Source organism: Kitasatospora sp. NPDC001175 (assembly GCF_053598215.1).
On sequence record NZ_JBSFJU010000067.1, the window covers coordinates 1 to 43,999 of the forward strand.

41 protein-coding genes and 1 tRNA gene are annotated in these 43,999 nt (G+C 72.1%); 20 read left to right on the forward strand and 22 right to left on the reverse strand.

Annotated features, from left to right (window positions below; genetic code table 11):
• Positions 1–126 precede the first annotated feature (126 nt).
• Together ACWDAK_RS32780 and ACWDAK_RS32785 are read right to left on the reverse strand one after the other, a co-directional pair.
• A complete protein-coding gene (locus ACWDAK_RS32780) occupies positions 127–765 on the reverse strand; it encodes a class I SAM-dependent DNA methyltransferase (protein ID WP_427395561.1) in 639 nt (212 codons plus the stop codon).
• A gap of 291 nt (positions 766–1,056) precedes the next feature.
• Positions 1,057–1,554, reverse strand: coding sequence for a hypothetical protein (locus ACWDAK_RS32785; RefSeq protein ID WP_427395562.1), 498 nt, complete (start codon positions 1,552–1,554; stop codon positions 1,057–1,059).
• A gap of 805 nt (positions 1,555–2,359) precedes the next feature.
• On the opposite strand from ACWDAK_RS32785, the gene ACWDAK_RS32790 reads away from it, so the two are divergent.
• Positions 2,360–2,968, forward strand: a complete 609-nt coding sequence (locus ACWDAK_RS32790) for a hypothetical protein (RefSeq protein WP_344636884.1) — start codon at positions 2,360–2,362, stop codon at positions 2,966–2,968.
• A 555-nt stretch (positions 2,969–3,523) separates the two neighbouring features.
• Here the strand turns inward: ACWDAK_RS32790 and ACWDAK_RS32795 are convergent.
• From ACWDAK_RS32795 to ACWDAK_RS32810, 4 genes are all read right to left on the reverse strand, one after another.
• Positions 3,524–4,585 (reverse strand): hypothetical protein, encoded by a 1,062-nt coding sequence (locus tag ACWDAK_RS32795; protein ID WP_427395563.1) that lies wholly within the window; start codon positions 4,583–4,585, stop codon positions 3,524–3,526.
• Positions 4,586–5,274: 689 nt separating this feature from the next.
• A tRNA-Pro gene (locus tag ACWDAK_RS32800) sits at positions 5,275–5,348 on the reverse strand.
• Positions 5,349–5,469: 121 nt separating this feature from the next.
• Positions 5,470–6,411, reverse strand: a complete 942-nt coding sequence (locus ACWDAK_RS32805; protein WP_344636939.1) for a metallophosphoesterase — start codon at positions 6,409–6,411, stop codon at positions 5,470–5,472.
• Positions 6,412–6,555: 144 nt separating this feature from the next.
• The gene (locus ACWDAK_RS32810; RefSeq protein WP_427395564.1) at positions 6,556–7,221 is read right to left on the reverse strand and encodes an O-methyltransferase; all 666 of its coding nucleotides are present in this window, start codon (positions 7,219–7,221) and stop codon (positions 6,556–6,558) included.
• Positions 7,222–7,416: 195 nt separating this feature from the next.
• Here ACWDAK_RS32810 and ACWDAK_RS32815 point away from each other — a divergent pair, with 195 nt between their 5' ends.
• Complete coding sequence (locus ACWDAK_RS32815) at positions 7,417–7,872, forward strand: GatB/YqeY domain-containing protein (protein WP_427395565.1); 456 nt, start codon at positions 7,417–7,419, stop codon at positions 7,870–7,872.
• Between the two features lie 107 nt (positions 7,873–7,979).
• Here the strand turns inward: ACWDAK_RS32815 and ACWDAK_RS32820 are convergent, their stop codons facing one another.
• Entirely contained in the window at positions 7,980–10,181 is a 2,202-nt protein-coding gene (locus tag ACWDAK_RS32820) for a transglycosylase domain-containing protein (protein ID WP_344636903.1), read from the reverse strand.
• A 435-nt stretch (positions 10,182–10,616) separates the two neighbouring features.
• Here ACWDAK_RS32820 and ACWDAK_RS32825 point away from each other — a divergent pair, with 435 nt between their 5' ends.
• Positions 10,617–10,940, forward strand: coding sequence for a WhiB family transcriptional regulator (locus ACWDAK_RS32825; RefSeq protein WP_033333275.1), 324 nt, complete (start codon positions 10,617–10,619; stop codon positions 10,938–10,940).
• 194 nt (positions 10,941–11,134) lie between these two features.
• On the opposite strand, the gene ACWDAK_RS32830 is transcribed toward ACWDAK_RS32825, so the two are convergent.
• Together ACWDAK_RS32830 and ACWDAK_RS32835 are read right to left on the reverse strand one after the other, a co-directional pair.
• On the reverse strand, positions 11,135–12,355 hold the full coding sequence (locus ACWDAK_RS32830; RefSeq protein ID WP_344636904.1) for an ArsA family ATPase: 1,221 nt from the start codon (positions 12,353–12,355) through the stop codon (positions 11,135–11,137).
• Entirely contained in the window at positions 12,352–13,362 is a 1,011-nt protein-coding gene (locus tag ACWDAK_RS32835; RefSeq protein WP_344636940.1) for an ArsA-related P-loop ATPase, read from the reverse strand. The genes ACWDAK_RS32830 and ACWDAK_RS32835 overlap by 4 nt, the downstream gene beginning before the upstream one ends.
• Positions 13,363–13,711: 349 nt before the next feature.
• Between ACWDAK_RS32835 and ACWDAK_RS32840 the strand changes: the two genes are divergently transcribed.
• The 5 genes from ACWDAK_RS32840 (at position 13,712) to ACWDAK_RS32860 (ending at position 16,380) form a co-directional block, all read left to right on the forward strand.
• Positions 13,712–13,870: a DUF4177 domain-containing protein gene (locus ACWDAK_RS32840; RefSeq protein WP_095874066.1), complete on the forward strand. Its 159-nt coding sequence runs from the start codon at positions 13,712–13,714 to the stop codon at positions 13,868–13,870.
• Positions 13,870–14,340 (forward strand): RidA family protein, encoded by a 471-nt coding sequence (locus ACWDAK_RS32845; protein WP_344636905.1) that lies wholly within the window; start codon positions 13,870–13,872, stop codon positions 14,338–14,340. Before ACWDAK_RS32840 ends, ACWDAK_RS32845 begins: the two co-directional genes overlap by 1 nt.
• Positions 14,341–14,442: 102 nt before the next feature.
• A complete protein-coding gene (locus tag ACWDAK_RS32850; protein WP_344636906.1) occupies positions 14,443–15,303 on the forward strand; it encodes an NUDIX hydrolase in 861 nt (286 codons plus the stop codon).
• A 64-nt stretch (positions 15,304–15,367) separates the two neighbouring features.
• Positions 15,368–15,562, forward strand: a complete 195-nt coding sequence (locus tag ACWDAK_RS32855; protein ID WP_344636907.1) for a hypothetical protein — start codon at positions 15,368–15,370, stop codon at positions 15,560–15,562.
• Positions 15,559–16,380, forward strand: a complete 822-nt coding sequence (locus ACWDAK_RS32860) for an MBL fold metallo-hydrolase (protein ID WP_344636908.1) — start codon at positions 15,559–15,561, stop codon at positions 16,378–16,380. Before ACWDAK_RS32855 ends, ACWDAK_RS32860 begins: the two co-directional genes overlap by 4 nt.
• A 91-nt stretch (positions 16,381–16,471) precedes the next feature.
• On the opposite strand, the gene ACWDAK_RS32865 is transcribed toward ACWDAK_RS32860, so the two are convergent.
• Positions 16,472–17,146, reverse strand: a complete 675-nt coding sequence (locus ACWDAK_RS32865) for a Crp/Fnr family transcriptional regulator (RefSeq protein ID WP_045303663.1) — start codon at positions 17,144–17,146, stop codon at positions 16,472–16,474.
• A 309-nt stretch (positions 17,147–17,455) separates the two neighbouring features.
• Between ACWDAK_RS32865 and ACWDAK_RS32870 the strand changes: the two genes are divergently transcribed.
• From ACWDAK_RS32870 to ACWDAK_RS32885, 4 genes are all read left to right on the forward strand, one after another.
• Positions 17,456–21,424: a type I polyketide synthase gene (locus ACWDAK_RS32870; RefSeq protein WP_427395566.1), complete on the forward strand. Its 3,969-nt coding sequence runs from the start codon at positions 17,456–17,458 to the stop codon at positions 21,422–21,424.
• A gap of 63 nt (positions 21,425–21,487) precedes the next feature.
• On the forward strand, positions 21,488–22,117 hold the full coding sequence (locus tag ACWDAK_RS32875; RefSeq protein ID WP_344636910.1) for a TetR/AcrR family transcriptional regulator: 630 nt from the start codon (positions 21,488–21,490) through the stop codon (positions 22,115–22,117).
• A gap of 50 nt (positions 22,118–22,167) precedes the next feature.
• Positions 22,168–22,884, forward strand: coding sequence for a response regulator transcription factor (locus ACWDAK_RS32880; RefSeq protein ID WP_344636911.1), 717 nt, complete (start codon positions 22,168–22,170; stop codon positions 22,882–22,884).
• Positions 22,885–23,145: 261 nt separating this feature from the next.
• Entirely contained in the window at positions 23,146–23,757 is a 612-nt protein-coding gene (locus ACWDAK_RS32885; protein WP_427395567.1) for an NAD(P)-binding domain-containing protein, read from the forward strand.
• A gap of 106 nt (positions 23,758–23,863) precedes the next feature.
• On the opposite strand, the gene ACWDAK_RS32890 is transcribed toward ACWDAK_RS32885, so the two are convergent.
• The 4 genes from ACWDAK_RS32890 to ACWDAK_RS32905 form a co-directional block, all read right to left on the reverse strand.
• Positions 23,864–24,370 (reverse strand): peptidylprolyl isomerase, encoded by a 507-nt coding sequence (locus tag ACWDAK_RS32890; protein WP_344636913.1) that lies wholly within the window; start codon positions 24,368–24,370, stop codon positions 23,864–23,866.
• A gap of 40 nt (positions 24,371–24,410) precedes the next feature.
• Positions 24,411–25,268 carry an alpha/beta fold hydrolase gene (locus ACWDAK_RS32895; protein ID WP_427395568.1) on the reverse strand — a complete coding sequence of 286 codons (858 nt, stop codon included), beginning with the start codon at positions 25,266–25,268 and terminating at the stop codon, positions 24,411–24,413.
• Positions 25,269–25,389: 121 nt separating this feature from the next.
• On the reverse strand, positions 25,390–26,187 hold the full coding sequence (locus ACWDAK_RS32900; protein WP_344636915.1) for a COG4705 family protein: 798 nt from the start codon (positions 26,185–26,187) through the stop codon (positions 25,390–25,392).
• 178 nt (positions 26,188–26,365) lie between these two features.
• On the reverse strand, positions 26,366–26,995 hold the full coding sequence (locus tag ACWDAK_RS32905) for a maleylpyruvate isomerase N-terminal domain-containing protein (protein WP_344636916.1): 630 nt from the start codon (positions 26,993–26,995) through the stop codon (positions 26,366–26,368).
• A gap of 128 nt (positions 26,996–27,123) precedes the next feature.
• Here ACWDAK_RS32905 and ACWDAK_RS32910 point away from each other — a divergent pair, with 128 nt between their 5' ends.
• The gene (locus tag ACWDAK_RS32910; RefSeq protein WP_344636917.1) at positions 27,124–27,420 is read left to right on the forward strand and encodes an STAS domain-containing protein; all 297 of its coding nucleotides are present in this window, start codon (positions 27,124–27,126) and stop codon (positions 27,418–27,420) included.
• A gap of 205 nt (positions 27,421–27,625) precedes the next feature.
• On the opposite strand, the gene ACWDAK_RS32915 is transcribed toward ACWDAK_RS32910, so the two are convergent.
• Entirely contained in the window at positions 27,626–28,447 is an 822-nt protein-coding gene (locus ACWDAK_RS32915; RefSeq protein WP_344636918.1) for an NRDE family protein, read from the reverse strand.
• 406 nt (positions 28,448–28,853) lie between these two features.
• On the opposite strand from ACWDAK_RS32915, the gene ACWDAK_RS32920 reads away from it, so the two are divergent.
• Entirely contained in the window at positions 28,854–30,026 is a 1,173-nt protein-coding gene (locus ACWDAK_RS32920) for a serine hydrolase domain-containing protein (protein ID WP_427395569.1), read from the forward strand.
• A gap of 39 nt (positions 30,027–30,065) precedes the next feature.
• Here the strand turns inward: ACWDAK_RS32920 and ACWDAK_RS32925 are convergent, their stop codons facing one another.
• Both ACWDAK_RS32925 and ACWDAK_RS32930 read right to left on the reverse strand, forming a co-directional pair.
• A complete protein-coding gene (locus tag ACWDAK_RS32925; RefSeq protein ID WP_427395570.1) occupies positions 30,066–30,722 on the reverse strand; it encodes a response regulator in 657 nt (218 codons plus the stop codon).
• Positions 30,719–31,936, reverse strand: coding sequence for a sensor histidine kinase (locus ACWDAK_RS32930; RefSeq protein WP_427395571.1), 1,218 nt, complete (start codon positions 31,934–31,936; stop codon positions 30,719–30,721). The genes ACWDAK_RS32925 and ACWDAK_RS32930 overlap by 4 nt, the downstream gene beginning before the upstream one ends.
• A gap of 215 nt (positions 31,937–32,151) precedes the next feature.
• Between ACWDAK_RS32930 and ACWDAK_RS32935 the strand changes: the two genes are divergently transcribed.
• The 6 genes from ACWDAK_RS32935 (at position 32,152) to ACWDAK_RS32960 (ending at position 37,904) form a co-directional block, all read left to right on the forward strand.
• Positions 32,152–32,973: an SDR family NAD(P)-dependent oxidoreductase gene (locus ACWDAK_RS32935; RefSeq protein WP_344636922.1), complete on the forward strand. Its 822-nt coding sequence runs from the start codon at positions 32,152–32,154 to the stop codon at positions 32,971–32,973.
• A 356-nt stretch (positions 32,974–33,329) separates the two neighbouring features.
• Positions 33,330–33,842 carry an Ig-like domain-containing protein gene (locus ACWDAK_RS32940; protein ID WP_427395572.1) on the forward strand — a complete coding sequence of 171 codons (513 nt, stop codon included), beginning with the start codon at positions 33,330–33,332 and terminating at the stop codon, positions 33,840–33,842.
• A gap of 234 nt (positions 33,843–34,076) precedes the next feature.
• Positions 34,077–34,970 (forward strand): endonuclease III, encoded by an 894-nt coding sequence (gene nth, locus ACWDAK_RS32945; RefSeq protein ID WP_427395573.1) that lies wholly within the window; start codon positions 34,077–34,079, stop codon positions 34,968–34,970.
• Complete coding sequence (locus ACWDAK_RS32950) at positions 34,967–35,680, forward strand: NUDIX hydrolase (protein ID WP_344636925.1); 714 nt, start codon at positions 34,967–34,969, stop codon at positions 35,678–35,680. Before nth ends, ACWDAK_RS32950 begins: the two co-directional genes overlap by 4 nt.
• 192 nt (positions 35,681–35,872) lie before the next feature.
• Positions 35,873–37,057: a MarP family serine protease gene (locus ACWDAK_RS32955; RefSeq protein ID WP_344636926.1), complete on the forward strand. Its 1,185-nt coding sequence runs from the start codon at positions 35,873–35,875 to the stop codon at positions 37,055–37,057.
• A gap of 145 nt (positions 37,058–37,202) precedes the next feature.
• Positions 37,203–37,904 carry a metal-dependent hydrolase gene (locus ACWDAK_RS32960; protein WP_427395574.1) on the forward strand — a complete coding sequence of 234 codons (702 nt, stop codon included), beginning with the start codon at positions 37,203–37,205 and terminating at the stop codon, positions 37,902–37,904.
• A gap of 346 nt (positions 37,905–38,250) precedes the next feature.
• Here ACWDAK_RS32960 and ACWDAK_RS32965 read toward each other — a convergent pair whose 3' ends face one another.
• The 5 genes from ACWDAK_RS32965 to ACWDAK_RS32985 all read right to left on the reverse strand — a co-directional run bounded on the left by ACWDAK_RS32965 (position 38,251) and on the right by ACWDAK_RS32985 (position 43,487).
• Positions 38,251–39,210, reverse strand: coding sequence for an alpha/beta fold hydrolase (locus tag ACWDAK_RS32965; RefSeq protein WP_344636928.1), 960 nt, complete (start codon positions 39,208–39,210; stop codon positions 38,251–38,253).
• An 83-nt stretch (positions 39,211–39,293) separates the two neighbouring features.
• A complete protein-coding gene (locus ACWDAK_RS32970) occupies positions 39,294–39,770 on the reverse strand; it encodes a phage holin family protein (RefSeq protein WP_344636929.1) in 477 nt (158 codons plus the stop codon).
• 138 nt (positions 39,771–39,908) lie between these two features.
• The gene (nhaA, locus tag ACWDAK_RS32975; RefSeq protein ID WP_344636930.1) at positions 39,909–41,204 is read right to left on the reverse strand and encodes a Na+/H+ antiporter NhaA; all 1,296 of its coding nucleotides are present in this window, start codon (positions 41,202–41,204) and stop codon (positions 39,909–39,911) included.
• A gap of 261 nt (positions 41,205–41,465) precedes the next feature.
• On the reverse strand, positions 41,466–42,110 hold the full coding sequence (locus tag ACWDAK_RS32980) for a response regulator transcription factor (protein ID WP_344636931.1): 645 nt from the start codon (positions 42,108–42,110) through the stop codon (positions 41,466–41,468).
• A 54-nt stretch (positions 42,111–42,164) separates the two neighbouring features.
• Positions 42,165–43,487: a sensor histidine kinase gene (locus tag ACWDAK_RS32985; RefSeq protein WP_344636932.1), complete on the reverse strand. Its 1,323-nt coding sequence runs from the start codon at positions 43,485–43,487 to the stop codon at positions 42,165–42,167.
• Between the last annotated feature and the right edge of the window lie 512 nt (positions 43,488–43,999).

Below are 43,999 nucleotides of genomic sequence, written 5' to 3' on the forward strand. Positions count from 1 at the left end.
TGTATGACTGGATGACGGGCGCACGCTGCGCCCACACCTGCCGTCCGCCCTGGTCTGCTGTGACACCGGGCATCGGCGGTCAGCGCTCCCTGTCGCCGGAGGCCGCGGCGCCTGCCGGCCTCGCGACTACCGCCTGCGCAGCAACAGGTGGCCCCGGCGGTAGCGCTCCTCCTCGCGCGGCTCGCGCAGCATCCGGCCGACCTCGGCGAAGCCGGCCGCGCGGGCCAGCTCGGCGAGACCGTCGACCGGCCACCGGTAGGCCGGTGCCACCTTGTGGTCGAACTCCACCACCGGCTCGCCCTCGGATTCGAAGAAGGCGAGGAGAAGATGACCGCCCGGCGCCAGCACCCGGCTGAACTCGGCGAAGTACGGGGGAAGTTCCCGCGGCGGCGTGTGGATCACCGAGTACCAGGACACGATGCCGCCCAGCTCGCCGTCGGCCACCTCGAGGGCGTCCATCGAGCCGGCCTCGAAGCGCAGGTCGGGGTAGGCCCCGCGGGCAAGGTCGATCATCACCGGCGACAGGTCGACGCCGAAGACGTCCAGCCCCAGGTCTCGCAGATGTGCCGTCACGACACCGGGACCGCAGCCGAGTTCGGCCACCCGGCCGGCATCGGAGGTGTTCACGAGCTCGGCGAACGCGGCGAGGATCGAGCGGTCCAGCGGGAGCGGGTCGAGCCCGTTCCGGACGAAGTCGGCGTAGCGAACGGCGACGGCGTCGTAGGCGTCCGCCGTCGCGGTCAGGTGGGGGGAGGGTTCAGCCATGGGGAACCACCCTAGATGACCGTCAACCCGCGGTGAGAGGTCCCCGGTCGGACGCCGGCCCGACCCTCCGTCACCCTCCTTTCGGCAGGCATCTCCGACCCGCCGCCGGATCGATCCCGGAAACATGTTCAGCGGGCATCGGTGTGCTCCCTTCCAAGGACCCGCACGGACACAACTCCCTTCACCCTCGCGTCGCCCCTGCGGCCCGGCAAGAAGGGGAGCCTTCCACTGGCCGATCGCGGGGCACCGGGCCGCGTACGAGCCGTGACGCCGCCGCGGGCCGAACGGGCCCTAGGTGGACCGGGACCGGCCACGCGTCTTCTTCCGCTGCTCCTCGCCCGGCCCGCCGTCTGCCTGCGGCGCCCTCAGCGAGAACCAGCAGACCTTGGTTCCGAACAGCCAGGTCACCCCCAGATACAGGTCCGGGCCCACCTGGCGGATCTCGTCACGCACGCCGCCCACGACGAGGGACGTCCTGGAGTAGTCGATGACGATGCACTCCTCGCCGTCCAGCAGACTCGGTCCCGGAGCCACCGTGGCGAGGACCGCCAGCACGTCCAGCGCGGACAGCCGATTGCTCAGGTAGCCCGCGTCGCGGTCGAAGACCTTGCCCCGCCACACGCCCAGACGGATCAATGCGGCGATCGGCCGGGTCAGGGCCGTGCCCGCGCCGATGATGGCGGTGCCTTCCATCGGGCCGTCGGGGATGTCACCAGGCATGCTCACCCGGAAGAGTTCTTCCAGTCGCTCGTCCTCGGCGCTGAGCAGATCATCCTCACTGACTGTCACGATCATCCTCCGGGCGGTCGCCCTGGTCGCTCGCAGCCCGGCGTCGTCGCACCGACCGGTCTCCCCCGGCCGTTCCTTCATCAGGCCAGTGCGGTGTCCGACTCCGAGGCCGCGCATCGCAACAGGACCGCGGTATCGGGTCGACTCAACGATGGAGGCTGTCGGCGCGGACCACCTCCGCTGTTGGCGCAAACGGCTGACAGCCGCCGCGGAAGCCGGACTCCGAGGTCGCCGGTGAGAGCCACACGCCGGCCGCGCGGTGAGTCGGGGCCGCCCTCGTGCGCCATGCCTCGCGGCAGGTCGCGAGGCGCCTTCTGGTGGCAACGACAATGATGCAGGCCTAGTTTGGGGCCTGTGCCGAAGTACCGAGTGCGGCGCCCACACGACCGCGTCGCGCCCCATGGTGATGTTCCATGACCCGAAACCGATATCCGCTCGCGCCCAGCGGCGCCGACGTTCACGCCTTCCGCACTGACGTTCGCCCGCAGCGCGACCGAGTCCATCACGGGGGTCGGAGCGACCTGTACGGCGCACCGAGGCATCGGTGTCCGCCGGGCCGGTCCACTCACTCCGGAGAGCACATGAACCGGTCAACGCCCTGCCCTTGCTGAGGATCAGGGCGCTGACCGGTACCACCGGGCCGGGGCAGCGGGATTTCCGGTATGCGATGCGAGCCGCACTTCCACCTGGCTGGACTCCCCGTGTCATACCTCGGACATGTCCGAAATGACAGCTATAGGGGCTGTCGTTACGTTCGTCGCAGATCGGTCGCCCGGCCGACATCCATGTGACGGAGAGAAGTGACATGCGCACGCGTACGTTAACTGTGGCCGCTGCCGGAAGCGCGGCGGTCCTTGCGGCCACCGGTATCACCTACGCCTCGACCGCCGAATCCGCCCCGGTGTCCCCGTCTGTTCAGCGAGTGGCCCAGCCCGTCCAGCGAGTGGCCCAGCCCGTCCAGCCGGCCACCCCCGCTGCGGCTGTCTCGGGCAGCGGACACGCAAACGGGGAGAAGGACGAGGGCCGCGACCGCGAGGGTGGCGGACGCGCAGGCGGAGACAGGGACGAGGGCCGCGACCACGAGGGCCGCGACCACGAGGGCGGCGGACACGGCCGCGGCCACGAGGAAGAGGGGAGGATCTTCTTCAACGACCGCGCGTACTCCGCCTCCACTGACGGCTGCATCACTGCGGTCAGCGGACTGGGCTCCAGCAGCTTCAGCGTTTTCAACGACAGCCGGAAGACTGTCGAGGTCTTCCGCGGCTTCACCTGTGACAACGGCGCCCCGGTCGCCACCGTGGGTCCCCACGGCGAAACCGACGGCGTTGTGACCCGCACCGTCCACGGAGGCCTGTTCGGTGACGACGGTGTCGCGGGCAGCTTCCTGGTGATCGGCGACTACGACGAGTGGTGACAGCGCCGCCCGGAGGGCGGGACAGCTCCCGGCCCGCCGGGGCCGGGCCGACGTTCCCAGCTTCGTGGATATCCGTGGGGTCGCAGTGGGCACCTGCCTGGCGGGCTGCGGCAGGTGCCCACTGACGGGAGCTCAGACGGGAACTCGGACCGTTCCCGTCCCGCCGACCAGGCGGCCGCGCCGGCGTCCTGCCGAGCCCCCACGGCGTGGCTGAGACCTGCTGCCGGGGTGAGTGGCGCAGGCTTCCGGCCACCTCGGACTCTGCCCAGCGAACCATCGTCGACCTGCTGCGGAGCCGTCGATGCCGGTCAGCGCCGGTAACCCTCGGACGGCCCACTGACGGCCCATGGGCTACTCGGCCAGAGCCCGCCTCCCGGTTGGGGCAGCCCGCCGGCAGTCAGCCGCCCCGACACGACGTCGGCGTTGCCGCAACCGGACACCAACCCGTGCAGCCCTGGCGTTCCTCAGCCCTCGGTGAACGGTCAGGACGTACCAGTGATCCGGAGTTGCGTCGTCCACGATCTTCGCAACGCTGGGGCCCGCCGTGGCACACGGCTACCGCCACTCCAGGACGACATCGCCGTAGCCCAGAGCTGTGGCCGCCTCCTGAGGGGTGACCTGCTGCGGCTGGGCGCCAGGGCTGAGGTCGGTGACGAACGCGGTCTCCTGGTTGCCCTGGACCGAGCGGAACAGCAGCTTCTTCCCGTCGGCCGAGATGGCCTGGGGGATGTTCTTCCGGTCGGTCGCCGGGAGCAGGACGGGGCCGGCGGCATCCATGGCGTTGTCGTAGTCGTTCGGGTGCATCCGGTCGACGTCGAGGGTCCACAGGTTGTTCTGATAGGGCGGCTTCGGGCTCCCGATTTTGGTTGGGGCGCAGAGCAGTGTGTGGTTGTCGATCCACCCGGACGGCCTGCAGTCCATGTCTTTGATCTGGCTGGCGCTTCCGTCGGCCTTCAGAAGCCCACTGGACGTCACCGTCACCACGTTCTGGCCCTCCCCGTCGACGTACGCGACTGCGCGCTTTCCGTCCGGGCTGAAGTACACGCTTCCGCCGGTCACACCGTGCAGGGGGCTGCCCCCCAGGGTCAGGCCGAGGTCGCCGAATCCGGCGGGGGAACCGCTCCACTGCTCGGTGAGCCGGTGGTCGGAGGTGAGGTCGCGACTGGCGATGTGGTCCTGGCCACTCGGGTCGCGGTACGTGAACCAGACGCTCCCGCCGTCGGGGGCGAAGAGTGCGTCCTTCTCCTGGGGAGTGCTGGCGAAACCTGAGCTGGTGCCGGTGAGGTCGGTGAAGTTGCCCTTGCGGTCGACGTAGCCGACGTGGCTCGCGCCTGTCTTGTCGTCGGTGGTGACCACCGCGAGCCGACTGAAGTCGTGGTCGAAGAGCTGACGGACCCGAGGCCCGAAGGCGTTGTCGGAGGCATTGTCATTGCTGCTGCCGGAGGTGGGGAAGTTGCCCGCACACAGCTCCTGCAGGGCGCTCAGCTTGGCTCCGGCCCCGGGGCGGGAGCCGACCACCGCCGTTGCCGGAACGGTGAACTCGACCGATGCCACCTTCTTCCAGCTGCCGGGCTCGAAGCCTTCCACCCACACCTTGGCGGGCCTGGACGCGGGCACGGTGCAACCTGCACTGATCACGAGGTCCCGGTCGCGAAAGGCCGCGTCAGTGGCGGCGGCGCTCGGTGACTTCTGCGTCGAGTCCTGCGCGGGCGCCGTGCTGCGTCCGTCCGAGGCAGCACGCGGTGAAGAGCCCCCGCAGCCGGTGACCAGGGGAAGCGCTAGAGCTGCCATCGCCGCCAGCGGTACCAGTCGCCCGGCGGCATGCCGTGTCCGCGTGTATCCCATGAAGACCCCCATTGTTGTGCAGTGCAGTGCCGTGCCTGGAGCTGACGGTGGACAGGTAGAAGATCTCAGATGAGGGTGCCCATGATCTACGTCATTGGCCGCCCACGACGTGTTGCTGAGTCGAGGGCGCCGGCGGCGGCTGCGGTGGCACTTGATGGGGGTGCGGGCGGGGGTGTGCGGCGGCTGGGTGCTCGGCGCTTCCCCATCTCGGCCGGGGACGCCGCGGTAGTCCGGGCCTGCCACGGCGCCGAGTCGGCGACTGGAGCGAGGAGGCGGCCTCGGAGAAGCGGCGGAAGGTGCGTCCTGGTTCCCCCGGGGTCGCACTCGGCGCTGCTGAGGGTGGATCAGTAGCGGCGGCTCGGGAGTGGGATCCACTCCCCGATCGCTCCCAAGGGCGCTCAGAAACCAGTCAGGGCCCTGATCCTCAGTGAGGATCAGGGCCCTGACCTGGTACTACTGGGTCGGGGTGGCGGGATTTGAACCCACGGCCTCTTCGTCCCGAACGAAGCGCGCTACCAAGCTGCGCCACACCCCGGTCTTTCCTTTGTTGCTTCCGTCTCCGTCGCAACGAGTAGAACTCTACCGGACGAGTGCCGAGAGGTGAAATCCGCCCCTCCAAAAGGGACAAAAGGGGCGGATTGACGCGCGAGGGCTGATCAGGGCTTGGGGGTGAGGGTGAGGAGGGTGGCTTCGGGAGGGCAGGCGAACCGGATGGGGGTGTATCGGTTGGTGCCGCAGCCGGCCGAGACGTGCAGGTAGGAACGGTGGCCGTCGGCCTGGTGGGAGGAGAGGCCCTTGACCCGGTCGGTGTCGAGGTCGCAGTTGGTGACGAGGGCGCCGTAGAAGGGGATGCAGAGCTGCCCGCCGTGGGTGTGGCCGGCGAGGATCAGCGGATAGCGGTCGGCGGCGAAGGCGTCGAGCACCCGCAGGTAGGGCGCGTGCACCACGGCGAGCGAGAGGTCGGCGTCGGCGGACGGGCCGCCGGCCACCTCGGCGTAGCGGTCACGGCGGATGTGCGGGTCGTCCAGGCCGGTGAACTCGATGTCGAGTCCGGCGACCTTCAGCCGCCCCCGGGTGTTGGTGAGGTTGAGCCAGCCGGCCGCGTCGAAGCCGTCCCGGAGCTGCTCCCACTCGATGTGGCAGGCGCCGGTGATGCCGCGCCGGCCGGTCCCGTCGGGGTTGTTCAGCCCGTGCACCCCGGTGCGCAGCGCCTTCAGGTAGCGCGCGGGGTTCTTCTTGGCGGGGCCGTAGTAGTCGTTGGAGCCGAAGACGTACGCGCCGGGGAACTCCATCAGCGGCCCGAGGGCGTCCAGCGCGTACGGGATGCCGTCCGGGTCGGAGAGGTTGTCGCCGGTGTTGACCACCAGGTCGGGGCGGAGCGCGGCCAGGCTCTGCAGCCAGCGGTGCTTCTTGCGCTGTCCGGCGACCATGTGGATGTCGGAGACCTGGAGCACCCGGATCGGCCGCGCGCCCTTCGGCAGGATCGGGACGTCGACCCGGCGCAGCCGGAACGAGCGGACCTCGTAACCGGCGGAGTAGACGAGACAGGCGGCGCCGGTGGCGGCGATGCCGAGGGGGACGGAGTACAGCGGTCGCATCGGTCCATCGTCGCAGACGCCGAAAGCGCGCGTGAACGGGCGGTTCCCCGCTCTGAGCAGCCGGATTCGCAGACTGTCGGCCCCGGCGGATCGGGGCCGTCGGCCTTGCGGATCGCCGCCGCGGACCTCGGTGGATCCCGGCAGTCAGGAGGGAGCTGACAGCCGGTCGGGTACGTCGGTGCCGAGTGGCGTACGGACCCCGAGGATCACGCTCAGGTCCGACGCCAGCGGCAGTTCGACGGCGCGCAGCGCGGGGTGCCGCAGCCAGTGCAGCCGGGCTCGGTCGGGCTCCCCCCGGTGCAGCGGGGGCCAGTCGGCGGACGGGGTGAAATCGTCGATCACCAGGACCCCGCCGGGAGTGAGCAGTCGGACGGGATCCGCGGCTTCCCCGGGGTCGCCCGGCAGCAGCGCCGGCGGGCCGCCCTTGGCCTGGCCGCCGCCGTCGAGGACCAGCAGGTCGTACGGGGCGTGGCGGTACAGCTCGGTCCAGTCCGCATGCAGGACCCGGACGGCGGGGTGCCCGGCGAAGAGCCGTCCCGCGGCGGCGGCCCGTGCCTCGTCGCGCTCGGCACTGACCAGCCGGACGCCCTCGCGGGCCCCGGTGGCCAGCCAGGCCAGTCCGACGCCGAAGCCGGTGCCGGTCTCGCCGATCCGGGCGTGGGCGCCGCCGGCGAGCGCGCGCAGCAGTCGGCCCTGTTCCGGGCGGCAGGAGTTCGCGAAGCCGGCCTCCCGGGCCGCGGTGACCGCCTGGGCCACCAGGGGCGGGAGGTCGCTCTCGGTCCGGTGGGCATCGGTTCCGTTGGGCGACATTGCGCCATCCTCTCCCGGCCGCCGCCGCTCTGTCCGGCGAACGGGAGGAGGTGCGTTGACGGCCCGTCGGCAGGGCTGGGTGTGGTTCCGACGGGGTGGCGCGAGTCCCCGGGGTGCGGTCCCGGCGGGGCGACGCGGGTTCCCGGGCCGGTTATTCGGGAGCGTCGGGTTTCCGCAGGTGGGACACTCATCAGCATGACAACGCTCAAGGAGCAGCTGCACGAGGACCTCACGGCTGCGATCAAGGCCCGGGACGAGCTGCGCGCGTCCACGATCCGGCTGACACTGGCCGCCGTCACCAGCGAGGAGGTGGCCGGCAAGGAGAAGCGCGAGCTGACGGACGACGAGGTGCTGAAGGTGATCGCCCGGGAGGCGAAGAAGCGCCGGGAGGCGGCCGAGGCCTTCGAGAACGCCGGTCGGGTGGATTCGGCCGCGCAGGAGCGCGCCGAGGGTGAGTTGCTGGCGCACTACCTGCCCAAGCAGCTCAGCGACGAGGAGCTGAAGGCGATCGTCGCTGCCGCGGTGGCCGAGAGCGGTGCTACCGGACCGCAGGGCATGGGCGCGGTGATGAAGCTGGTGCGTCCGAAGGTCGAGGGCGTCGCCGAGGGCGGCCGGGTGGCCGCCGCGGTGAAGGCCGCACTGTCGGGCTGATCCGCCGAGGTCCGGGCTGATCCGCCGGCCGGCCTGGACACGAAGAGGACGGACACGGCGAAGGGGTGCCCCCGCTGTGGGGGCACCCCTTCGCCGTACCGTGGGTGTCAGTGGTGCTTGCCGCCCTTGCCGGGCCCACCGTTGCCGCCGCCGATGACGCCCGGCGGCAGGGTGAAGCCGCCGTTGATCAGGCCGGTGGCGCCGTTGCCGTTGGCACCTCCGTCGCCGGCGGGCGGCGCGGGGTTGGCGGGCTCGGTGTTGCCGCCGCCGGGAGGGGTGGCCGGGTCGGGGATGGACACCAGCTGGAAGCTGCTCTTCGGGGTGCCCGCCACGGCGTCGTTCATGGCCATCTGCCAGATCGGGCCGGGGCCGGAGGAGCCGTAGACCGAGTCGAAGTACTCGCCGCCGATGGTGATGTTGCGCATGGAGACGTTGCCGCCGGGGCCGCCGAGCCAGACGGCGGTGGCGAGGTCGGGGGTGTAGCCGTTGAACCAGGCGGCGTAGCGGTTGTCGGTGGTACCGGTCTTACCGGCGAACTCGCGGCCGTCGTTGATCTTGATGTTGGACGCGGTGCCCTTCTCGATCACCGTCTTCAGCAGGGTGTTGACCCCGTCGGCGGTGGTCCCGAGCATCGCCTGGGTGCAGTTGGCCTGCGGGACGGCCAGCTTCTTGCCGTCGGCACCGACCACCGAGCTGATCGCGATCGGGTCGCAGTACAGGCCGCGGGCGGCGAAGGCGGCGTAGACGGCGGCCATCCGCATCGGGCTGACCTCGACCGCGCCGAGGATGCTCGAGGGCTGCTGGACCAGGGGCGCACCGCTGGCCAGGGTCTTGATGCCGAGCTTGTTGACCATCTGCTTCATCGGGCAGAGGCCGACGTCCTTGCCGAGCTCGACGAAGTAGGTGTTGACCGACTTGGCCATCGCCTCCTTCATGTCGTACGGCCCGACCTCGCTCGAGCTCTCGTTCTCGACCGTGCTGCCGTCGGCCTTCCAGGTGCCGTTGCAGGTGGTCATGGTCGGGTACGGGATCTGGTGCTCGGACGGGTACTGCTGGGTGATCGGCGTGCCCGACTCCAGCGCGGCCGCCGCCAGGATCGGCTTGAAGGTCGAGCCGGGGGAGAAGCCGTTGCCGCCGCCCATCGCCGCGTCGACGTTGAGGTTGAGCACGGTCTGGTTCTGCTTGGCGTCCAGGCCGTAGGGGCGGGTCTGGGCCATCGCCAGGATCTCGCCGGTGCCCGGCTTGATCATGGTCATCGCGGCCGAGACGGAGTCGGTCGGGTTGACCTTGGTGGTGACCGCCTTGTACGCCGCCGCCTGCTTCTCGGGGTCGATGGTGGTGTAGATCTTCAGGCCGCCCTGGCTCCAGAGCTTCTGCCGGTCGGCCTGGGTCTTGCCGAACACCGGGTCCATCTTCACCACGTGCCGGACGTAGTCGCAGAAGAAGCCCATGCCCGCCTGGGCGGTGATGCAGCCGTTCAGCGGCTCCTTGTACTTGATGCCGAGCGGGGAGGCCAGCGCGTCCTTGGCCTGCTGCGGGGTGATGTGCTTGTACTCCAGCAGCTTGTTGATCACCGTGTTGCGGCGGTTCTGCGCGGCCTGGGGATGCAGGACCGGGTCGTACGCCGACGGGTTCTGCACCAGACCGGCCAGCATCGCGGCCTCGGGGATGGTCAGGTCCTTGGCGCTCTTGCTGAAGTAGCGGGTGGCGGCCGCCTCGACGCCGTACGCCTGGTGGCCGTAGAAGGTGATGTTCAGGTAATTGGTGAGGATCTGATCCTTGCTCAGGTCCTCCTCCAGCTTGATGGCGTACTTCAGCTCCTGGATCTTGCGACCCATGCTCTTCCTCGTGGCCTCCAGGAACGCGTCCTGGTCGTCACCGGCCTGCTCCACGTTGACGTTCTTCACGTACTGCTGGGTCAGCGTGGAGGCGCCCTGGGCGGCGGAGCCGGACTCGGCGTTCTTGCTGGCCGCGCGGATGATGCCCTTGAGGTCGATGGCGCCGTGCTCGAAGAAGCGGTTGTCCTCGATGTCGACCTGGGCCTGCCGCATGATCGGGGCCATCTGGTCCTTGGTGAGGACGGTGCGGTCCCGGTCGAAGACCTTGGCGATCACGCCGCCCTTGGCGTCGTAGATGTACGAGGCCTGGGAGAGCGGCGGGGTCTTGAAGTCGTCCGGGATGTTGTCGAAGCTCTCGGCGGTGTCCTTCGCGGTCAGCCCGAGTGCGCCGACGGCGGGCATCGCCATGCCCGCGACCAGCAGTCCGGCCAGCACGCTGGTGCCCAGGAACTTGAGTCCGAGGCCGGCCATGTCGACAGGATGTCGCGAGGGTCGCTGAGGTGCCATGGGGAAACCCTACGTTGCCAAATACCGGGCGAGAGGGCAGGTGTTCGCCTACGCTTGTCACAAGACTGCGACAGCTTCGCTCTGTTCATCGCCATCACTCTTGTGAGTGATGAGCTTTGTCCGATTCGCCACAGTTTGTGATGGTTGGAATCGGGTCCTGATGGCGGCTCCATGGCGCAGCGTGACGAGAGTGGTCCGAGTGGCTCTGACAAGCCCTGCGACCTGCGATCACTCCAACGAGTGAGAAGTCAGATACCCATAGTCCGATCGGGTCATTTGAGATTGAGCCCGTAGGGGCTGTTGCGCGCTGTCGTTCTTCCGTAACGTCCTCAACTGGCAACGGTGAATATGCCGTTGCCGCCGTGGGGGAGCCCCGATTCGGGAGAGGACGGCGCCAGCATGGGCTGGGTGGACGACTGGAGTGCGCAGGCCGCCTGCCGCACGAGTGATCCGGACGAGCTGTTTGTTCAGGGGGCGGCGCAGAACCGCGCCAAAGCGGTGTGCAGCGGCTGCCCGGTGCGCACCGAGTGCCTGGCGGACGCGCTCGACAACCGGGTCGAGTTCGGCGTGTGGGGCGGTATGACCGAGCGCGAGCGCCGGGCGCTCCTGCGCCGCAGGCCGACGGTGATGTCCTGGCGCCGGCTGCTGGAGACGGCCCGGACGGAGTACGAGGAGTCGCTGGCGACTGGCGTCATCCTCACCGACTACGCCCAGGCGGGCTGAGCACGGCCGGGCCGGCCATGGGCGGGCGGCTCGCCTCGCCGGGCTACGCCGCGTCGGGCAGTACAACGTCGGGCAGTACAACATCGGGCTTCACCGCGTCGGGTCCCGTCACGTCGGCCTCCGTCGCGCCGGGCTGCGCCTGTCGGCCGCACCGCTCCGCGGGCCACGCCGTCCGCAGGTCACGCGTCCGCAGGTCACTCCGTTCTGCCGAGGCGGTCGCCGATGGCGCGCAGGCCGTCCAGGTCGTGCACGTCGCCGGGCAGCGCGCTAACCTCCACGATCGGTACGTCCGGGTAGACCGACACGAAGCGGTCCCGGGTGCGCCGCTCCCGGTCCATGATCTGCATGCGTTCGGCGTGCAGTCGGAGCAGTCCGGCAGCCAGTGACTCGGCCGCCGCGGAGTTCGGTGAGCCGTTCTCCTCCAGCGCCTCGGCCGCCGCCAGTGCCCGTTCCGCCGTGAGCTGGGGCGCGTCGGTGCCGTGCACCCGGTTGAGCACCAGTCCGGCCAGCGGCATCTCGTCCGCTGCCAGCCGGTCCACGAAGTAGGCCGCCTCGCGCAGCGCGTCCCGCTCCGGCGCCGCCACCACCAGGAAGGCCGTGCCCGGCGCCTTGAGCAGCTGGTAGGTGCGGTCCGCCCGCTCGCGGAAGCCGCCGAACATCGAGTCCATGGCGCCGACGAAGGTCTGAACATCCGTCAGCAGCTGGGCGCCGAAGATCTTGCCGAGGGTGCCGGTCAGCAGGCCCATGCCGACGTTGAGGAACCTCATCGCGCTGCGCCCGCCGACCTTGGCGGGGGCGGTCAGCAGCCGGATCACCTTGCCGTCCAGGAAGGAGCCGAGGCGGTTCGGCGCGTCCAGGAAATCCAGCGCGGAGCGGGACGGCGGGGTGTCGACCACGATCAGGTCCCACTCGTCGGCCGCTCGCAGCTGGCCGAGCTTCTCCATCGCCATGTACTCCTGGGTGCCGGCGAAACCGGCCGACAGGGACTGGTAGAAGGGGTTCTCCAGGATCGCCTTCGCCCGGGCGGGCTCCGCGTGGGCCAGCACGACCTCGTCGAAGGTCCGCTTCATGTCGAGCATCATGGCGTGCAACTCGCCCGCCCGTCGCCCGCCGCCGCCCTCGGCCGAGCCTCCCCCTGACTCCGTGCGGGGGGACCCTCCTCGCGGCGCCCCTTCCATCTGCCGGGTGCCCTTGACCGGGCGCGGGGTGTTGTCCAGCTCGGTGAGGCCCATCGACTGGGCGAGCCGGCGGGCCGGGTCGATGGTCAGCACGACCACCTTCCGGCCGCGCTCCGCCGCCCGCAGACCGATCGCGGCGGCGGTGGTGGTCTTGCCGACCCCGCCCGAGCCGCAACAGACCACGATCCGGGTCTTCGGGTTGTCGATCAGCGCATCGATCGCCAGCAGCGCCGTCATGCTGCCCCCTGTCGCTTCAGCTCGCCCGCCAGCCGGTACAGGCCGCCGAGGTCCACGCCCTCGCCGAGCAGCGGGAGTTCGTATGTCGGCAGTCTCAACTGCTGCAGCGCCGAACGCTGTTCGCGCTCCAGCTCGACCCGCTCGGCGTGCTCACGGGCCTGTTCGAGCAACGGGTCCAGCAGCGGCTCGACCGCCGTACGGACCGTCGCCGCCGTCCGTGAGCGGCCGCCGAGGCCGGCCTCGCCGAGCGCCCGCGCGACCTCCTCGCGGTGGTCCCCGTCAACCGCCGCCACCGCGGCGGCGTCCAGGACCGGCGGGCGGACCATGTTCACCAGCACGCCGCCGACCGGCAGACGGGCCTCGTGCAGTTCGGTGATGCCGTCCACGGTCTCCTGCACCGGCATCTCCTCCAGCAGGGTGACCAGGTGCACCGCGGTCTCCGGCGACCTGAGCACCCGCATCACCGCCTGCGCCTGGCCGTGGATCGGCCCGATCCTGGCCAGCCCGGCCACCTCGGAGTTGACGTTCAGGAATCTGGTGATCCGCCCGGTCGGCGGCGCGTCCATCACGATCGCGTCGTAGGCGCGGCGTCCGTCGGGGCCCTTGCGGCGGGCCGCCTCGCAGGCCTTGCCGGTCAGCAGCACGTCCCGGACACCCGGTGCGATGGTGGTCGCGAAGTCGACGAATCCGACCTTCTGCAGGGCCTTCCCGGCCAGGCCGAGCTTGTAGAACATGTCGAGGTACTCGAGCAGTGCCAGCTCGGTGTCGATCGCCAGCCCGAAGATCTCCCCGGAGCCCTTGCCGGGCAGACCGAGCTGGGCCGGGGTGACGGCGGCGATCTTCCGCTCCTCGTAGGGCAGTGCGGCGATCCCGAACAGCTCGGCGATGCCCTGCCGGCCCTCGACCTCGATCAGCAGTGTCCGGCCGCCCTCGGCGGCGAGGGCTATGGCCAGCGCGGCGGCCAGCGTGGTCTTGCCCGTCCCGCCCTTGCCGCTGACGACGTGCAGTCGGACGCCCTCCCAGTCCGGGCCGCCGGTGGCGTCCGGCGCGCTCTCCCCGTCCGGTGCGCCGGGCCCGCCTGCCCCGGAGCGCCCCGCGGGGGCCCCCTTCGAGGTGGGTCGGTCCGCTGGGCCGGGAGTGCTCGCCACGCTCCGTCTCCGTCCGTCCGTTGGCCGGCACCCCTGGGGCGCCCTTCCCGCGAGGGTAACCAGCGGCGGCTCGCGATGCGGGGAGCACCCTGGCACCCCGGCGGATTCATGCCCGCTTTGTGGCTCACCTCACACCCGCGGTGCGCGGCCCGGCGGACCCGGTGCGTGCGGCACGGGCGGCGGCCGGTCCTCGTCTAGAGTCAGCGCCATGACCAAGTGGGAATACGTCACCGTGCCGCTGCTCGTGCACGCCACCAAGCAGATCCTCGACACCTGGGGCGAGGACGGCTGGGAGCTCGTCCAGGTCGTCCCGGGGCCGAACAACCCCGAGCAGCTGGTTGCCTACCTCAAGCGGGAGAAGAGCTGATGAGCAAGGTTGAGGAGAAGCTGGCCGAGCTCGGCCTGACCCTCCCCGAGGTGGCCAAGCCGGTGGCCGCGTACGTCCCGGCGATCCGCTCCGGCGAGTACGTCTTCACCTCGGGCCAGCTGCCGGTGGTCGAGGGCAAGCTGCCGAAGACCGGCAAGGTCGGCGCCGAGGTCACCCCGGACGAGGCCAAGCAGCTGGCGCAGACCTGTGCGCTCAACGCGCTGGCCGCCGTGAAGTCCGTGATCGGCGACCTGGACCGGATCGAGCAGGTCGTCAAGGTGGTCGGTTTCGTCGCCTCCGCCCCCGACTTCACCGGCCAGCCCGCCGTGATCAACGGTGCCAGCGAACTGCTCGGCGAGGCGCTCGGCGAGGCCGGTGTGCACGCCCGCAGCGCGGTCGGCGTCGCGGTCCTGCCGCTGGACGCCCCGGTCGAGGTCGAGATCCAGGTCCGGGTCCGGGCCGGCTCCTGACGGACGGTACGGGACGGCCGGGGCCGGTCATGGCCCGACCCCGGCCGCCGCGGTTCCTCCGGGCCCTGTCCAAGCCGGGCCTCACCCGCTTAGCATCCGGGCATGGATCACCGAGCACCGTCGGCCCCGATGCCGCCTTCCTGGCCCGCCCGGATCCGGGCGGTGGAGTCCGGCGAGCTGACCCCGCCCGTGCCGAAGCCCGCTGCCACGGTGGTGCTGCTGCGCGACGCGGCCGAGGGCCCGCAGGCGTACCTGCTGCGCCGCCGCACCTCCATGGCCTTCGCGGGCGGGATGTACGCCTACCCGGGCGGCGGAGTGGACCCGCGCGACGCCGAGGCCGAACTCGCCTGGGCCGGGCCCTCACCGCGGGAGTGGGCCGAGCGGCTCGGCGTGGACGCCCGCACCGCGCAGGCGGTGGTCTGCGCGGCCGTCCGGGAGACCTTCGAGGAGGCCGGTGTGCTGCTGGCCGGGCCGGACGCCCACAGCACCGCCGAGCCCCGGGACTGGACCGAGCAGCGGGCCGCCCTGGAGGCCCACCGGCTCTCCTTCGCCGACTTCCTGCAGAGCAACGGGCTGCTGCTGCGCAGCGACCTGCTGGCTGCCTGGGCCCGCTGGGTCACCCCGGCCTTCGAGGAGCGCCGGTACGACACCTGGTTCTTCGTCGCCGCACTGCCCGCCGACCAGCAGGCCGCGCTCCAGGTCGGCGAGGCCGACCGGGTCGCCTGGCTGCCGCCCGCCGAGGCCGTCCGGGGCCATGCGGAGGGCCGGTACGGCATGCTGCCGCCGACCGTGACGGTGCTGCGCGAGCTGCTGCCGGTCCGGACGGCGGCGGAGGCGCTCACGGCGGCGGCGGACCGGCGGATCGAACCCGTCCTCGGCCGGGCCACGGTGGCCGGCGACCGGCTGACGGTGCGATGGTCTGGGTACGAGGAGCTGACCATCGACGGCCACTTCCCGCCGTGACCCGCTGATGGACCGGCCTGCACCCCCACAGCCACTTTGCGAACCCAGGAAGGAATCCCGCCCGATGAACCACGACGAAGTGGCTCCGCGCCCGGCACGCGCCCTGCCGGGTGACGCCGCGCCGATCCGTTCGCTCCCCGCCCGTACGCCGGCCGGTGGCCGCTACGACGCCGCACCGGCCGGCGAGACCGGCAAGCGCCCGCTGGAGCGCGCCCTCCCGCTGCGCTCACTGATCCGGAGCAGCGAGGGCGGCCGGTGAGCGGACTGCTGCCGGGCGACCCCGCCGCCACCGTCGGCGGTGAGGCCACCGCCCGGGCGCTGTGCGTGCTGGCGCCCAACCCGTCGCCGATGACGCTGGACGGCACCAACACCTGGCTGCTCTCCGAACCGGGCTCGGACCTCGCGGTGGTGGTCGATCCGGGCCCGCTGGACGAGGGCCATCTGCGCCGGGTCGTCGACGCCGCCGAGCAGCGCGGCAAGCGGGTGGCGCTGACGCTGCTGACCCACGGGCACCACGACCACGCCGAGGGGGCCGCCCGCTTCGCCGAGCTGACCGGCACCGAGGTGCGGGCCCTCGACCCGGCGCACCGGCTGGGTTCCGAGGGGCTGCACGGCGGACAGGTGCTCGACGTCGGCGGTCTGGAGCTGCGGGTGGTCGCCACGCCCGGGCACACCGCGGACTCGCTGACCTTCCACCTGCCGGCCGACGGCGCGATCATCACCGGGGACACCGTGCTCGGCCGGGGCACCACGATGGTCGCCCATCCGGACGGCAGGCTCGGCGACTACCTGGACTCACTGCGGCGGCTGCACACCATGGCGGCCGAGCACGACGTACGGACCGTGCTGCCGGGACACGGCCCGGTGCTCGCGGACGCGCTCGGCGCGGTCGACTACTACCTGGCGCACCGGGCCACCAGGCTCGCCCAGGTGGAGACGGCGGTCGAGGACGGGTGCCGGACGGCCGCGGAGGTGGTGGCCCGGGTGTACGCGGACGTGGACCGCTCCCTCTGGCCGGCGGCCGAACTGTCGGTCCAGGCCCAGCTCAGCTATCTGGAGGAGCACGGCCTGATCTGACGCGCGGCGGAGCCCGCCGTCACGGGGCAGGGCAAGCCGGCAGGGGCCCGGGGACGGTTCCCCGGGCCCCTGCCGGCTCAGGGAGCGGTGCTCAGCGCGAGCGGCGGGAGAGGCGCTCGACGTCCATCAGGACGACCGCGCGGGCCTCCAGCTTCAGCCAGCCGCGGCCGGCGAAGTCGGCGAGCGCCTTGTTGACCGTCTCGCGGGAGGCGCCGACCAGCTGGGCCAGCTCCTCCTGGGTCAGGTCGTGGGCGACGTGGATGCCCTCCTCGGACTGCACGCCGAAGCGGCGGGAGAGGTCGAGCAGTGCCTTGGCCACGCGGCCGGGCACGTCGGAGAAGACCAGGTCGGACATCACGTCGTTGGTCCGGCGCAGGCGGCGGGCGATGGCCCGGAGCAGCGCGATGGACACCTCGGGGCGGGCGTGCAGCAGCGGCAGCAGGTCGCCGTGCCCGAGGCCGAGCAGCTTGACCTCGGTGAGCGCGGTGGCGGTCGCGGTGCGCGGGCCCGGGTCGAAGAGCGACAGCTCGCCGATCATCTCGCTGGGGCCGAGGACGGCGAGCATGTTCTCGCGGCCGTCCGGCGAGGCGCGGTGCAGCTTCACCTTGCCCTCGACCACGACGTAGAGCCGGTCGCCCGGGTCGCCCTCGTGGAACAGCGACTCGCCGCGGGCGAGTGTCACCTCGGTCATGGAAGCGCGCAGCTCGGCGGCCTGATCGTCGTCGAGAGCCGCGAAGAGCGCGGCACGCCGCAGAACGTCGTCCACGAGCTTCCTCCTGCTGGGTGTGGGGCGGTCCTACTCGTCAAGACTGCATCACCAAGGATGACGCATGTCGCTCCGATCATATGAGGAGGGGGTGGGGCGCGGTGCGTGGTGCGCGGCCATTTGTACTCACCGTGACCTTCGAATCCTGGGCGAGGCATCACCGGAAGTGCGTACACATTCGGTAAAGAGAAGGTCAAGACGGCAGTGTCGGGGCCAGGAGTGGGCCCATAACATGCAGTCGAGTCCATCTTTAGACTCCAGCACATCAATCGACATGAGTCGTCCTTCGGAACGGGAAGATCTGTGGCTATGGGGCGTGGCAGGCAAGGGGAGCTCAGCCGGCCGGTGGCGGTGGTCGGCCTGGGGTGCCGGTTTCCGCAGGCCGAGGGGGTCGATCGGTACTGGTCGCTGCTCATGGCGGGCACCGACGCGGTGACACCGGTCCCGGCGGACCGCTTCGACATCGACGCGTACTACCAGGCCGAACCCGGCATCGCGGGCAAGACGGTCTCGCGCCACGGCGGCTTCCTGACGGACGTCTTCGGTTTCGACGCCGCCTTCTTCGGCATCTCGCCGGCCGAGGCGAGGACCATGGACCCGCAGCAGCGGCTGCTGCTCCAGGCCGCCTGGGAGGCGCTGGAGGACGCGGGCATCCGCCCCTCCTCGCTGGCGGGCAGCCGGTCCGGGGTGTTCGTCGGGCAGGCCACCGCCGAGTACGCCGACCTGCCGCAGCCGCTGTCCCGGCGGGGGATCCACGACTCTGCGGGCCGCCGGATCCGCGCGGTCACCGCAGGACGCCTCTCCTACGCCCTGGACCTGCGCGGCCCCAGCATCGTCACCGACACCGCCTGTTCCTCCTCGCTGGTCGCCGTGCACTCCGCCCGGCAGAGCCTGCTCACCGGGGAGAGCGACCTGGCGATCGCGGCGGGCGTCAACGTCATCCTGGCCCCGGACGACGCGGTGGCGTACTCGCAGGCCGGGATGCTCGCCGCCGACGGCCGGTGCAAGTTCGGCGACGCCGCCGGGGACGGTTTCGTCCGCAGCGAGGGCATCGGCGTCGTGGTGCTCAAGCGGCTGGAGGACGCCGAGCGGGACGGGGACCAGGTGCACGCCCTGCTGCTCGGCAGCGCGGTCACCAACGACGGCCGGGCCAGCGGCTTCCTGCTGCGACCCGCCGTGGACGGACAGGTGCGGATGCTCCGCGAGGCCTGCGACAGCGCGGGCATCACCCCCGCGCAGTTGGACTACGTCGAGGCGCACGGCACCGGGACGGTCGCCGGGGACGAGGTCGAACTGAGCGCGCTGGCCGAGGCGATGGACGGGGCGCGGCCGACCGAGCGGCCGCTGCTGATCGGCTCGGTGAAGTCCAACATCGGGCACGCCGAGGCGGCGGCCGGGATCGCCGGCCTGATCAAGGCGGTGCTGATGGCCAGGCACGGCGAGGTTCCCGCCTCGCTGCACTACCGCACCCCGCACCGGCTGCTCGCCGAGGGCGCCCTGCCGCTGCGGGTGGCCGCGGAAAGCGGGCCGCTGCGGCCGGCCGGTCCGACGGCGCTGCTGGGGGTCAGCTCCTTCGGTCTGTCGGGGACCAACGCCCATGTCGTGGTCGGGGCGTACCGGACGGCGGCCGCCCCGGAGCCCGAGCGCCCGGCGCCGGGAACCCCCGAGCTGCTGGTGCTCTCGGCCCGGTCGCCCCGGGCGCTGCGGCGCCTCGCGCGCGCCTACGCCGGACACCTGGCCGGCGCCGGGCGCGGGTACCCGCTGCGCGACCTGTGCGCGAGTGCGGCGCAGCGCCGCGACGCGCAGCCGTACCGGCTGTGGGCGGTGGGCACGGACCACGACGGGTTGGCCGAGACGCTGCGGGCGCTGGCCGCCGGGGAGGAGACCCCGGACGGCGCCATCGCGGCCGAGACGGCGGCGGACGACGCGCCGACCGTGTTCGTCTTCCCGGGCCAGGGCTCCCAGTGGGCCGGGATGGGGCGCGAGCTGCTGGAGGGGTGGCCGGCCTTCCGGGCGGCGATGACCGAGTGCGACCGAGCCGTACGGGCCGAGACCGGCTGGTCGCCGCTGGCCGCGCTGACCGCCGAGGAGGGCGAGGCGGACGGCGGGGTGGCCGTGGTGCAGCCGCTGCTCTGGGCGATGGAGGTGGCGCTGGCCGAGGCCTGGCGCAGCCGCGGCGTTCAGCCGCGGGTCTGCCTCGGCCACAGCATGGGGGAGAGCGCCGCCGCCCGGGTCGCGGGGGCTCTGACGATGGCGGACGCGGCCGCGGTGATCTGTCGGCGCAGCGGCCAGATGGCCAGGCTGTCCGGCCGGGGCGCGATGCTGCTGGTCGAGCTGCCGGGCGAGCGGGCGCAGGCGCTGGCCGCCACGTTCGGCGCCGGGGTGGGGCTGGCCGTGGAGAACTCGCCCACCTCCAGCGTTCTGGCCGGCGACCGGGAGGTGCTGGACGCAGTCGCGGCCGAACTTCGGGAGCGCGGGGTGTTCTGCCGCCCGGTCAGGGTGGACGTCGCCTCGCACTCGCCGGAGATGGACGAGCTGCGCGAGGACCTGCTCACCGAGCTCGCCGGGCTGCGGCCCGGGCCCGGCACGGTCGAGCTGTACTCCACCGTGCACGGCCGTCCCGTGTCGGGCGGCGAGCTGGACGCGGCGTACTGGATGGACAACCTGCGCAGGCCGGTCCGGTACGCAGAGGCGGTGACGGCGCTGGCCGGGCGCGGTGAGCACGTGTTCCTGGAGATCAGCCCGCACCCGCTGCTGACCGGTGCCACCGAGGACACCCTGACGGCGGCCGGGGCCCTGCCCCGGGTGGTGCCGAGCCTGTACCGGGGGCAGTCGGAGCAGCTCGCGATGGCCAGAGCGGCGGGGCGCCTGTTCGCCCACGGCACCCGGATCGACTGGCAGCGCTGGTACGGCGACACCCGGCGGGTGCCGCTGCCGGGCTACACCTGGGACACCGAGCAGTTCCGGGACGAGCCCGCCCCGGACGGTCGGATCCCGCGCTGGGCGGATTCGTCGGAGCGGTGCCTGCTCCTGCCGCTGGCCCGGGTGGGCGGCACCTCCTTCCGGGGCAGTCTGCCGCTGCCGGGGGCGGTGTACCTGCTGGGCGCGCTGAACCGTTCCGCCGGTGCACCCGGTGCCGAGGGCCGGTGGGTGCTGGAGGAGGCCCGCTTCGGCTCCGAGCTGGTCGAGGAGGGCTGGGCCGAGGGACTGCGGGTGCGCTGGCGGCCTACGGCCGTCGTCCGGGAGGCCGGGGCCGAGCTGTGGGAGACCACGGTGCACGCCGTGGGCCCGGCCGGCAACGCCGTGTTCGGCCTGCACGCCCGGCTGCGGACCGACGACCGGGCCGGCGGGCAGCTCTCCGCCGGGCGCGAGTACTGCCTGGACAGCGCGCTCACCCGCTGCACCGGCTACCTCTCGGCGGACGCCTTCCTGGCCCTCGCCCGCGAGCGCGGCTACGAGATACCGCCCCACCTGCGGACCGTCCGGCGGATGTGGCGCACCGAGGGTGAGTCGGTGGCCCGGATGTCCCGGCCGGACGCCCTGGCGGCCCCGGGCGCCGGGGAGGCGGACGGGGAGGTCGCCCGGCAGGGCGCACTCTGGGAGGCGGCGCTGCAGCCGCTGCTGGCCACCTGGCCGGGGGCCGGGGAGGAGACCGACCGGGTGGCCTACGTGCCGACCGGGATCACCCGGGTGAGCCTGTCCGTGGCGGAGCTGCCGGCCGAGTACTGGACCCTGGCCAGGTTCCGCCCCGCCGACCAGGAGGGCCCCGACCGGGCCGACGTCGCGCTGCTCGACCTGGACGGCGCGGTGCTGGCGGAGTTCTCCGGCATCACGCTGCACCGCGTCGACGGCGGGAGTGCCGCCCCCGCCCCCGTTCCCGCGCCCGAGCCGCTCCGGGCCGCCGACGTGATCGCGCCGGGACGGGTGCCGCCGCAGCCCTCGGGCCCGTCCGAGATCGAGCGGCTGGTGCTGACCGGTGAGCCGGCGTCCGCGCCGGCGGGCCGGGACGCCCTGCTGGCCCGGGCGGCCGCGGTGCTGGGGCTGCCGGTGGCGCGGCTGGACCGGGACAGGTCGCTGCGGGAGCAGGGGCTGGACTCGATCATGGCGGTCCAGCTGCGCCGCCGCCTGGAGCGGGAGTGCGTGGTACGGGTCTCGGTCGACCGGTTGCTGGGACCGGAGAGCGCGGGTGAGCTCTGTGCCGGGCTGGCGACCGTGGCGGACCAGGGGGAGGCCGCAGGTCAAACATGTACTGCAGACCAAGATTGTGTTCTGGTATAACTTGCGCAGGGGCTGTCAGTAGTCGGCCGGTAACACCACCGAGGCGCGGGGGAGGAGCAGCGGATGGAGCGGCCGACCGCAGCAGCGGCACCAGGGCGACGCGAGCGCAACAAACAGCGGATCAGGGAGCGGGTCTACCAGGCCGCCCTGGAGCTCTTCGCCGAGCAAGGGTATGACGCCACGTCGGTCGACGCGATCGCCGAGCGTGCCGATGTCGCGCGGGGCACGTTCTTCAACCATTTCCAGCGCAAGGAAGACCTCATCACGGAGTGGGGCGAGCGGCGCCGGGCCCGGCTGAAGGCCGAGTTGGAGGGGGATGTGTTCGCGGAGGGGGGCGAGTTCGAACTCCGGCTGCAGCGCTGCATGACGGTGCTCAGCAGGATCAACGAGGAGGAGCGGCACACCACCCCGGCCATGCTGACGGCCTGGGTGCAGGCGGGCCAGCCGTTGCTGGAGGAGCCGTACGCCGCGCACATCTTCGCCGAGATCGTCGAACGGGGGCGGACTGGAGGGGAGTTCGCCCCCGGCATCGACTCGGTCCGGGTGGGGAACATCCTGCGGGACACCTACCTGGGCGCTCTGTACCGCTGGACCAGGGCCGAGGAACAGTGGCCCCTGCACAGCGAGTTGGAGGGGATCCTCGCCATTGTCCTGAACGGCATCAGGAGGAGCCCCGGCACGGGCTCCTCCTGAGCCGTGCCTCGGGAGGGAGAGCGCCTCAGGGCGATTGCATGGGGGAGTCAATGCCGGGAGAACGCACCGAACCGTCGGCACGTCACGGATCGGCGCGCCGGGGCGGCTGGCGGGTGCTGGTGGTGGAGGCCGATCCGCTCGCGGCCGAGCGCCTGGTCCAGGGCCTGCGTCGGCACGGCCATGACGCGGTCCGGGTGGACACCGGCGGCAAGGCGCTGCGCGCGTACCGCAGTGCCGACATGGTGCTGCTGGACCTCGACCTTCCCGACCTCGACGGCCTGGAGGTCTGCCGGGAGATCAGGACCGCGGGTGACACCCCGCTGATCGCGGTGACCGCCCGGGGCACCGAGCTGGACCGGGTGCTCGGCCTGCAGTCCGGCGCGGACGACTACCTGGTCAAGCCGTACGGGTTCCTGGAGCTGATCGCCCGGATGGAAGCCGTGATGCGGCGGGTCAGGCCGCGGCCTGCCGTCGCCCGGCCGATCAGCCTCGGTGCGCTGCGCATCGCGCCCGGCTGCCGGGAGGTCAGCGTGCACGGGCGGCCGGTGGAGCTGACCCGCAAGGAGTACGACCTGCTGCACCTGCTGGCCTCGCAGCCGGACGCGGTGGTGTCGCGGGTGCAGATAGAGCGTCAGGTCTGGGGCAACGCCGAGGTGAGTCGGAGTCGGACGATCGACACCCATGTCAACAGCCTGCGCAACAAGCTGGGTTCCGGGACCTGGATCGTCACGGTGCGCGGGGTGGGCTTCCGCTTCGGCCACGGCTGAGCGGAGAGCGGCTCGCCGGGCCGGCCCGCGCGGAATGCCGAGCGGCCCGCGCGGAAACCGGCTGGCCTGCCCGGAAGTCGGCCGTCGCAGGAGGGCCGGGGCCGGAATGCAAAATCTTCGACATGGTGTGAAAACTCCCCGAAAGAACCCGAGCCGCCATGGCCGGAGCTGTCCCTAACCTGAGGCGAAAACCCGCTGGGTCGCGTAACAAGCCCTGATGGCAAGTCAGTTGACATCAGGTCTGATAGAGGGGAGAGGGCAGTGCGCGAGGGGTTGGCCGTCGTCGGGCTCGGGCGCGTCGGGCGCGCGCTCGCCCGCGCCGCGTGCCACGCGGGGTGGCGGGTCGTCCTCTTCGACCGGGACGAGCACGCCGTGGACCGGATGCTGCGCGAGGGCTTCGCCGCGAGCACCGACGAGCGGGTGCTGCGGACCGTCGGGACGGTGGTGGTCTGCGCGGCGGTGCCGCGGACCGGGGCCCGTGCTCTGGACCTCGACGCGGTCAGGGACGCCGCGGAGGCGGTGAGCCGGTGTCTGCGGCCGGGCGTGCTGGTGGTGCTGGAGGCGATCGTCTGCGCCCGGATCGCCGAGGAGGTGGTGCGGCCGATCCTGGAGCGCTCCGGACTGGCCGCGGGCAGCGACTTCCGGCTGGCCTGGTCGCTCCGGTGGGTCGAGCCCGGCGGCCGGCTGCCGAAGGCCGTCACCGGATTGACCCCGCGCTGCGGCGCGGCGGCCGTCTCCTTCTACGGCACCCTGCCGTGGACGGTGCGGCAGGCCGAGCCGGGCGGCTGTGCGCTGGGGGGCGAGGCCGGCGGCTGCACGGCCGGCGGCGGCCGGGGGTTCGTACCGCGCCAGCGCGGGCCCCAGGGCTCCTGAGACGGCGTCCAGGGAGCGCGGTACTCCGCCCGGCCGGTGCGCGGCCGGCCCCCCGCGGGGACCTCCGCGCACACGGCCGGTCAGGCGGAGCCGCGTGCCGCCGAGGTCAGCCCTCGGAGACGACCTCGGCCTTCTCGATCACGATCGGCTCGGCCGGGACGTCGCCGTGGCCGCCGCGCGAGCCGGTGCGGACCCCGGCGATCTTGTCGACGACGTCGGTGCCCGCCACGGCCTTGCCGAAGACGGTGTAGCCCCAGCCCTGGGTGTTCTTCGCCTTGAAGTTGAGGAAGTCGTTGTCCGCCACGTTGATGAAGAACTGGGCCGTGGCCGAGTGCGGGTCGCTGGTCCGGGCCATCGCGATGGAGTAGCGGACGTTGGTCAGGCCGTTGTCCGCCTCGTTCTGGATCGGGGCCTGGGTCGGCTTCTGGGACATGCCCTCGGTGAAGCCACCGCCCTGGATCATGAAGCCCGCGATCACCCGGTGGAAGATCGTGCCGTCGTAGTGGCCGCTGCGGACGTAGCTCAGAAAGTTCTCGACGGACTTCGGAGCCTTGGCGGCGTCGAGCTCGATGTCGATGTCGCCGAAGTTGGTGGTGAGCCGTACCGTGCTCATGATTCTCCCTCTGCTTGATGGGTAAGCAGGGAACAGCTTGTCACGGACTGACTGGTCCTGGCAGATCGGCGGAACGTGCCGCGCCGCCCTCGTCCCCGGCCGCCAGGAAGGGGCCGACCAGCGAGAGCACCTGCTCCGGTCGCCGGGCCACCTCGGTGTGCGTCGCGCCGGGAAGCACCGCCAGCCGGGCGTCGGGGATCAGGTCGAGCATCTCCACCGCGTGCGGGAGCCGGACGAAGTCGTGGTCGCCGAGCAGCAGCAGGGTGGGTGAACCGAGCTCCCGGAGCTGTTCGGCCGACCATCCCTCGACCGCCGACACCATCGCCGAGGTGCGACGGAGTAGCTCGCCGAAGTGGTTCGGATCCGGGGCGACCTGGCGGTACGCCTGCTCCCAGGACCGGAACTCGGCCTCGGTGGGCAGCCGGTCCGAACCGGGGGGCAGCTCGTGGTACCCGTCGGGACGGTACGGCACCGAGCCCAGCACCAGCCTGCGCACCAGCTCGGGCCTGGTCACCGCCAGCTCCAGCGCGACCATGCCGCCGAGGCTGAAGCCGAAGAAGTCGGCCTGTGCCACGCCGAGTTCGCCGAGCAGCGCGGCGACGTCGGCCGCGTGGTTGCCGAGCGTCATCTCCCGGTCGATGTCCTCGGTATGGCCGTGGCCCTGCAGCTCGACGGCGATCACCCGGTGGTTCTCGGCGAGGTCGTCCAGCAGCGGACCGAAGGTCAGTTCGATGGTGTGCATGCCGCCGTGCAGCAGCACCAGCGGCCGCCCGCCGCCCCGGACCTCGTAGTACATCCGCAGGCCGTGGACCGGCGCGTAGCCGCTCGTCATGCCATGGCCCAGGTGGCCCGCGCCCGCCGTCGTGCCGTGGCCCGTGTGCCCCGTACCTGTCGTCATCCCGGCCTCCCGCCTGGGTCAGCACCTGGTGCGAAACGCTACTCCGGGACAACGACAAACCCCGGCGGATCCCCGCGCCACGACGCAGGGGTTCACACCGGGGACCGGAAGGCGGGACGGGTCAGCGGGAGACGTCCTTGCGGGACACCGCCAGGTAGCCGACCAGGGCCAGGATGGCGGCCGTCCAGCCGGCGGTGACCGGCCCGAGACCGAGGTCCAGGCCGCCGCGCTCGTGCGAGACCGCCATCCAGTCGGCGAACGAGGCACCCAGCGGGCGGGTCAGCACATAGGCGATCCAGAAGGACGGGATCGCGTCCAGCCGGAGCCACCGGTGGGCGAGGGCGGGAACGGCGATCAGTGCCGCGAACATGACCCCCGATCCCAGGTAACCCAGGTCCATGGTGGTCGCGGTCAGGTCGCCAGCGGCCGTGCCGAGCGCGAAGGTGGCCAGCACCGTGGCCCAGTAGAAGACCTCGCGCCGCCGGGTGTGGACGCTGTGGATGGACAGCGTCCGCTCGGCCGCGTACCAGACGCCGAAGATCGCCGCCAGCGCGAGCAGGAAGAACGGGGTGGCCACCAGGTACGGCACGCCGAGGGCGACGTGCATGACGTCGGCGGCCATGGTGCCGAACACGCTGACCATGACGATGGTGGTCCAGTAGATCCACGCCACGTACCGGCGGACGCTGAACTGCACCACCAGCGAGACCACCAGGCCGATGCCGCCGAGCGCGACCGCGATCATCGGGTCCATCACGTGCGCCAGGAAGTCCGAGGCGGTCTCGCCCATTCCGGTGGTCAGCACCTTGATGATCCAGAAGAGTGCCGTCACCTCCGGCACCTTGCTCAGCGCGTGCCGGGCCGTCGCGTGCCGGGACGGTGTCGTCTGGCCGTTCTGCTGGAGTGGGGCGGTCGTCATGGGCCGCAGGATCGCATGCCGTTTCTGAAGCCAGCCTGAAGACTGCGGGGTCCGCCGAACCGGTGATCCGGGCGGCAGGTCCGGCCGAGCAGGCCCTCGGCGGGACACCTCGGAGCCGTGCCACCCCGAGCCGCCCCACCGGGGCGCCGGCCGGATCACCGCACGACGGGCGTCGTCGTCACCGCATGACGGGCAGCACCGGGCCGTCGGCCCGGCCGGTCGCGGCCTCGATGAAGGCGACCGGATCGGGCACCCCGGCCAGCAGCTCCCGGGTCGCCTCCAGGGCGGCCGCGGGCGGCGGCGGGCCGCCGACCGCAGCGACCAGGTCGAGCAGATGGACCGTGGCCTCCATGACGGCGACCTCGCCGAGCGCCCCGTAGGTAACCGCCCCCAGGATCGGGTGCGCGACCACCGCGGTCGGCGGTACGTCCGCGAGTTCGGCGAACGCCTCCGGCGCCTCGACGGCGAACCGCCTGACCAGTTGCTCCGGTGACACCGCCTCGGCCACCTCGCGGGCCTGCTCCTCGATCGTTCCGGCGGCCGTGTGGGCGACACCGCCCGGCCGGTTGTAGATCCGGAGGATCTCCGCCCCGCTGGTGACGACGGCCGGCCCCTCCGTCAGGGCGTCCCGCAGCTGGGCGAACATCGCCGGGTCGGGCGCGACATGGCCGAACAGCGCCTGCACCGACCAGCCGGGCAGCCGGGTCTCAGTCGCCCAGTCCTCGGGTGTCAGCTGCCGGCCACGCTCGGCCCAGGACTGCCACAGTGCGTTCAACAGGTCACCGGTCGGGTTGAGTTGACTAGTCATCAAGTCTCCTTGGTTGGTCGGAATGTGATCCTACGGCCCGGCCGGCTGCCCGGTCCGGCGGACGGGGCGACGGAACAAGGTCGGGACGGCGCCGATGAGTCCGGGAGGCCGGAGGAGTCCCCTTCTGCATGGAGACCGAGGAGACACAGGTACTCGTTCTGGTCGCACGGCCGGGAGCGGCGGACTGGGACAGGCTGTACGGACAGCTGCGGGAGTCCCGCGCGGACGGCCCCCGGGTGGTGGAGTGCGACGTGAGCGCGTTCGACCCGGCGGACGGCGGAGCCCTCGTCGTTGTCGGCGGCCTGGCCAGGCTGCAGTTGACGGCTCGGCGGGGCGGCCGCGAGATCCGCCTGCGCGGCGCAGGCCGGGAGTTGCTGGAGTTGCTGGAACTGACCGGTCTCGGGGAGCAGCTGCCGCCCCGGTGAGCGCGGCCTGCCGGGGCATGACCGGTGAGCCGCGCCCCCGGGGGACCCGGCTCGGTTGTGCCGGGTCCCGGGCCGTGGCGGTTCCGCCCGCATCCCGGTCGTGAATTTCCCGGCCGCGGACGGCTGGTGGATCACCGGCCAGACCCCGTTCGTCAACGGTGGCTGCACCACCCGCTGAGCGGCCGGCGGGTTGGGGGGCGTCCGGTCAGATCGCCGCGGTACGGGCCTGGCCGCCGAGGCCGACCTGGTGCCAAACGTGGCTTCCCGGCGCCGGGTTGAAGTCGTACCGCACGCCGGAGCGTGCGAGGGCGACGAGTGAGACCGAGGTGGTTCCCCAGATCCGTCCGTCTCCGAAGTCGCGGCGCTGGATCAGGGCGGCGGGCTCGTCGAGCTCCAGGCCGTCCCCGGCGGCTACCGGCAGCCACTGGCCCCACGCCTCGGTGGTCGGGCGGCCGGCCGGGCTCGAGGTCGGCTCCGGGCGCCGGGCAGCGGCCAGGCGGGGGCGGAAGTGCGCGATCCGGGCGGCCATCATCCGGCCGGCCCGCAGCGAGGAAGTGCGGTTCTCCGCCTCGCCCTCGAGCCCGTCGTTGACCACGACGTGCAGCCCGGGCGGCAGCCGCCGCTCCCGCAGCTCGTGCCCGGACCAGCTCAGTACGCGGACCTCGCCGGCCTGCGCGCGGACCAGGTGGAACGGGTCGTAGCGCTCCAGGTCGAGGCCCTCCAGCGCGTCGCCGTCGGCCGCCGCCAGCAGCGGCAGATCACCGCGCGACAGCCGGAGGGCCGGATCGGCGGCCCGGCCGAAGCCGTTGAGCAGGCACGCCATCCTGGACGGCTCGTCGTCGCCGCCCGGATGCACCGCGAGCCAGGTGCCGCCCGCCAGCAGGTCCCGGCCGCCGACCAGGGCGGGCCGTGAAGGCCAGTGCCGGTCCGGCGGCAGCCAGTCGCGGCCGATGTACTCGTCCCGTACGGCCAGGACGACGACCGGCGTGGTGGAGCCCGGATCTATGCTGACGAACGCGGTGCACACGGCTGACCCTTCGGCTGGAGCTTCCGCTGTCAGCAATTGTGTACGAAAACCCTGTGCGACCAGGAGGCCTGCGCGGACTGTGACGGCCGACACGTCGGCGCGGCCACTGCGATCTCGGCCCGGCCCCGGGCGCCGACCCGGCCGGGTACCGCGACCTCGCCGGCGGTGACGGCTCCTGGAGCGAGTGGGGCTGTCGTCCTCCGGCCCGGTCCTGCTGACATGCGGTGTGTAGGCCGGTGGCGGCGACGTCCTGGATCCCCGGTACGGGGGAGCCGAGTTCGCGGCGAGCGGGAGCCGTCCCCCGGGGGAGGGAGGATCCGATTCACCGTCAACGGCGATGCCTGGCGGGCGTGATCCCGGCAGGATCCTTCCTGTCGCAGAGAACACTTCCGAGAGGTCGAACACCGTGCTCACCACCGCCAAGACCGGGAACCGCACCGGCGCCCGCCTGGCCGCCGTCCTGCTCGCCGCCGCGGCCCTCGCGGGCGGTACCGGCCCGGCCTTCGCGAACGGCGGGGACGGCGCCGCCGCAGGCCGGCCGGACGCCGTGGACCGGGCCGCCGTCCAGCGCGCGCTCGACGAGGCGGTGGCGGAGGGCGTGCCGGGCCTGGTCGCCGAGGTCCGGGACGGGCGGGGCACCTGGCGCACGGCCGCCGGGGTGGCCGACCTGGCCGACGGCCGGGGCGCCCGGGCCGGGGACCGGTTCAGGATCGGCAGCGTGACCAAGACCTTCGTGGCGACGGTCGTGCTCCAGCTGGTGGCGGAGGGCGGGATCGGTCTGGACGACCCCATCGAGCGCGAGCTGCCCGGGCTGGTCCCGAACGGGCGGAACATCACGGTGCGCCAGCTGCTCTCCCACGCCAGCGGACTCGCCGACTTCCTCACCAAGCTGCTCGCCGAGCCCGACCCGCTCCGCTCCGCCCAGAAGGCCACCTACACCCCCCGCGACCTGGTCGCCATCTCCGCCGAGCTCGGCCCGAAGTTCGCCCCCGGCACCTCATGGGCGTACTCCAACACCAACTACGTCGTCCTCGGCCTGCTGGTGGAGCACGTCACCGGCCACCGGCTGGACCAGGAGATCACCCGGCGGATCGTGCGCCCGCTGCACCTGGGCGAGACCTCCTTCCCGACCACCGCCGAACTCTCCGGCCCGCACCTGCACGGCTACGAATGGGCCGACGGCCCCACCGCCCCGCCGGCCGACCTCACCACCTTCAACCCGAACGCCATCTGGGGCTCCGGCACGATGATCTCCACCGCGGACGACCTCAACCGCTTCTACCGCGCCCTGTTCGACGGCCGGCTGCTCCCGGCGGAACTGCTCGAGGAGATGCGCACCGCGCACCCCGTGGACGACGACCGCGGCTACGGCCTGGGACTGGAGAGCCGCACCTACTGCGCGGACGGTACCGCCGCCTGGGGGCACAGCGGCAGCATCGCCGGATATGAGACCTTCAGCTTCACCACCGGCGACGGCAAACGGCAGATCACCTTCTCGCTCAACCGCAACCTGACCGCCTCGCCCAAGGTCAACGACACCATCACCAGGGTCCTCACGCTGGGCCTGTGCACCCGCTAGCGCGGCGGGCCCCGCGGTGGGCGGTACACGCGGTGGAGCTCACCGCGGCGGAGCGACCAGCCCCGTCTCGTAGGCGATGATGACGAGCTGGACCCGGTCGCGGGCGTCGAGCTTGGCGAGCAGTCGGGTCACGTACGTCTTCACGGTGGCCACGCTGATCACCAGCTCGCCGGCGATCTCCGCGTTGGACAGGCCGCGTCCGACCAGGGTCAGCACCTCGCGTTCCCGGTCGGTGAGACTGTCCACCGGCTTCCGTCCCCGGGCGGGGGCGGGGCGCTCGGCGAACTCCGCGATCAGACGGCGCGTCACGCTCGGCGCGATCAGGGCGTCCCCGGCGGCGACCACGCGGATCGCGGCGAGGATGTCGTCCAGCGCCATGTCCTTGACCAGGAAGCCGGACGCGCCCGCGCGCAGCGCGGCGTAGACGTAGTCGTCGTCATCGAAGGTGGTCAGCACCAGGACGTGCGCCGCACCGGGGCCGGCGGTGATCAGCCGGGTGGCCTCGATCCCGTCCATGCCGGGCATCCGGATGTCCATCACCACCACGTCGGGGTCCAGTTCCTCGGCCAGCCGGACCGCCTCGATGCCGTTGCCGGCCTCCCCGACCACCTCCAGGTCGTCGGCGTCGGTGATGACCATCTGGAGTGAGGCGCGGACCAGGGGCTGGTCGTCGGCGAGTACCACGCGGACCGTCATCGGACTCCTGTCGGAACGGGCAGACTGGCCGCCACCCGGAAGCCGCCCTCGGGGCGAGGGCCGGCGGTGAACTGACCGTGCAGCAGGGCGACGCGCTCGCGCAGCCCGGCGAGACCGTAGCCGGTGCCGGTCGTGGTGCCGTGGCCGCGCCCCTCGTCGAGGACCTCGACGGACAGTTCCGTCTCCCGGCAGTCGACCGATACCCGGCAGGAGTCGCTGCCGGCGTGGCGCACCACGTTGGTGACCGCCTCCTGGACGATCCGGAACGCCGACAGGTCGATGTCCGGCGGGAGTTGCCGCCGCTCACCGCTCCACCGGACGTCGACCCGGACTCCGGCGGCCGTGGTGGTGGCGGCCAGCCGGTCGAGGTCGGCCAGACCGGGCATCAGGTGGAGCGGTGTCCCGTCCGGCTCCGCGTCCGACCCGCTCTGGCGGAGCGCCCCGAGCATCCGGCGCAGCCCCGACAGCGTCTCCCGGCTCGCGGCCTCGATCTCGCCCAGCGCCTCCCGCGCCCGGGCCGGCTGGGTCTCGATGACCCGCCGGGCCGCGCCGGACTGCAGAGCGATGATGCCGATGCTGTGCGCGACCATGTCGTGCAGCTCGCGGGCGATCCGCAGCCGCTCGGCGGTCACCGCCTGCGTTGCCGCCTGATCGCCCAACTTCTCTGCGTAGTCGCGGGATTGGCGTATCGAGCGACCGGCAAGCCAGGCGATGACGGCCACCAGCAGGCCCGCGTCCGAGGCGCCGATGCTCCGGCCGGTGAGGAACAGGTGGCTGCCCTGCGCGGGCAGCATGGCCAGGTGGCCGAGCAGCACGAGGAGCACCATGGCCAAGGCGGTGCGCGAGGTCCGGCGGGAGCCGGTGGCTGTTACCAGGCAGAGCGCGACGTAGACCGTCAGGAGCGGGGCCGGCGAGAGCTCCACCTGCTGCGTCCAGGCGCCGGTCGCGACGACCGTGGAGACGAGCAGCAGGACGACCGAGGTGAGCGGCAGCCGGCGCAGCACGGCGCAGGCGGCGAACGCCAGCACACTGGCCGAGCCGATCAGCAGCCAGTCCCGGTGGGTCGGCAGCGCGTCACCGGCATGGGGGCCGTAGGTGTGGCGCGACGCCCCGGCGACCACGGAGGGGTAGGCCATCGCGACACACCAGGCCAGCGCCGTCCACACGCCCGGCGGCACGCGTTTCAGTGGGGGGAGGTTCGGCGTGTCGTACATGCGGATGATCGTAACGACGGGGTCTCGTCCGGGGCATCGGCCCACGGTTGTAAGACCACGGGTGACAGCGGCCCCGCGTGTGCCTCGATCGGGGCCGCGTGCCGAACCGGCCGGGCTCGCGGTCCATCGCGGCCTCCTCCGGGCCGGGCCCGAGACACCGCGCCTGACATATGATCACGCGTACTGTGGAAAACCGCTCGGGAGGCTGAACCGCCATGGTGGACCAGCGAGTTATCGTCGTCACCGGCGGTGGTACGGGCATCGGCGCCGCGACCGCCCGGCTGCTGCGCGAATCCGGACACCACGTGGTCGTCTCCGGCCGGCGCCCCGAACCGCTGCGCCGCCTCGCCGAGGAGACCGGCGCCCTCGATCACCCCGCCGACATCGGCGACCCCGACGCGGTGCGCGGCCTGGTGGCGGCGACCCTGGCCGCGTACGGCCGGCTCGACGGGCTGGTGCTCAACGCGGGCGTCGGGCGCGGCGGAGGCGTAGGGGACCTGTCGATCGAGGACTGGGAGACCGTGATGCGGACCAACGTCACCGGCCCCTTCCTGCTCCAACGCGCCGCGCTGCCACACCTGTTGGAGGCGCGCGGCTCGGTGGTCGCGGTCGCCTCGGTCTCCGCACTGCGCAACGGGGTCGGCAACGCCGCGTACGCGACGTCCAAGGCCGCCCTGCTCCAGCTCTGCCGCTCCCTGGCCGTCGACTACGGCCGGTACGGGCTGCGGGCCAACACCGTGTGCCCCAGCTGGGTGCGGACCGACATGGCCGACCGGCGGATGGCTCGCTTCGTCGACGAGGCCGGCCTGGGTGAGGGTGGCATCGAGGCGGCGTATCGGGAGGCGACCCGGCTCATCCCCGCAGGCCGCCCCGGCGAGCCGCAGGAGGTCGCGGAGGCCATCGCCTGGCTGCTCTCGCCCGCCGCGTCCTTCGTCAACGGCGCGGTGCTCACGGTCGACGGCGGCGTGACGGCCGTCGATCCGGGGACCGTCCCGTTCGACTTCCACGTCGAGCCGCGCGGCTCCACCGCACCGTAGGCGGTGATTTCGGCCCGGCCAGGCGCAACTCCGGTGCGTTCCCTCCTGGTTGGGTGGGTTGTCCGCGGTTCGCGGAGCCTCGCCGCCAGGATGGCAGCCGCAGTGCCCGGGGTTCGTCTTCCCGGCCTCGCCCCGCAGGCGGGCCCGGGGTCGCCCTCGTCTCACCCCACCCGGAACTCGCGGGCGCCGGGCGGACGGTGGGCGCAGAGGGCGGCGGGCCGCCGCCGGGGCGGGTTCACCGCGCGCGACCATGACTCACGGTAATCGTTGCGCATGCGCAGCGCAGTGACTCGTGCCACGCTGACTCCGGGTCGGCGCGATCGGCGCGACCCACCGTCTGATTCCAGGAGTCCTTGATGACGCAGCCCATTGCGCCGCCGCAGCCGCAGCCCTACTACTACCAGCCGCCGCAGCACCAGCCCCAGCCGTACTACTACCAGCCGCAGCCCGGGTACTACTACCAGCCACAGCCCGGCTACTTCAACCCCACGCACGGTTACTACAACGCGCCGCAGCCGTACCCGCCGCAGCCGAACGGGGAGAAGGAGTACCCGCAGCTCACGGCGGACGACATCAAGGGAACGGTCGGCGGTCAGGCCAAGGGCACGCTCAGGGCGACGCTTCTCGACGCCGACGGTACGCCGATCAAGGGCGCGCCGATCACGTTCAGCATGGCCGGCGGTGGTCGGGTGATGGGTACGGTGGCGACCGGCGCCGACGGCGTCGCGATGCTCAACAGCGGCTCGAACATCCTCGACCCCATCCTGTGGGCCCAAGGGCTCGGGTCCGGCTACACGGCCCACTTCGCGGGCAACAAGCAGTACATGCCCGCCACGGCCAGTGCCTCGATCAACCCCGCCATCGCCTGAGGCCGGTCCCGCTCGGCCATCCGGAATGCCGATTCCCCTCCCGCAGTAGCCGCGCCGCGTCAACTCCGCGGCCCTCTGCCCCGTGCCGCGCTGACACCCGGTCGGCGCGACACGGGGCGTACTCGCTCAACTCTCCCAAGGGCTACGGTCTTCACCCCCGCCGCGCGGATCAAGAAGCGCCGGATACGGCGGGATCCGCTGCCCGCCGCGACGTCGGCGGCGTAGCCTTCCTGCATGGCAGAGAGCAAGGCCCCGCAGGCCGGGCAGTCGGCGAAGCCCCGGAAGCCGGAGTCGCGGCTGGCGATGGTGCGCCGCGCCCGGAAGATCAACCGCGCGCTGGCGGAGCTGTATCCGTACGCGCATCCGGAACTGGACTTCGAGACGCCGTTCGAGCTGCTGGTGGCAGTGGTGCTGTCGGCGCAGACGACCGACCTGCGGGTGAACCAGACGACGCCGGCGCTGTTCGCCAAGTACCCGACGCCGGAGGACATGGCGGCGGCGAACCCGGAGGAGCTTGAGGAGATCATCCGGCCGACGGGGTTCTTCCGGAACAAGGCGAAGGCGCTGATCGGCCTGTCGATCAAGCTGCGGGACGACTTCGACGGCGAGGTGCCCAGGACCCTGGAGGAGATGCTCACCCTGCCCGGGGTGGGCCGCAAGACCGCCAACGTCGTCCTCGGCAACGCACGTGATCCCCGGACGGGAGAGCCCTTCGGGGTGCCCGGGATCACCGTGGACACCCACTTCGGCCGGCTCGCCCGGCGGTTCGGCTGGACGACCGAGGAGGACCCGGAGAAGGTCGAGGCGGCGGTCGCCGAGATCTTCCCGAAGTCCGAGTGGACGATGCTCTCGCACCGCGTGGTCTTCCACGGCCGCCGGATCTGCCACGCCCGCAAGCCGGCCTGCGGCGCCTGTCCGCTAGCCCCGCTCTGCCCGTCGTACGGCGTGGGGGAGACCGACCCGGAGAAGGCGCGGAAGCTGCTGAAGTACGAGATGGGCGGTCAGCCCGGGCAGCGGCTCAAGCCTCCGGCCGACTATCCGGGCCGGGCGGCCTCGGCCGCAACGAACGGCGTGGCGGCCGCGTCTACCGAGGGAGACGGTACGGCGACGACGGAGGGTGCCGCGTGACGGACGTGACCGGGGTTGTGGAGCGGGACGGACTGCCGGAGTGGCTGCTGCCGGTGCGCGAGGCCGCGGAGACGGTGCGGCCCGAGGAACTGAGCAGGTTCCTGCCGCCGGCCGAGGGCGGTCGGCGTTCCGCAGTGCTGATGCTCTTCGGTGACGGCCCGTCAGGGCCCGACCTGCTGCTGATCGAACGGGCCCGCAGCCTGCGCTCGCACGCCGGCCAGCCGTCGTTCCCGGGCGGTGCGCTGGACCCGGTGGACGGCGACCCGGACGGTGCCGGGCCGGTGGCCGCCGCACTGCGCGAGGCCCAGGAGGAGACGGGCCTGGACCCGTCGGGGGTGCAGGTCTTCGCGATCCTGCCCGCGCTCTACATCCCGGTCAGCGGCTTCGTGGTGACCCCGGTGCTCGGCTGGTGGCGCCGGGAGACGCCGGTTGCGCCGGTGGATCCGGCCGAGACCGGTGCGGTGTTCCGGGTGCCGATCGCCGATTTGGCCGACCCGGCGAACCGGGTCCGGCTGAGGCACCCCTCGGGCCACCTCGGCCCGGCCTTCCAGGTCGCGGGACGGCTGGTCTGGGGTTTCACGGCCGGGGTGATCGACCGCGTGCTGCACTACGGCGGACTGGAGCGCCCATGGGACACCACCCGTACCCTCACCCTCTCCGACGAGGCCGCCGGTCTCGCCCTCCGCAGCGCCGGTGGCCCGAACCGCTGACGCCGGCGGCCTCCGCGGTCACGCCTCCGCTCCCGGCCGCCGGCCGGGCCGTACGGACCGGCGGGCCGGGTCCGCTGCCGGCCCGCCCGTGAAGCCGCGACCGGCCCCCGTGGCGCGCCCCGGCCCGGGCGCCACGGCCGCGACAACCGGGGTCGCCGCCCTCCGGGTGGGTGCACGTGGGAGGGTATCGGGGTGAATGTCCTGGATCTGCTGCTGATCACCGCCGCGCTTGGCTTCGCCGTGTCGGGGTACCGGCAGGGCTTCGTGGTGGGCGTGCTCTCCGTCGTGGGCTTCCTGGGCGGTGGCCTGATCGCGGTGCAACTGCTGCCCCTGCTGCTGCGCCACCTCAGTCCGGGCGGCACGGCCTCGGTGGTCGCGGTGCTGGTGGTGATCGTCTTCGCGGCGGTCGGCCAGGCCGTGACCACGCACTTCGGCTGGAAGCTTCGCGGCCACATCGGCCGCCGTCAGGCCAGGACCGTCGACGCGTTCGGCGGCTCGGTGGTCAACGTGGTGTCGATGCTGCTGGTGGCCTGGCTGATCGGCTCCGCGCTGGCCGGCACCTCGCTGCCCACCATCTCCAAGCAGGTGCGCACCTCCAAGGTGCTCGGCGGGGTGCAGAGCACGCTGCCGTCCGACGCGCCGAACTGGTTCTCCGACTTCACCAAGGTGCTGGCCCGCAACGGCTTCCCGCAGGTGTTCAATCCCTTCGAGCACGAGCCGATCACCGAGGTGGAGGAGCCTGACCCGTCGCTGGCGGACAGCGAGGCGGTGGCGATGGCCCGGAAGAGCCTGGTCAAGGTGGTCGGGACGGCCACCTCCTGCGGCAAGACCCTGGAGGGCAGCGGGTTCGTCTTCGCCCCGCACCGGGTGATGACCAACGCCCACGTGGTCGGCGGCGTCGACGAGCCCACCGTGCAGATCGGCGGCACGGGACAGCTGTACGACGCCACGGTGGTCCGCTACGACTGGCAGCGGGACATCGCCGTCCTGGACGTCCCGAAGCTGAACGCCCCCGCGCTGCCCTTCGCCGGAGAGGCCAGGACCAACGACAGCGCCATCGTCGCCGGGTTCCCCGAGAACGGCGGCTTCAACGTCCAGCCAGCCCGGATCCGCGGCCGTATCCAGGCCAACGGCCCGGACATCTACCACCGGGGCCAGGTGGTCCGGGACGTCTACTCGATCCGCTCCCTGGTTCGCCAGGGCAACAGCGGCGGCCCGCTGCTCAGCCCGGAGGGGCGGGTGTACGGGGTGGTCTTCGCCAAGTCCCTGGACAGTTCGGACACGGGGTACGTGCTGACCGCCGACGAGGTCCGCCGGGACGCCGCGCTCGGAACCGAGGCCACCGATCGGGCGGACACCGAGGGCTGCGCGCTCTGACCGCCCGCGCCGACCTCCACTGACGCACCGCCGGGTCGAGGATCCGGCGGTGCGTCAGTTGCTCCTGGTAGCGTCGGCCGCGCTCACCCGTTCGGCTCAACCGAGCAGTACCGGAACGGGGCCGACGGGAGGTCAGGAGAACGTCATGATGGGTCACTCGCACGCGGTAAGCGGCGCAATGCTGTACGCGGTCTCCGCGCCGTTCCTGCCCCCGCTGCTGCTGGGCACCCACCTGAGGCCGGCGGACATACTGATGGGGACGGTGCTCTGCGCGGGCGCCGCGCTGCTGCCCGACCTGGACCACCACGACGGCACCATCGCCAACTTCCTGGGCCCGGTCTCCAAGGCGCTCTGCCGGTTCGTCTCCTGGGCCTCCGGCGGTCACCGGCACGCCACGCACTCGCTGCTGTTCGTCGCGCTGATGGGCGGCGGCACCTGGGCGGGCGTGACCTTCGGCGGCCGCTGGTTCACGATCGGCTTCTCGTTCTTCCTGCTGGCCATGGCGCTGAAGGCGCTCAACGCCCATGCGCCCGGCCACGGCCACCACACCTGGCTGACGGTGGTCGGACTCGCCGTGCTGGGCACGGCGGTCATGGACCGCTTCATGCCGGACGCCCCCGGCTGGCTGCCGTACGCGGTGGCCCTGGGCACGGTGGCGCACCTGTTGGGCGACTGCCTCACCAAGATGGGGGCGCCGCTGCTGTGGCCGCACAAGGAGCGCTACGAGATCGTCCTGATCAAGCGCACCGGCAACAAGATGGAGACCAACATCCTGGTCCCGATCATGAGTGCGGTGACCTTTGTGATGCTGGGGTTCGCCTGCCTCGGGCCCACCGTCGTCAACTGACCGGGATCAGCGGATAGCAGGGGCGCGCTCCAGGTCGGGGCGCGCCCCTCAGCCGTCGCGCCGCAGGCGCGCGCTCACCCAGCGGGCGCGCCGCCCCAGAATGCGCGGGATGCCCATCCGGTGTGCCCCTGGTCGTCGTGGCCGCCCGTCGCCGCCGAACGGCCATTCGGGCTGCTGAACGAGGTGCTGCGAGCCGCTGCGGTTTCGGCGCGGCGAGGCGTCGCGATCGGGCATCCAGGTCATACCGGATGGATGCCCGTCGACCGAGGGGGGTAACCGCATGAGGGCGGTCCATTTGTCCTATGCAATTGTCATATGATCATCCGTCAATTTGGCGGGTGGTCCGCTATGCCTTGTGCTCCCGCACCCAGTTGATCAGCTCGGCCGAGAACTGCTCCGGCGCCTCCTCGTGCGGGAAGTGCCCGATCCCCGGCAACAGCCGCCAGCGGTAAGGCGCCTCGACGTAGTCGCCCGCGCCGAGCGCCGTGTGCGAGAGCACCACGGGGTCGGCGGCACCCTGGATGTGCAGGGTGGGCGCGGTGATCGGCTTCTTCATCCGCCGGGCGAACTGGATGCCGTCCGGTCGGGCCATCGAACGCAGCAGCCAGCGGTAGGGCTCGATCGAGCAGTGCGCGGTGCTGGGGATCTGGACGGCCTGGCGGTAGGCCCGGACGGCGTCGGCCGGCAGCCGGTTCGGGCCGCTCCAGGCATCCAGGTACTCGGCGACCAGGGCGCCGTCGTCCGCGACCAGCCGGCGCTCCGGTATCCACGGCCGCTGGAAGCCGAGGACGTGGTCGAAGGCGGCCATCTGCCTGCGGTCGGTCAGCAGGGCCCGGCGCAAACGGCGCGGGTGCGCGGCGGAGACCACGGTGAGGCTCTGGATCACCGAGGGGCGCATCACGGCCGCCACCCAGGCCAGCGAACCGCCGCTGCCGTGGCCGACCAGGTGGGCCCGCCGCTCGCCGAGCGAGCGGATCACGCCGGTGATGTCGAGCGCCAGGTTGCCGGGGTCGTAGCCGCGCGGGGTGCGGTCGCTGCCGCCCACGCCGCGCAGGTCGAGGGCGACCGCCCGGAAACCGGCTTCGGCGAGGGCGGTGAGCTGGTGCCGCCAGGCCCACCAGTACTCGGGCCAGCCGTGCACCAGCAGGACCAGCGGGCCCTCGCCCACCTCCGCGATGTGGAAGCGGGCACCGTTGGCCGCCAGGTCGCGGTGCGTCCAAGGACCGTCCGAGCGGACGGTCCAGGCGGTCTCGGCGGGCCCGGGGTCGGAGGCCGGGGCGGGCACGGGCTTCTGGTCCAACGGCATACCGAGAGCCTGTCATACCTTGGCGCCGAACACGTCCCCGGCACTCGCCTCCCTCGGCGCCGGCGGGCGGCCGGAGACGGCTGCTACGGGATGCGGCCCAGCGCCCGGTCGATCTCCTCCTTGGTGGCCGGGCGCGGACGGGCGTGCTTCAGGACGTCCGCGGTCGCCTGGGCGCCCTCGAAGGTGCGGTGCGGCTTCTCGATCTTCTTGAACGAACGCAGCGCCAGCAGTCCGAGCACGGCCGCGAGCACCAGGTAGGCACCACCGACGATCAGGAACGACCAGCCGAGCGTCAGCCCCAACGCGTGCAGACCGTACGCGGCCGCGAAGCTCAGCATCGGGACGGCGGCCAGCGCCACCACGCCCGCGACGCTCAGTGAGACGCCGCCGGAGACGCCGCGCTTGACGTCCTGCCGGATCTCCGCCTTGGCGAGCGCGATCTCGTCGTGCAGCAGGGCGGACAGATCGGCGGTGGCCGCGGCGAAGAGCTGGCCCACCGAACGCTCGCCCTCGTAGGGCACCCGGCCGTCGCTGGACGGGTCTGCGGTTCCTGAGGGCATCAGCTGTTCTCCTTCAACGCGGTCAACTCGGTCAGCACAGTCAACACGGTCTGCTCGACTGCTCAGAATCATGCCCCTACCGGTCAGTCAGGCACCACTCCGGGGGCCTCTCCCGGGCGATGTGTCACCGCGGCCGAGTCATCCGACCTGGCGCTGGTAGACGTCCGGGATGCCATCGCCGTCCGAGTCGCGGTCCTCCTCCTCGCACAGCTGCCGGTAGTGCCGGTTGCGCAGCTTGAGCAGCACGGTGGCGACCAGCGCGCAGAGCACCGAGCCCACCAGGACGGCGGTCTTGGCTCGGTCGGCGAGGGCGCCGTCGTGCGGGAAGGCCAGCTCGCTGATCAGTAGCGAGACGGTGAAGCCGATGCCCGCGAGCGTGGCGACCGCGAACAGGTCCGCCCAGCTGAGCTGCGGGTTGAGTTCGGCCCGGGTGAACCTGGCGGCCAGCCAGGCGCCGCCGAAGATGCCGACCGTCTTGCCGACCAGCAGGCCGAGGACGATGCCGAGCGGCGTCGCCTGGGTGAAGACCTGGAACAGCGTGGTGGCCGAGATGGTCGTCCCGGCCGCGAGCAGCGCGAAGACCGGCACCGCGACACCGGCGGAGAGCGGGCGCACCAGGTGCTCGATGCGCTCGCCGGGGGAGTGCTCCTCGTCGCCCTCGGTGTGGCAGCGCAGGATCAGGCCCATGGCGACACCGGCCACCGTGGCGTGGATCCCGCTCTCGTGCATCAGCGCCCAGATCACCAGGGCCAGCGGCAAGTACAGGTACCAGCCGTGGACGCCGCGCCGGTGCAGGAACCAGAACAGCACCAGGCCGGCGAAGGCGAACCCGAGTGCCCAGAACCTGATGCCGGAGCTGTAGAAGATCGCGATGATCAGGATGGCGATCAGGTCGTCCACGACCGCGAGGGTGAGCATGAACGCCCGCAGCGCCGAGGGCAGGTGACTGCCCGCCACGGCGAGCACGCCCAGGGCGAAGGCGATGTCGGTGGCGGTCGGGATGGCCCAGCCGGCGGGATTACCGCCTGGGCCGCTGTTGGCGACGGTGAACACGATCGCCGGCAGCGCGACGCCGGAGACCGCGGCGATCACCGGCAGGGCGGCGGCACCGGGGCTGCGCAGCTCGCCGGCCACGAACTCGCGTTTGAGCTCGATCCCGGCAACGAAGAAGAAGACTGTCAGCAGCCCGTCCTTGGCCCAGTTCTCCAGGCTCAGGTTCAGGTGGAGCGGCCCCGGCGGGCCTATCGTCCGGCTCAGGACGTTCTCGTACCCGTGCGGCCAGACGTTCGCCCAGACGAGGGCGATCACGGCGGCGGCGAGGAGCAGGATGCCGCCGACGGTCTCGGTGCGCAGTGCGTCGGTGATGTACCGGCGTTCGGGAAGCGGGAGCAGGCCGAGGAACTGGCGACGATCGGTGGACGGCGACGTGGCCACGGGGGGACCTCCAGTCGGGGACGGCAGCTGGATGCACCAGTGGTGCGATGCCGACCAGACTTCCCGGCGCGCCTCAGAGATCTTGTTGCGTTTTTGACAGTCTACTGGGAGCGGCGACGCGATTTCCGGATTGTCGTATTTTATTCCTCATGCCCACCTCTGTCGGGGCATGCCGAGCCGGGTACCTGGCGGAAGGCGGTCCCAGGCACCGAGGTGGCTCTTGGCGGCGGCCTCGGCCCTACGGGCGGCCGCGGGGCACGCTCAGGCCCCGAGGTAGCGCAGTACGGCCAGTACCCGGCGGTGATCGGCGGCGGAGACGGGCAGGTCCAGCTTCAGGAAGATGTTCGCCACGTGCTTCTCGATCGCCCGCTCGGTCACCACCAGCCGGTCGGCGATGGCCCCGTTGGACCGTCCCTCCGCCATCAGGCCGAGCACCTCGCGCTCGCGCGGGCTGAGCCCGTCCACCGACCGGCGGCTCGGGCTCGCGCCGACCAGCTGGGTCACCACCTCGGGGTCCAGCGCCGTACCGCCGCGCGCCACCCGCTCCAGCGCGTCCACGAAGTCCTGGGCATCCAGTACGCGCTCCTTGAGCAGGTAGCCGACCCCGGTCGAGCCGGCGGCCAGCAGCCGGGCCGCGTACTCCGTCTCCACGTACTGGGAGAAGATCAGCACCGCCAGTCCGGGCTGGGCGGCCCGGAGCTCGATCACCGCGCGCAGTCCCTCGTCGGTGTGGGTGGGAGGCATCCGGATGTCGGAGACGACGACGTCGGGCCGGTGCCCGGCCACCGCCGCCTTCAGCTGCTCGCCGTCGGCGACGGCGGCCACCACCTCGTGGCCCTCGTCCTCCAGCAACTGCACCAGACCGGCCCGCAGGATCGCCGTGTCCTCGGCCACTACAACTCGCACGGCCCATCCCCCTGTTGATTCATCGGACCACCGGCGCGCTTGGCCGCGCCGCCGTCACAGTCTGCCCGGGAGATCGACGGTCACCGTGGTCGGCCCGCCGGGCGGACTGTCCACCGTCAGGACACCGTCCGCGGTGCGTACCCGCTCGGCCAGCCCGCGCAGCCCGCTCCCCGCGCCGTCCAGCCGGGCGCCGCCCCGGCCGTCGTCCGTGACCAGCAGGCGCAGACCGTTCCCGTGCTGCAGCACCGAGACCGCCATCCGTCCGGCGCCGCTGTGCTTGCCCGCGTTGGCCAGCAGTTCGGCGGCGGCGAAGTAGAGCATCGTCTCGACCGGAGCGGACGGACGCCCGGGCGTCTCGACCCTAACCGCGGTCGGGATGGCCGACCGCGCCGCCAGGGTGGTGAGCGCGGGCCCGAGACCGGAGTCGAGTGCGGGCGGGTGGATGCCGCGGACCAGTTCGCGCAGCTCCTGAATGATCTCCTTGGTCTCCTGTCGGGACTCCTTGAGCAGTTCCTGCGCCTTCACGGCGTCCCCCTTGGCGAGCCGGCTCTCCGCCCGCCCGAGCCGCATCCCGAGTGCCACCAGCCTGGCCTGCGCGCCGTCATGCAGATCGCGTTCGATCCGGCGCAGCGTGGCAGCCGCCTCGTTGATCGCGTGCTCGCGGGTCTCGACCAGCTGGGCCAGCCGGAGCGAGGTCGCGGACGGCCCCAGCAGCCGGGGGAGCAGCCACCGGTCCAGCGCCAGCGGCCCGCGGGCCAGCCAGGGCGCGATCAGCAGGAGCAGCAGGCCGACCGCGCTGACCAGCAGAGCGCGTTGCCAGGTGTCGAAGTGGAACCCGTTCACCTCGAAACCGACTTCGTGCCTGACCCCGTGCGCGTCCGTCTCCCGTATCGGCTCCACCAGTCGTAGCACCGGGTAGCAGAGGAACAGCACCCCGTACGCCCACCAGCCGAAGCCGAGCGCGAACTGCACCAGCCCGAGCGGCACTCGCAGGGACAGATACGCCACCGACCGCCAGGCCGCCGGGTCGCCGAGGTGGTGCCCGAGGAAGCCGGAGAGGCCGGGCGCGCGGCGCGGTCGGAGCGGGGTCGGGATCTCCAACTCCAGTAGCAGACGGGCCAGTAGTCGGTGCAGAGCGCCGAACCAGCGGTCCAGACTGAGGAAGAGGGCCAGCAGCGGTGAGACCAGCAGGCCAGCCGAGAGGACGCCGAACACGACCGTCAGCACCACCGCGACCAGGCCGAGCAGCGCCAGCGGCAGGCTCAGCAGCGAGTACAGCACCCCGCGCCAGGACCGTGCGGTGAACGGCTCCCGCAGGAAGCGGTGGATCACCGTCCGGTCGGGCGGTTGCTGACCTGTGTGCTCGCTCGTCTTCATCGGGCCCATGATGGCGTCGCGGGTTCGATCTTGGGGCATCGGTCGCGGCGGCGTACCCGGCGGCGGCTCAGCCGCGCAGGGTCGCGGCCTCCGGCTGGAGTTGTGGTGGTGGTTCAGCTGTCGGGCTGAGGCTGATTTGGGATCAGCACTGGCACCGGACGGTGACCTGGGCCATCGCGCGGAACCGGCCCGCTGCTCCTCCTGCCGGTCGGGTTCAAGCCGGTGGACAGGTGGACGACCGCCGGCTTCGGCGGGTGCCCGGCCGGGTGAGCGGTGAGGTGGGGCCCGGTGGGGGTGCCCGAACGGCACCCCCACCGGCTGTGGCTCGTCAGCGTTGGCTCTCGCCGGCCGCGGTTCTCACCGGCCGCGCCGACGTCAGCCGCGGCTCAGCTCTCGCCGTCCGTGTTGCCGGACGGTAGCTGTGACTGGATCAGGTTCATCACCGAGGAGTCGGCGAGGGTGGTGGTGTCGCCGACCTCGCGGCCCTCGGCGATGTCGCGGAGCAGGCGGCG

What these genes read in the sequence shown, in the direction of transcription:
- ACWDAK_RS32905 (WP_344636916.1), bottom strand. Translation starts at nt 26,995, where the DNA reads ATGACTAGTCAACTCAACCCGACCGGTGACCTGTTGAACGCACTGTGG.
- ACWDAK_RS32960 (WP_427395574.1), top strand. Translation starts at nt 37,203, where the DNA reads ATGATGGGTCACTCGCACGCGGTAAGCGGCGCAATGCTGTACGCGGTC.
- ACWDAK_RS32840 (WP_095874066.1), top strand. Translation starts at nt 13,712, where the DNA reads ATGACCAAGTGGGAATACGTCACCGTGCCGCTGCTCGTGCACGCCACC.
- nth (WP_427395573.1), top strand. Translation starts at nt 34,077, where the DNA reads ATGGCAGAGAGCAAGGCCCCGCAGGCCGGGCAGTCGGCGAAGCCCCGG.
- ACWDAK_RS32780 (WP_427395561.1), bottom strand. Translation starts at nt 765, where the DNA reads ATGGCTGAACCCTCCCCCCACCTGACCGCGACGGCGGACGCCTACGAC.
- ACWDAK_RS32900 (WP_344636915.1), bottom strand. Translation starts at nt 26,187, where the DNA reads ATGACGACCGCCCCACTCCAGCAGAACGGCCAGACGACACCGTCCCGG.
- ACWDAK_RS32925 (WP_427395570.1), bottom strand. Translation starts at nt 30,722, where the DNA reads ATGACGGTCCGCGTGGTACTCGCCGACGACCAGCCCCTGGTCCGCGCC.
- ACWDAK_RS32985 (WP_344636932.1), bottom strand. Translation starts at nt 43,487, where the DNA reads ATGAAGACGAGCGAGCACACAGGTCAGCAACCGCCCGACCGGACGGTG.
- ACWDAK_RS32825 (WP_033333275.1), top strand. Translation starts at nt 10,617, where the DNA reads ATGGGCTGGGTGGACGACTGGAGTGCGCAGGCCGCCTGCCGCACGAGT.
- ACWDAK_RS32790 (WP_344636884.1), top strand. Translation starts at nt 2,360, where the DNA reads ATGCGCACGCGTACGTTAACTGTGGCCGCTGCCGGAAGCGCGGCGGTC.
- ACWDAK_RS32810 (WP_427395564.1), bottom strand. Translation starts at nt 7,221, where the DNA reads ATGTCGCCCAACGGAACCGATGCCCACCGGACCGAGAGCGACCTCCCG.
- ACWDAK_RS32815 (WP_427395565.1), top strand. Translation starts at nt 7,417, where the DNA reads ATGACAACGCTCAAGGAGCAGCTGCACGAGGACCTCACGGCTGCGATC.
- ACWDAK_RS32845 (WP_344636905.1), top strand. Translation starts at nt 13,870, where the DNA reads ATGAGCAAGGTTGAGGAGAAGCTGGCCGAGCTCGGCCTGACCCTCCCC.
- ACWDAK_RS32970 (WP_344636929.1), bottom strand. Translation starts at nt 39,770, where the DNA reads ATGCCCTCAGGAACCGCAGACCCGTCCAGCGACGGCCGGGTGCCCTAC.
- ACWDAK_RS32855 (WP_344636907.1), top strand. Translation starts at nt 15,368, where the DNA reads ATGAACCACGACGAAGTGGCTCCGCGCCCGGCACGCGCCCTGCCGGGT.
- ACWDAK_RS32890 (WP_344636913.1), bottom strand. Translation starts at nt 24,370, where the DNA reads ATGAGCACGGTACGGCTCACCACCAACTTCGGCGACATCGACATCGAG.
- ACWDAK_RS32930 (WP_427395571.1), bottom strand. Translation starts at nt 31,936, where the DNA reads ATGTACGACACGCCGAACCTCCCCCCACTGAAACGCGTGCCGCCGGGC.
- ACWDAK_RS32880 (WP_344636911.1), top strand. Translation starts at nt 22,168, where the DNA reads ATGCCGGGAGAACGCACCGAACCGTCGGCACGTCACGGATCGGCGCGC.
- ACWDAK_RS32875 (WP_344636910.1), top strand. Translation starts at nt 21,488, where the DNA reads ATGGAGCGGCCGACCGCAGCAGCGGCACCAGGGCGACGCGAGCGCAAC.
- ACWDAK_RS32910 (WP_344636917.1), top strand. Translation starts at nt 27,124, where the DNA reads ATGGAGACCGAGGAGACACAGGTACTCGTTCTGGTCGCACGGCCGGGA.
- ACWDAK_RS32935 (WP_344636922.1), top strand. Translation starts at nt 32,152, where the DNA reads ATGGTGGACCAGCGAGTTATCGTCGTCACCGGCGGTGGTACGGGCATC.
- ACWDAK_RS32940 (WP_427395572.1), top strand. Translation starts at nt 33,330, where the DNA reads ATGACGCAGCCCATTGCGCCGCCGCAGCCGCAGCCCTACTACTACCAG.
- ACWDAK_RS32965 (WP_344636928.1), bottom strand. Translation starts at nt 39,210, where the DNA reads ATGCCGTTGGACCAGAAGCCCGTGCCCGCCCCGGCCTCCGACCCCGGG.
- ACWDAK_RS32850 (WP_344636906.1), top strand. Translation starts at nt 14,443, where the DNA reads ATGGATCACCGAGCACCGTCGGCCCCGATGCCGCCTTCCTGGCCCGCC.
- ACWDAK_RS32805 (WP_344636939.1), bottom strand. Translation starts at nt 6,411, where the DNA reads ATGCGACCGCTGTACTCCGTCCCCCTCGGCATCGCCGCCACCGGCGCC.
- ACWDAK_RS32820 (WP_344636903.1), bottom strand. Translation starts at nt 10,181, where the DNA reads ATGGCCGGCCTCGGACTCAAGTTCCTGGGCACCAGCGTGCTGGCCGGA.
- ACWDAK_RS32895 (WP_427395568.1), bottom strand. Translation starts at nt 25,268, where the DNA reads ATGACGACAGGTACGGGGCACACGGGCCACGGCACGACGGCGGGCGCG.
- ACWDAK_RS32870 (WP_427395566.1), top strand. Translation starts at nt 17,456, where the DNA reads ATGGGGCGTGGCAGGCAAGGGGAGCTCAGCCGGCCGGTGGCGGTGGTC.
- ACWDAK_RS32830 (WP_344636904.1), bottom strand. Translation starts at nt 12,355, where the DNA reads ATGACGGCGCTGCTGGCGATCGATGCGCTGATCGACAACCCGAAGACC.